The sequence below is a fragment of the Psychrobacter sp. K31L genome, assembly GCF_017942195.1.
In the GTDB taxonomy this organism is placed as follows: domain Bacteria; phylum Pseudomonadota; class Gammaproteobacteria; order Pseudomonadales; family Moraxellaceae; genus Psychrobacter; species Psychrobacter glaciei.
Map to the genome: position 1 here is coordinate 57,672 of NZ_JAGKSC010000007.1, position 57,671 is coordinate 115,342.

A 57,671-nucleotide genomic window follows, 5' to 3' on the forward strand; every position below is an offset into this window, starting at 1 on the left:
CTATCATAGCCTGCGGTTGTAATTCTGCAAAACTAAAACTGCGGCTTATTCAACGACTTTACGGTCTGATGAGTTAAAAAATAAGTATTTTCATTGAGGCAGTTATAAAAAAACACTTGTATTTATGCTCAAAATGAGCATAATTAAAACATCTTATTCATTAGCAATATTCAATTGACTTATTTTTAGCGGCATATTACTTGTCGCTACTGTATAAAAGGTTTGCCTTTATGAAAACTTATCCTTACGACGCACCTATCATGAGTACGGACAATCGCATCGCCACTCAAATGAACATCGAATATGCCAAAGCCAAAATGCCAGCAGACTTGCCGCGCGCTGAACGCATCGTGGTTGAAGAAAACATCAAGAAGCTATTAAAAGAGCATAATGCGGTATTGGTCGCCCATTATTATGTCGATCCCTTTATTCAGGATTTGGCATTGGCAACGGGCGGTTGTGTGGGCGATTCACTAGAAATGGCACGCTTTGGGCAAGCGCACAGTGCACAGACATTGGTGGTCGCAGGTGTACGCTTTATGGGCGAGTCTGCAAAGATACTGAGTATGGAAAAAACGGTACTGATGCCAGACTTAGAAGCTGAGTGCTCGCTTGATTTGGGCTGCCCTGCTGATGAGTTTTCCGCATTTTGTGATGCCCATCCTGAGCGTACCGTCGTGGTTTATGCCAATACTAGCGCTGCCGTCAAAGCCCGTGCTGACTGGGTGGTGACGTCATCCGTTGGCATCGATATCATTCGCCATTTGCATAATAATGGTGAAAAAATTATTTGGGGCCCTGATCGCCATTTAGGTAAATATATCGCTAAAGAGACGGGCGCAGATATGCTGCTTTGGCAAGGATCGTGCCTCGTACATAATGAATTTAAAGCGACCGAGCTGCTGCAATTAAAAGAGGAGCATCCAAACGCTAAAGTATTGGTGCATCCTGAATCGCCTGATAGCGTGGTGGCGCTCGCCGATGTGGTCGGCTCTACTAGCAAATTGTTGCAATCGACTTATGAGATGGATGCCGATACCTTTATCGTCGCCACCGACTTAGGTATCTTGCATGAAATGCAAAAGCGCTCGCCAAATAAGCGTTTCTTAGCAGCGCCTACTGCTGGTGAAAGCGCAAGCTGTAAGAGCTGTGCCTTTTGTCCATGGATGGCGATGAACGGCTTAAAAGGTATCGAGCAATGCCTAACCAATCAGAGCGGTGAAGTTTTGATGACGCCTGATCTGGCAGTTGCGGCTAAAAAGCCCTTGCAACGTATGCTTGATTTTGCCGAATCACAAAAACAGCGAGTGGTAGCGAGCGGTGACATCGTTAAAGACCGCGAGCTGTTCGCCAATGTCGGAGCAGCCTAATATGAATGCGCTGTCTACAGCGGAAGCACTAAATGCTGATAATTTTGATGGAGCGGTACAAACCGATGTCCTAATTATCGGTGCAGGTCTGGCTGGTTTAAGCACGGCTCTAGCATTACCAACATTGCTGAATATTACCGTATTGAGCAAAGCCGACTTGGAAGTTTGCTCAAGCCATTATGCGCAAGGTGGTATTGCTGCCAGCCTAGATAAAAATGACTCTGTCGCTGACCACATAGCTGATACCTTAATCGCTGGCGCAGGGTTATGCGAAGCTGACAATACCAGTAGCATTTTAAGTGCCGGACAGCAGGCTGTGCAATGGTTATGTGAGCAAGGTGTGCCTTTTACCCAGATACAGCAAGATGATAATGCAAAACCTTTCACTGAACTACAGACTGCTAGCTTACATTTAACCAAAGAAGGTGGTCATGGCTGTCGCCGTGTGGCTCATGCAGATGATGCGACTGGTCGACACATTATGGAAGCCTTGACCATAAAGGCTCAATCTGCTGCCAATATCACTATTTTGCCTTATCATGAAGCGCTGAGCCTTTTAACAAGCAGTGATAATCAGTGCCAAGGGGCGCAAGTTTTTGATCATATTAGTCAACGACAACTAACTTTTTATAGTCGCGCAGTCGTACTGGCTAGTGGTGGCTTGGGTCAGTTATTTAAGCGTGCCAGTGCGCCCAACGTCTGTGTCGGTGATGGCGTAATGATGGCATGGCAAGCAGGCTGCCGCTTAGCAAACTTAGAATTCATCCAATTCCATCCGACTGGTTTGGCGTTAGATGACAGTAGCTTTTTGATATCGGAAGCCCTACGCGGTGAAGGTGGCCGTCTGACTTGTCCAAAGACCAGTGCGCGCTTTATGTTGGACATTGACGAGCGTGCAGAACTGGCACCACGCGATATCGTCGCTCGTGCCATTGCTGAGCAGATTAGTACGAATGGACTTGGCTACGTAAACCTTGATGTCAGTCATCTGCCAGAACAGTTTTTACGAGAGCACTTCCCGCAAATTTATCAAACGTTATTAGAGCTTGGCATCGATATGACTACTGACCCAATTCCGGTCGCACCTACCGCTCATTATAGCTGCGGCGGCGTAGTCACATCTGTCAATGGTATGACCGATGTGGCAGGTCTCTATGCCGCTGGCGAAGTTGCCTATACAGGTTTGCATGGTGCTAATCGCTTGGCGAGTAATTCACTTTTGGAATGTGTGGTGGTTGGGCGCAATATCGCTGCTGACTTACCGCGCTATTTAAAAGACGTGACCGAGCTCAGTCAAGCGACATATTTTGATAAAGTAAATCAATCAGCCATTGGCATTTGGACGCCGCCAACGCTTAAAGATACTCAGCCCATTACTCTGCCACCGTCTACTGACTATGAAAGCAATACTCATCATAACGTCAATATAGATGCTGACATAGCTGGGATAACCGCCAAACTAAAAGTTCTGATGACTGCTCATATGGGTATCACTCGTAGCGCTGGGCAATTAGCACAAGCATTGCTACAAATAGAAAATTGGCAGCAGCAGCTTGGATGCCTCAAGTCTGATCCTCTCAAGATAACTAACGCTCTCAATATAACTAATTCTCTCGATATAAATAGTCAGAGCAATACCATTCCCTATGATGGCTTGGCATACTTTCAATTAGCACGACAATTACAATTAGCGACATTGATTATTCAGTCGGCTTATCAGCGTTATGAGAGTCGCGGTGGTCATTATCGTCAAGACTATCCACATCTAGCAACCACACCTCGAACGAGTGTGATTGCGCCCTTATCGAAGTTGAGAGAAAGTGACAAAACAGGTAACAAAGAAGGTAGCATTGATTGGTTGGTTCAGCCTATAATCGATGACACAGAGGTTGGAACAGCATACAGTTGCTAACGTCTAACAGCGATTGAAGGTTGTTATTCTAGCCATGAAAAACGATAAATTGCCGTTCTTTATTGACCCCAAAGTGCTTAAAATATGGCTACTGATACGCTGTTTGTGATCGGACTTATGATGGTCGTCAGTTTGACGTGGGCCTTGCTTGCCCTACCTCGCTTGCGTAAGCGCCTGCCAAAAATTTATCTGATTGCACGCTCGTGGTGGCTGATGTTAGCGGCGCTTTGCGCGTGTTATGTTATCGCTAAGATAACGGATAATAGCCAACCCTCACAGCCTCCTACCTACCCCTACCAGTGGATGCTCATCGCTTTTTTCGTCTTAATTGGTTTGCGTGGTAGCTATGAGATCAAACGCTTATGGTGCATACGCAACAAAGCTGTGCTGATTCACAAGCTCCAAGCGCGCGGTTTACAAGCGAATACTCAGCCTTTTAGCCAAACCCTTCCTCATTCTCCTCAAGCTTACACACGTTTAAATCTGTTAGACCTATTCTTTAGTTTTACTTTTATCACCCTGATTGTCAGCCTTATTGCCTTACAACAATTAATCTGGCAGCGCGAACAGTATGGCGTTTTATTTTTTGTTTTATTTGCCAGTCAATTTAATGATATTGCCCAGTATTTATGTGGACGATTGCTTGGTCACAAGCTGTTTAAGCGTGGTCTTGCCCCAACCATTAGCCCTAATAAAAGTATCGAAGGCGCTATTTTCGGCAGTATGCTAGCGGCACTATTGGCGACGCTATTGGGCATTTGGCTGACGCATTTTAGCTGGTGGATTTGCTTATTAGCCGCTTATGGCTTAGCGGTCAGTGGTATCGCTGGAGATTTATTAGAGTCCGCCTTTAAGCGTCAGCACGGGGTAAAAGACACGGGTACGATGCTCGCTGGACATGGCGGCGTATTAGATAGAGTGGATAGCTTGCTGATTGGCGTGCCGTTATTTACCTTGTTTTATTGGCTGCTCGGCTAAGTTATTATATAGTCGATTCAATTTAAAAGTAGTACAAGGCAACCGAGTGTAGATGTATATGTGATACTTCAAGCGAGGTTAACGCTGTAATACTTTTATAGTGGAATGACTATAGTCGATCCACTTTTAAAAGATACAGTGCTACTGGGATTAGTTATTCGCAGCCTCTGTCGGCGTAGGCACAGCAAGCAAGCAAGCAAGAAAAATTGATACCAGTAGCACGTTATAATAGTTGTATTTCTTTTATTTAGGACTAACTATATCCAGTAGGTTTATCCAATCTACTGCGCAATATCCAGTTAAGTACAGGCTTAGGTAAATGATTGAGCGCCCGAGTAATATAGCGCATAGAGCGTGGAAAGATTGCCAGCTCAATATCATCATCAATCGCTTGCATGATATGGTCAATTGCTGTTTGAGTCGTCATTATAAAGGGCTTATGACTGGCATCGCCGTCATTTAAATCATGCAACGCTTGGGTATCAATATAGCCTGAGGCAATACAATTCACTTGGATATCATAAGGTGTAAGTGCTGCTCGATAAGCGCTAGCAGCCGCAATCATGGCGCGTTTGCTTTTGGCATAAAGGCTGGCATAAGGATACTGCATAGTACCAGCGATAGACGCGATACAAATCAAGCTGAGTCTGCTATTTTCTTTGCAATCTGATAAATAACTTTGGCGCTTTAACTGCTCACTTGCCCACCTAAAAACCTGCTCAAATGCTTGCAAATTAATCGCGAGCATTTGATCGCTATCCGCTTGACTCAGATCGTGGACGCGCTCGTTGGTGTAACTACCCGCGCTATAAATCACTCTTTGAAAGCTGATATCTGACAAGCTCTCTAACAAACTTTGTGTTTGCACACTATCCATCAAATCACAGCAATAAGTGACAATATTAGGATACTGACTATTGATATTATCTATCTTCTCCATACTATGACCAACCACGCTCACTTGCCAGCCAAGCGCTTGATGATGCAGCGCCAAACCTAAGCCAAGACCACTCGTACCGCCAAAAACGATAAGATGCGATGGCTTATGAGCTGAAGTAGACTGTGTAATATTTTTCATTTGTGAGTTCATAGACCATGCTGCTTTATATAGTCAGCTGTACGCTGATAGCCATATTGCCATTGCGCCTGCATTTGCTGCACAAAGCCATCATAGTCACTGTGAATAAGCTCAACTGTCATTTGTCTGATATTAAAACGCTTTTGTACATGCTGTCCTGCCAACTGTTGTCCATTATCCGCAAAGGGTAACCAATGCAATTGACGGCTATTTCTTTCTGACTTCACAAGTGATGACGTTTCCATTGGCTGATAACCATGCACCTGTGCCAAACGCTCATTGGGGTCAAAACCAAAAACGCGCTGAATCGCTGGCGAAGCAAGATAAGTATCGTATCCTGCCTTGGTCTCTGCAAATACAGTCTGCCCTAGCTGACATGCTAGCTCGATCGGCGTAAGATTAATCACCCCGCCTAAGCACCACCCCAGATAGTCTATAGGCGTTGGCGGTAGATAATACATATCTGCCATGGAAGCGCGAACCGCTGAATTAAATTCCCACTGCTTTACGACATTTACTGACTGATGAATACGCCTATCGGCAAACGTATGCGCAGGTGAATTAAGTATTTCATCAAAATGCTCTGATACTGCCAAACGCGGTGGCGCAAATAACAACTCTTGTAGTTTAAACTCATTGTGGACAGATTTATCAGCAGTAGGCGCTTGATACAGTCGGCTAGCAATAATGGCTATCTCTGGCGCGGCGGTATTAAACGAATTATTATTCTGCTTGGGAGAAAAACGAGACAATTCATTGAGCCATTGCCCCTCGTTATCTATCCGAAACATTGCCAACTGCTGCAACTCATCTAATAGTCGCTCGTAGTTATCTGCTTGCTGCTGTTTTTGGCGGTTGGAAGTATGCCGTGACAAGCGCCAGCGTTTAAGCGCCTGAGTCATATAACGTACTTTTAGTCGCTTATTGGCTTCGTCTGGCGCGATATGCCTGATTGCAGTAATGACGCGGTACAACTCACGGCTGCACATCAGCTCCTGCAAATTTTTGGGGTCAGGCGCTAAATTGACTAAATAAGCCGACAGACTACCACCGCAGGTGCCGACGATGATATCTGGCGTCAAATCATGGGCAACCAATGCCGCATAACTGCCTAAATAATAGGCAAAACGTGAGCCGCCCCCTGAAAACAGTTGCACGCGCTCATAAGGCTTGGCGCTTTTTCTATTCAAGAGCTTAACGCTTTTATTATTCATCTATTACTTATCAGCATTTGGTGCTGTTTTAATTGCTAATGACACGGTAAAGATACCAAAGCGATCGATACGCATGGCGACTTTCTTAAAGCCAGCATTCTCAACCAATTGATCCATTTCCGCTTGCGAGCGACAGCGCATCACCCAACTGCTACCGCGATGATTGTTTAAGGTTTTACTAATAAATTCTTGCTCAGGATGCCACGGCTGATTGGTATAAAGTAAATAACCATCAGATTTTAAACTGTCATAAATACCCGCCAATGCCGTCGCTGGTAGCGTATTGTCAGAAAACAATTCAAACACGCCAGAGGCAATGGCGATATCGAACTTTTTATCATCAAGACCTTTAGCATCGCCACTTCCCTTCTGTACATGAGAATAACTGGCAGGGTCAAACGCATCTTTTTGACAAGTAAGGACTCGATCAGCAATCTCTAACTGTTCCGCCTTTGCCTGTAAGGCTTGGATATTGTGCTGCTCATAATCGCGTAGCTCAGCGTGCAAGTTGGTAAACTCTGTCAATAAATCAAAGGCATAAAAGCCATGCCCACTAGCGATATCGAGTAGTTTCGGCTGGAATGACTCAGTGCTGTTTTGCTTAGCTTGGTTTTGACTAGCTTGGTTTTGATTGCCAGACTTTATATCTGCTAAAGCTTCACGTGCCAGCTCTAATATATGCTCACGGCGAATACGAATTCCTTGCCAACCAATATTGCTCAAGTAAAACTTATCGACCGCCTGACCAAATTTATTCTGACCACTGGGCTGATTATAATAAACATGATCGAGCGAATGCCCCGAATCAAATCCATGCTCTAGTCCTGTGGCAATGGCGTCGCTGACATGACCAAATTTTTGCATGGCAAATCGGGTAATGGCAAAGCTTGGATTAAAGGGTTTAATCGCTAAACGATCAACCTTATCTTTACTGGCACTATTAAGATGAGCCGCGCTTAAATCAGGCGCTTTGACGTTCTTACTGAATACCTGCTCAGCGAAATCGATACAATCGGCGAAGACGTCTGCCTTATTGGTCTCATGAAAAATCGCATGATAGCTATCTGGATATAACTGCCAGCGTTTATCAGTCGTATTAATCGCCTCATAAAAATCGCGTTCGGCCTGCTTATCAACGACGTAATCTTTACCTGCGCATAATATAAAGGTTGGCACGGTGATAGCACTCGCATCATCGAGCAAGCGTTGACCGGTTGCGTGCGTATCGATGAGCAAGTCGGTCGAGATACTGTTTGAGATTAGCGGATCGGCATTATAAGCTTGCTGCGCGTCTTTATCATGCGTTAAGACTTGCGCTTTGACGTAGCTGCTCACGCGTGACATCAATCCAAGCGCGCGAGCCACCTTTAACGACGGTATGGCAAATGGCATATACAAGCGAATACTTAGCGCAGGCGTGCCGAGTATCATCCCACGAATATTTGGCGCGTAATCATGTACCCATGCTGCTGCGAGTACCGCGCCGATACTACTGGCGACGATTAACGTATCGGTAATAGCAATGCCCGTTTGCCCGATAACCAATTGCACAAAACCGTCTAAATCGCGCTCCAGCTCGGTGACGCTTTCGGCATGATCCTTGATACCACCTGAGCGCCCATTACCACGCGCATCCCAAGCAAATACTTGATAGCCAGCTTTTGCAAATTGTTCCCCAAGTTCTGCTAAGCGTCCAGAATGTTCGTGACCACGGTGTAGCAGAATGACTTGGCGCTGTTGTGTGTGTTGCTGACTGGCTTTTTTTATACCCTCTAAAGACATCGTCAACCAATAGCGATAATAGATTGCCGTGCCATCATACGCGTTGTAGCAACTTTCACCGCTAACAACTTCGGACGATAATAAATTAAGGTCATCACTAACCTTGTTTGGGGCAGCTTTAGCATTGGTAGACTGGGTATTTTTAGAAATAGCGGGCATTGTCTGGGACTCCAAAAGGGACGTTTTAGCAGCAGAGTTTGATAGAGGGGCATTTAATAAGAGAGAGTTCGATGCAAAGGTATTGGGAGATAGCGTATCAGGTTGATCAATAATCGCTTGGCAATCGATAGATAATATAGATTGATACGATGCGTCTGGTATTGACTCAAGACTGTCTAAACGGTTTGAGCGTAGCACAGGTGGTTTACGCATCAAATATAAGTCTGCCATATAACGCAGTCGATTGAGACAAGTTTTTAGTAGCAGCGCCTCTGTGAGTATAAATAATTGCCCTACTCTGATATGAAATAACGCGGGCGGTACTTTACTTGCCATAAAAGTGCCAAGCACACCGAGCACAAAAGCACGATCACTTTTGCCCAAAGGCCCTTGATTCGCTCTAATGTCTAACATCCTATTACTGGCGATACCTAGTAACTCGGTGCCGATACTAAGCACGATTAGACCGACAATATGTGGCTGATGAATTGATATACGGTTTGGTAAATTGACTGCCGAATCTTGCCAATTAGCATTCGCAACATGCGGAGCAAGACTTGCGATAAGCGCCGTATCAGCCACGATATCGCCCACTTCATTGAGCACTTCACCAATCCTTGATGCTTGCCCATGCTCGCGCGCCATCATGCCATCGATCGCATTGAGCGCCATGCGTACAAACAATGATGAAGGCAATAGAAGCCATAATTCCTGCTTCTGAGTTGCGGGCTTGGCAATCACATAAGCCGTACCAAGGCTCAATAAGATGGCTGACACCGTCACTTGATTAGCAGTAACCTTTTGCTCGACCAATGCATCGCTAATTGGGCGCAATTGATCTTGAAACTGAGACTTGAGCTGATAGAGCGACATAAGGCGAGCCAAATATATTCAGTCCTTTAATGTAGCAACAAAAGTTGATTAGGTAAATACTTAAGTATGGTTGTTAGCTGGATTATCATGCATAAAACCCTATCCTACCGTCTCGCTACAAAGGTGCTTATCTTATCAGTCAACATTTAATGGTTAAACAGTCAGTTTTCACAAGGAATCTTAGTCGCTCATGTCAGTATTAATCGCTTGATATGCTACAATCCTCAGCTTCTTAGAAATACCTTCTCAAAAACACCTTCAAAAATGCTACGAGCCTGCCACCATGCAAAGCCTGATTACCCTTGTTCTGGTATTAATGCCAATGTTTATTGGTTTTGCCATTCCTTCTAATCCTAAAATGACCAAGCTTGCGGATAAAGGCTTGTCTTATCTGGTATTTATCATCTTGGCGCTGATTGGTATTGAGCTGTCACAAGTGGAAGGGCTTGGCAGTCAGATAGGTGAGATTGCGCTGTATGTCACTATATTGTCGATACTGACGATTGGTACGGGCTTATTTTCCCTGATGTTGTTCGATCATTTGCGCCCATGGCACGCCAAAAAACCCAGCGTAAAATCTAAAGAACATCGCGTCAGTATTCGTGGCAGCCTCGCTCAGGTGATTTGTGTAGTCATTGGTATGGTGATTGGATACTTCCTACCAGACAATTATATGCCACCCGAAAACACCATGACGGTGATGTTAATGATATTAATTTTGCTGGTCGGTATTGGATTGAAAGGCTCAGGTATTACTTTAAAAGAAGTGCTGCTGAATAAACGCGGCGTTGAGATGAGCATTATTTTCACGCTAGCGGTATTGGTTGGTGGCTTACTATTTGCGCTGATGTTCAGTGAGGTATCGTGGACGAAGGGCTTGGCATTGGCATCAGGGTTTGGTTGGTACTCGCTATCTGCAATCGTCATGACCGATGCTTATGGCGCGGTTTGGGGCAGTGTGGCACTCTTTAACGACTTGGTACGTGAGTTTTTTGCGCTGATATTTATCCCCGTCTTTATGCGTAAATATCCATCAGCAGCGGTAGGACTTGGCGGCGCGACGAGCTTGGACTTTACCTTACCGATCATTCAACAATCTGGCGGTCTAAAAGTTGTGCCATTAGCGATTAGTTTTGGCTTTATTATTAATATTGTCTCGCCTGTGTTGATGGTGGTATTTTCGGCGTTGGGATGATAGCAAAAATTTTGATTCAAATAGGGTGAGAGTCCTTTCATTATCAAGCCATCGGTAACGCTTTATCCACTCGACAAGCCCTATCATGCCAATCGACAAAAGCCTTTATCGCTACAGACTCTAATTGATGACTGGCTTCCTTGCCAGCAAAACTCTCAACATAATGACAAGTACGATAGCCTTGGGCAAAACGATCATAGTCAACAATCCACTGTTTACGCGCTTTTAACTCATCTTGACGTTGCTCAATGCTACTATCTACATCGATATTATTAGAGCCAAACCAAAAGTTTTTAGCAGGGATATCTTTAGTCAGTTTTTTACCCTCAACCTCACCCATACGCCACGGCTTAGCAGTGAGCCGCGCTCGAAAGCACTGCTGTATTTGACTCAGACGCACATAATTGGCATCCGCATGGAAATACTCAAACCACTCCGCGACCAACTCATCACTTGGCGCGATAGTATCGTGTGTGGCAATAATGCGAAATCCTGCTGGCGTTTGATATAAACGAAAGCGTTCGGTAGGATGATTGGCAACACGTTTTTTGATTACATCCGTCATGTAAGGCAGTAATGAGGCGATATCATCGGTATATTTTTGTGCGTGTGCTTTGTCTCTTTGGCTGGCCTGTTGCCATAAATAAGCAGTCACGCCAAACATAACTGCTAATAGCCACAACCATGATAACCCTAGCCAAGCGATGACACTGGCGATAAGAATAAACACAAGGATAAAAACCCAAATTTTTAATTTGCTTGATGGTTTACTTTGATAAGTGGGTATAGCAGGCATAAAACCATTAGAGCTGTAATGTTCGGGATATAAATGACCTAGTAGATCTTTATTATCGACATCAATGATTGCGATGTTATCGACGTTAGCGACTTGTGCGCCGTAACTATTACGCGTAACGATAAGCTTCGTCACTGCTGCACTATTATTGGATAATTCATTTTCTGGAAAATCATGCTCAGAAATAATCTCTTCACGAATGGGAATACCGTTGCTTGCGTTATATTCTTCCTTGCGCTCACGACGTAAGATATCTTCACCTGCCAGCCAGCGGTTATGCGTCTCTCTCACGCGAGATTTAGCATGGCTTAGCGCTTCTGCTTGACTGACATCTGACCAACCATAACGTTTAATAGTGGCTTGTTTAGAATTAAAAGTATCAGACGTGTTATCAGCCGTTCCTGATAACTCAAAGCGCTGTTTGTATTGCGCCCAGTATTTAGGGATTAGCATGGGGTTTGCCTTTGGATAAGTCATTTAAGATAGATAATGGATAAGTGCTCAATATCTCTAAGTCAAAACCTTAAACCCCGCTCGCCTGCTTAGCAAACAGTCTCATCAATGGCTTAATTTTGCCCACTCGATACATACCTTCGCTACGTATTTGTTGAATAGGACGCATCTGTGCAAGCGACCCTGCGAATAGCCAGTTAAGCGCGGAAAAGCTGTGCATCATTAAACTGTTATGTGAACGACGCAAACGCTCGTAGCTACGCAATGTTTGATTACCGCCCCAACTGGTTCCACCGCTACGGGCAAAGTCGTGTGCCAATTGCTCGCTTAAAGTCTGCACATCGAGCATGCCTAAATTCAACCCTTGACCTGCTAGCGGATGGACACCATGCGCCGCATCACCGATTAAGACCAAATTATCTGCGACATAACTTTTCGCTTGTTGCGCAGTCAATGGAAAACTGGCGATGGACTCAATCTGAGTGATAGCACCTAGCTCATAGTTACTGGCAGCAGCCAATTTATCAGCGACAAAGTGCGCATCTTCCTCTATCAATGCCAATGCTTGATTGCGTGGTAGTGTCCACACGATCGACTGCCAGTGTTGCGGATTGGCTTTATCTGCATCAGTGATATCCGCTAACGGCAATAGTGCCAGTGTACCTGTGGGCAGCATCGCTTGGCGTGCGGTTGCTTGATGTGGTTTTTCAGTGTGAATCGCACAGCAAATTGCCGTTTGATTATAATCGAGTGTATCGAGTCCAATGGCTGCTTGCTGGCGCACAAATGAGCCGCGACCATCCGCGCCCACTAATAATTGAGCGTCAATCACAGTACCATCATCTAAAGTCACACGGTAGCCTTGCTCTGCACCCAGCCAATCCATATTGATAACTTTATGTCCAGCGATGACGGTTAAATAGTCACTGACATCATCCTCAGATAAACGCTGCCATAACGCATGTTCAATGACGGCGGGCTCAACCATGCTGCCAAGCATTTGCGGTAGCGTAGTATTAGAATGATTATCACCACTGTCACCAAATAATAGCTCACCCATGCCGTTCAGTTGCCACACCTGCATTTGCGAGTAGTCCGCTTTACGCTCAGAGGCAGCAATTTTTTGCCATGCGCCGACATCGTTGAGCAAGTTAATACTGGCCACGCTCAGTGCATAAACGCGAGCGTCGCGTTGCTTCAATATGTCTTGCCACTCTGACTCATCACGTTCAGGGCGTGCATCAATTAACGTCACGGGCATTTTTGCTTGCGCCAGTTTTAACGCCAATGTCGCCCCAACAATACCACTACCGATAATCAGCGTATGATTATTTTTCATAAGTTATTCCTACATTTAAATGCCATCGTATAGAACATTGGTATAGACCGTTGATATAACGTAATGTGATAAACTACGACTTTAGTCCCATCGCATAATTGGCGATTAGTGGCTTAATATTTGGCAGTTTATCAAAGGCAACCAAGGCCACATTCCGTGCCAGCTTAATGGCGGGGTTAGGATGCATAAAGCCATGTACCACGGCATCACAGAAGCGAATGACGCGTTTTTGATCGGTTTGACGTGCCTTCTCATAGCGTTTTAATAATTGCGTATCGCCAATGTCTGCGCCTTTTAGCACTTGCGTACTCATCATCTGCGCCAGCACATGAGCATCACGCATACAGAGATTAAATCCTTGACCGGCGACAGGATGTAAGGTATGCGCCGCATTGCCCATAACCACACAGCGACCATCGACTTGTTTGTCTGCCAATACTCGTGTTAGTGGATAAGCACCGCGACGACCAGCTGTGACAAACGTGCCAGCACGCTCACCAAAGGCTTTCTGCAAAGTTGCTAAAAAATGCGCATCGTCTTCTAAATATTTATTTTCTTCACCCGTTGGACAGACCCAAACCACCGAGCGTCTATAACCTGTTTGATACTCATCATTGCCATCGCCGTCTGGATCTGTCAATGGTAATACCGCCAGTGGCCCTGCTGGGCTAAAACGCTCAATCGCGACATGCCCGTGTGGTTTGTCAGTCTCTACCACGCCGACGATAGCGGTTTGCTGATAATCATAAGTCGCCGTGCCGATACCTAATAGCTGACGCACCGTAGAGTCGCGACCATCACAAGCGACCAAGACGCTGGCTTGCAACTGCTGCTCATACTCCTCTTTACCATAGTAGCTAAAGCTCAACGTCACCATGTCGTTTTTCTGAGCAACTGCCGTGACATTCGCATGATCAATTAAGGCAATGAGCGGCTCTTGCTGAGCGGCAAGCAATAGCTTACGTCCCAGCCAAGCATTTTCCATGACTTGACCAAATGACTCTACTTTTTCTTCGTCTTTATTCAGCTGCGCGCGTCCAAAACTACCTTGTTCACTGATTTGAACTGCATCAATGCGACAAGCATGACTTTGCAGCTCATCCCATAGACCAATCTCTTGGTAAATCTGTACCGTACGCCGTGATAGTGCCGTATTGCGGCTGTCTAAATAATGGCTTCGATTACTGTCATCATTTGGACTGATGGTTGGATAGCCCATCTTTTCGAGCAAAGTACTGGCGATACCATGATGCGCTAGTAGCAACGCAAAAGACAAACCCACGTGCCCACCGCCAACGATAAGAACATTCTGATCAGTGACTGCCCTTGAATTGCCAAATTTGTTTTTGGCATTCGATAAATTTGAATCCGTATTTTGCATCATGATTATTCCTATTGTGATCTATTTGGTATGCTGGCTGGCTATCAGTCATCAGCAAAAACTTTATTATTATAGAAGTTATATTACTTTATATAAAAACGCCATCGTTCTATTAAGAGGTGAAGCTCAGTATTAAGTTTGCTATTTAGACAGCGATGTAAATAGTGATGATATGGCTGATAGATTACCACAAATTGTCCGTCATTCTGTGCTCTTGACGGTATAGACAGCGTGTACAAAAAGCATCGACTATCTAAAATAACAGCGCCAGCTTACTTGAGGCACAAAGTTAATCAGCTTAAACGGCAGTGCTTCCAAAATCTTGGTACAGCGGTTGCAATCGCCATACAAAAACAAGGCTGTCCATGCCATCTATGGCTTGAATTTTAAAATCTATCTACCATAATAAAGGAAGGCCATTCACTTGTTACTATCGATAAATTACATAATAATTTTACCGTCATTGTTGTCTCTACTCTCTAAAAGTATTACTGACTATTTTATCTATTACACCCATGCTTCTATCAATAAATAGGAATAGCATCGGGCTACCAATATAAGGATAATCGATTGACTGATTCCATGAGCCGCCGTATAAAGTTCGAATCATTGACCCCAGCACAGCTCAAAACCGTGCTTGGTGAATATAACAACCACATGAAATATATCCAAGAACGCCTCGATATCAAAATCAGCCAACGCCAAGGGGACTTTTGCCTGAGTGGTGATATAACTGGCGTTGAGCGTGGCGAACGCATCATTTACAAAATGGTCGATGAAGCTCAAAACTCAAAAGATATTAGCGCAGAAGAGCTGCACCTCATTATCCAGTCAAGCATCTCGCGCGATCAAGATAACGAGGAAGATGAGCAAGCTACTGCTGAAGAAAATGAGAACAATTTAGAAACCGCTAGTGAGTTCACCCCGATCAGCTTGCGCACGCGCAAAGGTAAAATCATTCCGCGCGGTGGCAATCAACAAAGTTATGTGAAAAACGTTTTGAGTTCTGATGTCTCGTTTGGTATTGGGCCTGCGGGTACGGGTAAGACGTATCTTGCTGTTGCCTGTGCGGTCGATATGATAGAGCGTAATGAGATTGAGCGTATTTTATTGGTACGCCCTGCGGTAGAAGCAGGCGAAAAGCTAGGATTTTTACCGGGTGACTTGTCACAAAAAATCGATCCCTACTTACGCCCGTTATACGATGCGTTATACGAGATGCTTGGCTTTGAAAAAGTCGGCAAAATGATTGAAAAGCAAATCATTGAAGTTGCACCACTTGCTTATATGCGTGGTCGTACCTTGAACAATTCGTTTGTTATTTTGGATGAAGCACAGAACACCACACCTGAGCAGATGAAAATGTTTTTGACACGCTTAGGCTTTGGCTCACGTGCAGTCATCACAGGTGACATTACTCAGGTCGATTTACCACGCGGTACCAAGTCAGGACTGACGCAAGCGCTCGAAATTTTAAGCGGTATCGAAGAGATTCATATCACTAAATTCGATTCAAAAGATGTGGTACGCCATCAATTGGTACAACAAATCGTTGAAGCTTATGAAGTATTTGACACTGAGCAGTTGATCCTAGAAGAAAAGCGCAAACAAGAACGCTTAGCTGAGCAAGAGCGTAGACAAGCGATCAGCAACGCGGCTGCTAAGTTATAAGTGAGCAGCTATAGCTGATAAATTGTAGCCGTAATGAAACGTTGAGCATTAGAACCTTTAGCTTTAAAACATTAGGTTTCAAAACATTAGGTTTTAAAACAATGAAAACCGGATTACTAAAGACAGTAATTCGGTTTTTTATTAGGGCGTGTTGTTTTTTAAAGGATAGAAAAATGAACCAAGCTAATGATAATAGTATGACTGAAACAGCTGCAAATAATCTGACCAGCGCAGATCTCAATATCAGCGCGATTGACAGTATTGATGATAATTTGATTGAGCGCTTTTATAGTGCAGATAATCTGTTGCCAGTCATAATGGCAACGCTGAATTATATCGATGAACGTATTAACACTGGTATGACTCTGCCTTACTTTTCAGATATTGACTCTGAGCAATGGCAAGAAAAGCCAAAAGCACTCGATATATATATTACGGATGAGACAGAAGGACGCGAATTGAATTTGGAAGCGCGTGGCAAAGATTATGCGACTAACATTTTATCCTACCCAAGCGATATGCCAGCTGCCATCATTGAGCTGATGCCAACGCTGCCACTGGGTGAGTTAATCATTTGTCATGAAGTCATGGTACGTGAGGCCGCCGAACAAGATAAAACCGTCGCGCAGCATATTAGTCACCTATTGATACATGGTGTACTGCACTTATTAGGGTTTGATCATGAGCTTGGGCAATCCGAGCAAGATGAGATGGAAAGCTTTGAGGTTGAGATTTTGGCAGGCTTGAACCTACCAAATCCCTATATTTAAATATATGCGCTTTTACTCACTAGAGCTTTATGAACTAGTCTTTAGCCAATGGCAATTTCTGCGCTTGGCCCATCTGATTAATCATGTGATCTAAGCCTTTAACATGGACACTGCGCTGCGGGAATGGAATCTCAATTTTTTCATCATCGAGCGCATGTTTGAACTGCTCTAGTAGCTCGCATTGCATCGACCACCAGTCAGCATTGGTTGTCCAAACGTTTAGGGTTAAATCCACTGAATTATCACCCAAATTGGTCACTCGCACGATAGGCTCAGGATCAGTAAACGCCAATGCATTGTTTCTTGCGAGGCTTAGCATCACCTCTTTGGCCGTTTTTATATCGGCATCGTAGCCAATACCAACCGTAATATCGACGCGGCGATTGGGTAGCGCGGTATAGTTGACAACGGCTGACGTGGTGATATCGCTATTAGGAATGATGATATCGTGATTGTTAATGGTCGTTAAATGGGTATTAACCAAGCTAATCTCAGTCACCGTGCCGGTATAACTGCTGATCTGGACATAGTCACCGCGTACAAACGGGCGAAAAGTCACAATCATAATACCAGCGGCAAAGTTCGACAGCTGATCCTTTAGTGACAGACCAATGGCAACGGCGGCACCACCCAAGATAGCGACGACTGATGTGGTTTGCACGCCAACTTTGCTTAGCGCAGCCAAGGTAATCACGACCAGTAATACGCCATACAACAGACGGCTCAAAAAACCAGCGACTGTCTCATCTAGATGGCTACGCATCATAAGACGATTAGAGAAAGCGACCGCCTTTTTGGCCAGCCAGCGTCCGATGATGAATATGAGTATTGCCAAAGCCACTTTGATGACTAACTCTATTGCAGTGCTGGTTAGCGTGGCCACATCTATTGTAAAACCTAAAAATTCCATAATGACTCTTTATTCTATCGCTGTATTTTATGAATTTGGGTGTCTGCTATTAGGGATACAAACTGATTCTTGTTATCTTAACTTGTTATCCTAATAAGTCACATCTACTTTGTCACTATAACGGTAGGTACGTATCAAACGCAACTCGACTATATCATGCATGTCTTTAGTGAACTTACCAAAGGGCGCTGCTTGCCGTACTGACTGCTTAGCAGCTTCGTCCAATATTGTAGAATCTGAGCTTTCAAGCAGGCGAATGGCTTTAATATTACCGTCATGACTAATAATGACCATGAGGCGCACTTCACCCGTAATACCTTGCGCACGCGCTTGAGCAGGATATTGTAAATTACCAACGCGCTCGACGTGTTCACGAAAAGTATTGATATAGTCAGCGGCTGCACCACGCGTCGTTGAATTGCTATCGACCGTCACTACTTTCGACTTGGTTGCATAGAGCTGCTGACGCTGAGACAGTTGCGCCTCTAGGGTGGCAATTTGCTTACGCAGTCGCTCTTCTTGCGCCATGAGATCATCTTTTGATTGCTTACTGTCATTATCAGACTCTACCGTAGCCTGTCGCCAGCTTAGCGTGGTACGCAGATAGCTCTCTTGATAGCGTTGCTGGCGAACTTGACGCTGCAAACTGATCACGTCTTGGGTTTCGCTCATTTGCTCAGCAGACAATGGACTGCTCTGATCGGTCTCTTGCCTCAAAAGCTCACGTACCGTACCACCGCCCTCTTGAGAGGCGTTGGCAATAAAATGGGCATCTTCATTTGGCTGCATATTATCGGCTAGCGCCTTAGCCACGTCTTGCATCATCGCTGCGGGATCTTTGCCCATAGAAAAGCTGATACCAAAAATAATCAACGCATGGACGGCTACCGCGATGGCAATAGCAACAGGCAAGCTGATATCACGCTTGGGTGCTTGCGCTGAAAAGTGGTAGCTTTGTGAGTCTTTGATATAGGCCACAATTGGTCTCAGCTTCTGGATATGAGCTTATAAGTATAAAGGCAGCAGACAATACGCTGAATAAAAGTAAGGCGCGTTATCTGTGGCACATGTCGGCGCTATCATAACATGACATATAATTATGTCGCTAGCATAACCGTGGCTGACCAACCTTATGCCACTTATGCATCATTTTGCGGTACTAAGGTTATCAACACACTCTAGTCGCATAGCAAAAATAACCTCACAAGATTATGTGATTGGTTCATTGATATTAAGTATGCTTATCAAATGAATACCGACAAAACGCATGTGTTCATTTTGCATGCTTCTATTTTGTTATATACTGTTTCTAATGACAACATTATCAACTATTAGGTATTACCCTATCAAACATGACCTTTTCATTTGTGTTTGCTAAGGCAGTACCTAGCACTCGGCGAGCTTAGTAAAAAATGCTGTAACCAAGCAAGTTCCATGGCGTCATGTTTTTTGATTACTATTAGTATGCCTGATAACTAGAAAACCATCATTGACCATCCATACTTCATAAACGATTCTTTGCGTCGCCTTTGATGTTGCTGCCCTATATTTATAAGGATAATAAGTTTGAGTGATTTTGATAACGTGAATAATTCAGACAGTTTTGATGACTTTTTCGATAGTATCGACTATCGTTTTGACGAGTCATTCAGCGATGGTTGGGATCGCATAACCCAAACCATCAAGAACCTATATGATAGAACGACTGATAAACTTGAAGATGAGCTATCTCTGCCAGTCGCTCAGAGCTATGTCAATGATGCTCTGCAAAAGTTCGTGACCGACAATGTCAAAGCCATCTTAGAGCTGCGTGTTGAGATGCATGATGATTGGTTTCGCTTGTACTGCACTATCAACGTAGCCGGTATTTATGTAGAAATCGCCAGTAATTTCAGTTTGGTTCATGTGCAACTTGATCGTAATGTACAGCGCTTTGTGTTTGGGCAACAAACTTATACCGATGTGCTTAACTTACGCTGCGAGTCATTTATCAAACGTCAAGGCGTCAAGCTGTTCATTTGGTTCTACCATCGCATCCTAAAAAAAGATCCTTTGGGTTTTATTTTGTCTTATATCAATATCGCGCGCGCAAAAGATGAAGTTATTTATCTCGATATCAATCGCTGGCTAAAAAAGAACAAAAAAATCATGAGTGCTTTGCATAAGGTACAAGTGAATTATGGCGAAATTGAAGAAGAGCAAATGATTTTGAAAACGCAAATCAATTATCGCGATCTATTGGCAGCGAGCAGCAACGAGGACATCATTGGCGACGATGATGAGCCTGAACTCATGCAAGGTCCAATCAACCCGATTGATGATGCCACCGAACCGAGTCAAGTTTAGAACCCACTATAGTCAAAATATCCTAAAAACGCGACGGTATTGCTGATATCAATTTTTTGTCGCCTCTGTCTGCACAGGCACAGCAAGCAAGCAAGCAAGAAAAACTGATATCAGCAGTGCCTGACGTATCGATATTACTTTTCACTGACTATACTTTTAGCTCACAAAAAACGCTGACTCTTGGAGACTATGGTCTTTTAAGAGTCAGCGTTTTTGTTTTTATCGAGCCAATTTTCATTAGCATAAAGAGATAAGACGACTACCAGTAGTTTTCGACCGCAATATTGCCCTCACCGCGACGATTCATCACCAACCCCAATGACTTTAGCGTCTCTTTGGTATCCTCTACCATGTCTGGATTGCCGCACAGCATGACATGCGTGCTATCAGTGTCTAACGCTATGCCCGCTCGCTCTTGTAGCGTGCCGTCTAATAGCAGTTTTGGTAGACGCTCTGTCAGTGCGCCCTCAACTGGCTCACGAGTAACAATAGGAATGAAGATTAATTTGGCTGGATTATCTACTAACGTGCCAAAGTCTTCTTGTAGACTTTCTATCTTATCCACATAAGCCAGCTCTTCTATCGACCGCGCACTATAGGCTAATACAATGTGCTCGTAGTCCTGCCACGTTTGCAAGTCTTGTAGCATGGATAAAAATGGTGCAAGGCCAGTACCTGTTGCGAGCAGCCATAAATCTTTGGGCAATGGTTTTTGATAACGCGCTAAGGTTAAAAAACCAAACGGCATCGTATTGAGCAATAGCTCATCGCCCACTTGTAAATGTTGCAGCTGCGAAGTAAACGCACCATCAGGAATGACGATAGAGAAAAACTCTAACACCTCGTCAAAGGGAGAAGAAATAATCGAATAAGCACGAAAAACATCTTCATTTAATGCAGCATCAGATACATCGCTAGAGGCCTCATCTTGCTGCTGATAATACTGTAATTGACTCGGGTTGACGCCCAAACGTACAAATTGACCCGCTGTAAATTTAAAGCTGTCAGGACGGCTGACCGTAAAACTAAACAGATTTGGTGTCCAAGTAGTCTTACTCAGAACAGTTACGGTTTGGATATTGTCACTCATAATCATTCGTCACTTATACTTTATTAAATTTATTTTTATAAGAATTTAAACAATAAAAAAAGATGCGCCAAGCTTATCATAAAGCTGGCGCACCTGGGTTTTCTAAGCGTAACAGCAGATAAGCAGCACCATACAAATGCGGCGACTTACCTTACATCTATAATGGTATTACCAAATACGTGCCAAACTTGCCCATTCAATCAGCGTGTTCGGCAAGATACCAAAGAAGACTATCATCGCAGTCACCGCTATCACCATAATACCACCAGTGCGAATGCCCCATTGCCCAGAAACATCAAACTCAATGAATTGCTTAGGACGTTTGAACAGTGTAAGTAAGACACGTAAGTAATAGAATAAGCCAATCGCACTACCTAAGATAATCATCGCTGCTAAGAACCAATTGGCTCCTTGTACAGCAGCTAGTATGGCAAATAACTTAGTGATAAAGCCTGCCGTTAGTGGAATGCCAGCCAATGACAACATCATAATGGTCATGACAGCAGTCAACACTGGACGACGCCAAAACAGTCCTTGATAGTGGGTCAGCTCATCCGCTTCACCAGCCAAGCGATAAGGGCTCGACATCAAGGTCACGACACCAAAGGCACCGATAGAGGTAAAGGCATAAACCGCCATATACATGCTAGAGATACTATCTGCGGCTGAACCAATACTGACGATCACGATCAGCACATAACCCATATGCGCAATTGAAGAATAACCCAATAGACGTTTGAGGCTGGTTTGACGAACCGCCAACAAGTTACCTGCCAAGATAGACAATGTCGCCATGACCATCAATAGCATTTGTACCGACGGTAACGCCAATAAAGAGGTATCGATTAAGAATCGTACCGCCAGCGCCATCATAGCAACTTTGGATACCGATGCTAAGAAAGTCGCGATAGGTGCAGGTGCGCCTTCGTAAACATCGGGCGTCCACATATGAAACGGTGCTGCCGACAGTTTAAAGGCAATACCGAACATCATCATTGCCGCGCCAAGTATTAATAATGGCGACTCAAATACATCGACCAGCATGATGCTAATCGGCTTGAAAGCCAATGAGCCAACTTGTGCATAGATAAAGGCCATGCCCATCAGCAAGGTGGCCGATGCCGTCGCTGACAGTACCAGATATTTAAGTCCTGACTCCAGCGAGCGGTTGCGCATGTAAGTATAAGACAGCAGACCGTACAACGGTACTGAGAGCAGCTCTAAGCTCATAAAGAACGATGCCATATGCTGAGCACACACCATGAGCAGCGCGCCCGTGGTCGATAGCAGCATCAGCAAATACAACTCGTCTTTATTGTCTTTAAAATCGGCCAAATAGGCGTAAGATAAAGTACAACAAGCCAGCGCACAGATCAGTATTACCACCATGTTGAACTGCGCGAAGTTATCAATCACAAAAAGCTGTTCAGCGATTGGTAACTCAGAGCCACTGGTGATTATGCCTGCCATTTGCCCAATTAAAGTAAACAGAGCAATGTTTAGGCCGACGACCGTAATAGTACCCGTCACAATATGTGAGCGTTTAATGGTGATGGCGATCATTACCAACAATACCGTAATGACGACGGCAATGATCGGTGCATAAGGCATCAGTCCCATCAAATCATTCATCGTAAATTCATTCATGACTTAACGTGCCTCCATTGCATCAAGCAGCTGCGATGCATCTACTTGTGTCACTTGACTATATATATAGGCATTATTGATCCACTGCATAGCGTGGCTTGAGGTATCAAGGAACGGCTGTGGATACAGTCCGAGCCAGACCAAACCAGCGGCCAACATCAGTAATAACGACAGCTCACGTTTGCCTAAATCTTTTAATTTGCGGTTCGGCAAACCGTGTGATTTGGTCTCGCGCATGGCCAATGCTTCAATATTATTGGTACCAAATAATGCACGATGGATCAAGATCAGCGAGTACAATCCTGCCAATACCAAGCTGAAAGTGGCTAATACCACAAACACAGGATACTGGGCAAATGCACCTAATAAAATCATGAACTCACCAATGAAGTTCCCTGTACCTGGGATACCCAATAAGGCGGCACAGAAGAACATCAGTATGGGTGCATAGTAGCGGAATTGTCCCCACATGCCGCCCATCAAGGTTAAATCACGAGTATGCAGACGCTCATACAACTGCCCTGCCATGATGAACAATGCTGCCGAACTTAAGCCGTGCGCTAACATCTGAATCATCAAACCTTGCAAGCTGAGTAAGCTGCCAGCATAGATTGCCAAGACCACAAAACCCATGTGCGAGATACTGGTATAAGCCAGCAAACGCTTCATATCGGTTTGTATAAAGGCCAACCAAGCACCATAGAAGATGCCAATCGTACCTAAAGTCATCGCAATCGGCGCAAAATCTTGTGATGCTGCTGGGAATAACGGTAAGACAAAACGAATCAAACCATAAGCAGCCGTCTTAATCAGTACCCCTGCCAAATCAACCGAACCAGCCGTTGGTGCCTGCGCATGCGCGTCAGGTAGCCAGCCGTGAAAAGGAACAATCGGCAGCTTGACCGCAAAGCCAATAAAGAAGCATAGCATGATGGGGTATTCCCAACCGCCGAGCGACGTACCGAGCAAATCATTGTAATTAAAGCTGACCACGCCTTTTTGCGCGTAGCTGATAATGACCAATACCAATATGCCAATGAGCATGATAAGCCCAGACGCTTGGGTATAGATAAAGAACTTGGTTGCCGCGTATTCTTTGGTCTTGCCACCGACCACATCATGACCCCAAATGGCGATCAAGAAATAGATAGGAACCAGCATCATCTCCCAAAAGAAGAAGAACAAAAACAGGTCAATGGCTAAGAAAACACCAATGACACCACCCAAGCTCCATAGCAAGTTCAGATGGAAGAAACCAACACGACGTTGGATCTCATTCCACGAACAGGCAACCGCTGCAATACCCAGTAGACCGGTTAAGGCCACCATCATGAGCGACAAGCCATCTAAGGCTAAATGAAAGCTAATACCAAAAGTCGGTATCCACGGCACACTAAATTCAGCGACCCAAGGCACAGCCGAATCTGGTGCAATCACCTGTTTGCTCATACCGCCAAAATCACCGTATTGCCACAGTACCAGTGACAATACAAAGGTCAACGTCATACCGATTAAAGCAATCCAGCGCGGCAGACGTTTATTAACTCGCTCTACCAACCAACATAGCAATCCTGCAATAAACGGAATCGCAATCAATGCTGGTAGCATCCACGTTTGTTGTAACTCTATCATCTTATACCACCGTCATCATTACCAGCACCAGCAATACAGCAATACCCAAGCCAAAGCTTGTAGCGTAGCCTCGAAGTGACCCTGTTTGCGTCGCAGACAATATCTTATTACCTGCTGAAGCCAGCTTAGGTAATAAAAGCCACGTTTTATCAACAGGATCGGCTTTAAATAAGCGGCCGATGAACAAAAAGGGTTTTACAAAAATTATATCGTATAGCGCGTCAAAGCCTAGACCGTGATAGCACCAGTGATATAGCGCCCCACCAATACGTGAGCGCTTAAAGCTGGTAAGCAGACGACCTTTATCCACGACATATAATAGTGCCGCCAATATCAAACCTGCCGCCATTGCACCCATCGCGATATACTCTGCGGTGTGCTTGGCATGCGCTTGACCAGCAACTTCTAATAAATGACCAACGCTCTCTGGCAGCACCCCTTGCAATGGTGGCGTAATCAATGCGCCAACCGCAGTTGATAGCACCAGCAATACAGTCAGCGGCAGCCAATAAGATATCCCTGACAACTTGTGCGCAGGCGTTTTTTCTTCGCCAAAGAATATGATCCAAATCATACGGAACGTATAAAGTGCCGTTAAGAAAGCACCGAATACACCCATATAAAATAAGACCATGTGACCAGTTGCATAGGTCTCCCAAAGAATCGCTTCTTTAGAATAGAAACCAACGGTGACCCAAGGTATCGCTGCAAGTGCACCGCCACCAACGATATAACACCAAAATACCAATGGTATCTTTTTACGTAAGCCGCCCATCTTAAAGATGTTTTGCTCATGGTGTACTGCAAGAATTACCGCACCTGATGACAAGAATAACAAGGCTTTAAAGAAAGCATGCGTCATCAAATGGAAGATCGCACCTTGCCAAGCACCCACGCCGAGCGCTAGGAACATATAGCCAATTTGGCTCATGGTTGAATAGGCAAGGATACGTTTAATATCAGTTTGCGCTAACGCACAGAATCCAGCAACGACTAACGTCAATGCCCCTACACCGCCAACCCAATACAATAAGATACCAGGCGTCAGCTCAAACAATGGATGTAAACGAGCAATCAGATAAACACCTGCCGTTACCATCGTTGCCGCATGAATCAGCGCTGATACCGGTGTCGGACCTGCCATTGCATCAGCAAGCCAAGTATGTAATGGCAACTGTGCTGACTTACCCATTGCACCGCCGACCAACATCATGGTGGTTAGCATCATCGTTGGATTATTGATGTCAAAGACTTCTGGCGCGCGCGTAATAATGTCTTGAATATTAAGCGTACCAAATTCACGGAACAATAAAAACAAACCAAACGCTAAGAACACATCACCAACACGCGTGACCGTAAAGGCTTTCATCGCTGCGCGACCATTGGCTCTATCATGATAATAAAAACCAATCAAAAGGTAAGAACAGATACCGACGCCTTCCCAACCGAGATAAAGCAAAAATAAATTGTCCGCCAATACCAGCAATAGCATGCTGGCGACGAACAAGTTCATATAGCTAAAGAAACGGGCAAAGCCAGTGTCGCCTTTCATATACCAAGCGGCAAACAGATGGATTAAAAAACCAATGCCGGTAATAACACCCGTCATCGTCAATGCCAAACCGTCAAAGCTCAAGCCAAAGTTTGGTGCAAAGTCTCCCACTTGGAACCATGTCCATAGCGGAATCTCAATGACCGTACCTGCTGGATTGCTGGTTAAAAAAGTATAGCTGACCACCAATGTGCATAGTGCTGATAGCAGCATACTGCCAACACCGACCATCGCGGCCACTTGCTCTGATAATTTGTCACGCATAAAGGCTAAAATTAAAAAGCCAACGAGCGGGAATATAAAGGTTAATGGTAATAAACTCATGACATCATCCTTTCATCTCATTGGCGCTATCGACATCGAGATGCCCACGCTGATGATAAAAACGCAATAATATTGCCAGACCAATAGAGGCTTCAGCGGCGGCCAACGTCAAAATAAAGATAAACATAATTTGTCCATCTGGATCGACCCAGCGACTGCCTGCCACTACAAATGCTAATGCTGCCGCATTCATCATGATCTCAAGGCTCATTAGCATAAATAGGAAGTTACGTCGTACCATGACGCCGCATAGACCAATGGCAAATAAAATACCTGCCAAAATCAGTCCATGGCTCATGGGTATCATACCCAGTACATTTTGCGCCTCAGCAACCGGCTGTACTAAGCCTGCCACCTCGTGGGCAAACGGCACGTTCGACACATCTTGTGCCACGCTTGCTGCTAGTACCATCAGTCTGACTCCTTGCGCGTGACTTTCTTCATACCCACTTGCATACTTACCTTCTTACCAACGTAGTCATGCGGATCGACATCTTTATATTCGTAGGGTTTAGCCATTTTTACCGCATCATATTCTGTATGAGTGCTTTCGTTATCGTATTGCTTGATACTGCCCACACTAGGCTTAAAGTCTTGACTGTCATTACCGACAATTTCATCATCGGATGACTCTTTACCCACATGATAAGCAGCCACTAGCGCAGCTAGTAATAGTAAAGCAGCGATTTCTACCAACATAATATATTTGCTAAATAATGCAGTACCTACCGCTTTAGAGGAAACACTGACCCCGCCAATAACAGCAGCTTCGTCGTGATTGAGACCAATCATCGCATAGAGCACAACCGCAATAATAATGGTCAATCCTGTCGGTACAGCCCAAGTGCCCGCATCAAGCCAGCGCTCTTCACGCTCATCATTACGCATGCCCAAATTGAGCATCATGATGACAAACACGAAAAGCACCAGAATTGCCCCAGCGTATACGACAATCTCTAGCGCACCAGCAAATGGCGCACCGAGTACGAAAAATATGCCAGCGACTGCTAGTAAAGACACAATCATCGACAAAATTGCATGTACCGGATTGGCATGGGTGACTACTCGTAGACTGGCAAAGATAGCCACGGCAGCAAGTGCATAAAATCCTGCCAATTCAGGACTATTCAAAATATTCATCATGGCAGCAAGCTCCTTAGATCAATCGGTGCAGCTTCGTTTTGTGCCGCGCCTTTTGGTTTGTCCGCGACTGCCATACCCGTCACACGATAATAGTTATAATCGGGATACTTACCTGGTCCTGAAATCAGCAAATGCTCTTTTTCATAAACCAAATCTTGGCGCTTATATTCACCCAGCTCAAAGTCGGGCGTCATTTGAATCGCTGTTGTCGGACAGGCTTCTTCACATAGGCCGCAAAAGATACAGCGCGAGAAGTTAATTCGGAAAAACTCCGGATACCAACGACCGTCTTCACGTTCCGCTTTCTGTAATGAGATACAGCCGACCGGACATGCCACGGCGCATAAGTTACAAGCAACGCAGCGCTCATCACCATCAGGGTCGCGAGACAATATGATGCGTCCACGAAAGCGCGGTGGTACAGGTACCGGCTCTTCAGGATAAAGAATGGTGTCACGCGGTCTAATCGCATGACTATTGACCATCCACATGCTGCGGACAATGGTAAATAGGCCAATGACGATCTTTTTTATGCTAGTAAACATGGGATTATTATCCTTATCAGCTTTACCCTAGTTCATCAATGATGGCTAGTAATGATTACAACGTTGGCGAAAAGATCAAAATGACTGCGGCAGTAACCAATAAATTAATCAACGTTACCGGCAGGCAGACTTTCCAGCCAAAGTTCATCACCTGATCATAGCGCGGACGCATGAGTGAGCCTCGAGCCAAAATAAACATGGTCATAAAGAACAGCGTCTTAATCATGAACCAAAAAGCTGGTGGAATAAATGGAATATCTAAATTAAAAGGCGCAAGCCAACCACCAAAGAACAGACAAGTCATCAATGCTGAAATCAATACGACGTTGACATATTCCCCAATAAAGAACATCCCGAACTTCATGCCAGAATATTCGACATGATAGCCCTCGGCAAGCTCTTGCTCTGCTTCTGGTTGATCAAATGGATGCCTATGCGTCACGGCCACACCAGCGACCACAAAGGTCAAAAATCCAAAAAACTGCGGAATGATATACCAGCCGTCAATTTGTGACTCGACAATCTCACGTAAATTAAAAGAACCGGTCAAAGCGACGACGCCCATCAACGACAAACCTAAGAAGACTTCATAACTAATCGTTTGCGCCGCTGAACGTAAGCCACCCAATAACGAGAACTTGTTAGCAGATGCCCAACCACCAAACATCACTGCATAGACAGCAATACCGGCCATGGCAAAGAAGAACAGGATACCGATATCCCAATCAGCCACACCAAGTGTTGGTGAGATAGGAATAATGGCAAATGAGGCCAATGCGGTAAACATTGCGACCGCAGGTGCCAAGGTAAACATAAACTTATCGGTGAAATTTGGCGTCCAATCTTCTTTAAAGAAGATTTTGAGCATATCTGCGACCAGCTGCAATGAGCCAAAAGGCCCAACTCGGTTTGGACCGTAACGGTCTTGCCACAAAGCCAACATACGGCGCTCATAGACAATCATCATAGCGGCAACGATGACCACTACCAAAAAGATGACCAGCGATTGGCTGACCAAAAAAAGAATAGACCAAGCATCAAAGCTCATGCTACTCGCCAAAAAGCTTGGCACATCAGGGATAATACGGGTAACTTGCATATTACACCTCCTGTGTGATGGTCGGCGCTGTATTCATTTGCGCGGCATTATTATCGTTCATGCTGTTTCCAGCATCATTATTTATCAAAGAACTATCGTCAGCCATACTACCCATCATGGTCACTGGCGCATCAACTTTACGTACCGACGCTGGCATCGATGGGTGAATGATGCTCACTTGCCCGACTGGGTAACCGATACAACCTTCCGCTAAATAACCGACTATTTGTACTGGCAAAGTGATTTGTTGCTTATCAATCTCAATCGCCAAGTAATCACCAGCAGCAATATTCCAGTCTTTAGCATCATCCATACCGATACGCCATGCGGCAACAGGTAGTTGCTCAGCGACGATTGGACTACGAGATGCCATCATGGAACTGGCATAGATATTATAGATAGGCACTAGCTTCGCTTGGCCTTGCTGCATATCAGTCGTCGTCGCAGACATCGCTTCTGGCGCAACATATTGACGTGTTTCTAAACGTGCTAGCTGATCAAATAAGCGTACACCTGGATCGCCATTTTTCAGATGACCGCCGACTTTGTCTTGGTATTTGTTCCACGCTTGCGGTGAGTTCCACCCTGCCGCATTGGCAAAAGGAATCATCGAGCTTGGCGTTTCTTTACCGCTATAACCTTCCATTGAGAAGGTTAAGCCCGTATCCAAATCTTTTGGCTGCATTGGCTCGTGCACTGAAATCGGCGCACGCATAGCGGTACGACCTGAGTAACGACGTGGCTGACGAGCAATTTTAAGACCCGTCATACGATAGTCAGCATCAGGCGCAGCGCCTTTGATACCAGCAAGCTTAGGATGCGTGGCAATCAACGCATTGATGACATCATCTAGCTGCGTCCAATCGACATCACGACCTTCGATGCTGCTATGCACTGCATGCAACCAGCGCCAGCCTTCTTTGATGCTACTCATCGGATGATAATATTCGTTATCGTAAACTTGGAAGAAGCGCTGCGCACGGCCTTCAGCAGATATCAACGTACCGTCTGCTTCTGCAAAACTAGCCGCTGGCAATACGATATCGACGTCTTTATGCCAATCAAGTAGCTGATGATCGAGTGCAATGACGGTTTTATCAGATAGTAACTGCGTCAGTTTATTGGCATCGATGGCATCAGTCAGCTGATTTTCAGCGACAATAACCACATCAAAATCAGTGGCTAACAGCTCTTCGACTGATTGTCCGCCGAGCATGCACACACCCATGCTATTAGCATCGGTAACCGTTAAGTAGATACCTGCTTGTGCCTGATACTTATTGTTTACTTCTTTCAGCTCAAGTTTTTCAGCAGGCTCACGCTCTATATCGTCCTGCACTTCTGTATTCACACCCGTTTCAGGCTTATTTGGTTTGGCTGATAGCTCTTGGTCTTCTTCAGGCTGATCGGTTTGTGCTTGTTGCGTTGCCGCATTTACTTTGGCGTTGTGCGTTTCAACTTGATGCTGTTCAGTCGCTTTGATTGCCGAGCGTTTTTGCGTTAATGCCTGAGTAATCTGTGCAGCTGCCTCTATCAATGCGGTAGAAGACAAGCTGCTACCTGAGATGACCAGTGGCTTGTCTGCTTGGATCAAGTCATAAGCGATTTGCTTCGCTAACGCTTGCATACCGTCAGTCTCAGTACTGGTATCAATATTGGCATCTTGTTCAGCCGCTTGCGGATCTGCTATTTCTGTTAGATCATCAGCAAAGCTTGCAATCTCATCAGCGACCTTAAAGCCAAGTTTAGTAATGTCTTCAGGGGTCGCGACCACGCTCACTTTACTGATATCTTCTAGCTTAGTCTGTACCACGTCAATGACATAAACTGGGCTTAGCGCATCTTGCGCAATACGCTTAACAGGTTCAGCAAGCCAAGGTTGCGTTTGCAAAGCCGCTGCCATTTTTAGGCCTTCATTTTTTGCAGCTTGGCGTACTGACAGCGCGACACGTGATGAAGTTTGCGTGATATCTTCACCCAATACTAATACCGCATCATGGCTTTCAATGTCTGTCATGCTTGGGTTATAAATACCTTCGGTGCTGAGCACTTCGATACATTTATTGACCAGTGCTTGCTGCTGATGGTTCAAACCCGTTGAGAAGTTATCAAAGCCAACGAGATTTTTTAGCGCAAAGTTAGTCTCTAGACTGGCACGTGGTGAGCCGATACCGATGACTTTTTTATCTTTGATACGCTTGATGGTTTCATCTAATGCATAATCGATATTGATTTTGACATGTTTATCATTGATACGTTCAAGCGCTTGGGTTGGGCGATCGTCACGATTGACATAGCCATAACCAAAGCGACCACGATCACATAAGAAGTAACGGTTTACTTCACCGTTATAGCGGTTTTCGATACGGCGCAATTCACCATATCGCTCGCCCGGTGAGATATTACAACCAGCCGAGCAGCCATGACAGATGCTAGGCGCATACTGCATGTCCCACTTACGATTATAACGCTCTGAATGTGTTTTATCAGTGAAGACGCCTGTTGGGCAGACTTCCGTTAAGTTACCTGAAAACTCGCTTTCGAACTGACCATCTTTATCACGGCCAAAATAGACGCGGTTATTTGAGCCATAAACGCCCAAATCTTCACCGCCCGCATAGTCCTTATAAAAACGTACACAGCGATAGCAAGCGATACAGCGGTTCATCTCATGCGCGATGAATGGGCCAAGCTCTTGGTTATGATGCGTGCGTTTGGTAAAGCGATAACGACGACGACTATGACCTGACATATAGGTCATGTCTTGCAAATGACAATGGCCGCCCTCTTCACAAGTTGGGCAATCATGTGGATGGTTGGTCATCAGTAGCTCAACCATCGACTTGCGGAATGCTTTGGCTTCGTCATCAGTGACCGAGATGTACATGTCATCGCCAGGAGCGACCATACATGACATCACGAGACGACCGCGACCTGCTTCCATGTCTTCTTTGTTTTGGAATTGCTTGACCGCGCACTGACGGCACGAGCCTACTGAGCCAAGGGCTGGATGATAACAAAAATACGGCACATCAATGCCGAGTGATAAGCAGGCTTGTAGCAAGTTATCTGCGCTATCTACTTCGACAGTGGTTCCATCAATATGTATGACTGCCATGCCGCTCTCCTTATTTCACTTCTGGCTGTTGATTGGCTGCCGCATCAATGACATCGACACCAACCGCCTGCGCGATTTTTTGATCAAATTCAGGACGGAAATATTTAATCGCACTCATCAGTGGTTCCATCGCGCCCGGTGCATGCGCACAGAATGTTTTACCAATCCATAAGTCACGCGTCAGGCCTTCTAGTTTTTCGACATCGCCCACTTGCCCTTCACCATCATTGATAGCGGTAAGCAGTTTAACGCCCCACGGCAGACCATCGCGGCATGGTGTACACCAACCGCAGGATTCACGCTGAAAGAAAATCTCGAGATTACGTAATAGCGGCACCATATCTTGCGCTTCGTCGACGACCATAATCAGCCCCGTACCCATACGGCTACCCGCTTCTTGAATGGTGTCAAAGTCTACAACCACATCTAAATGATCAGCCGTCAAAAAGTCAGTCGATGCGCCGCCCGGCAACCATGCTTTAAGCTTTTTGCCGTCTTTCATACCACCCGCCAAATCTTCGATGATTTCACGAGCGGTATAACCAAATGGTAGCTCCCACAAACCGGGGTCATTGACCAAGCCTGAACAACCAAACAGTTTCGTGCCTGGCGTTTTACTTTTGCCTTTAACGTCAGACAACGACTGATACCATTCGACGCCATGATTTAGAATCGCAGGCATATTGCACAAGGTCTCAACGTTGTTGACAACCGTTGGTCTGCCCCATGCACCAGAGATTTGCGGGAAAGGTGGTTTGGTACGTGGATTAGCACGGCGACCTTCCAAGCAGTTAATCAATGCGGTTTCTTCACCACATATATAGCGCCCAGCGCCAGTATGTACATGCAGATTAAAGCTAAAATCTGAGCCAAGAATGTTATCGCCCATTAGATTATTGGCCAAGCATTCTTCGATAGCAGTAACCAAGCGCTGAGCAGCTAAAATGTACTCACCGCGGATAAAGATATAACCGTCAGTTGCACCGATAGCATGCGCAGTAATCAACATACCTTCGATAAGCTGAAGTGGTAGACGCTCCATCAGTAGACGGTCTTTAAAGGTGCCCGGCTCCATCTCATCAGCATTACAGATAAGATAGCGCGGCAAACCATCGGGCGGTGACATGAATGTCCACTTTAAACCAGCGTTAAAGCCCGCACCGCCGCGACCTCTGACGTTGGCAGCTTTAATCATATCACCGACTGCTTTGGGTGATTTAGATAAGGCTTCTTTTAAACCAGTGAAGCCTTTTAGAGATTCATAAGTGGATAAATCAAGCACGGCATCATGATGCGCCAAACGCCAAGTCAAAGGCTTGGTTTCGCTGGTAGCTGTCTCTTTATCACCATAGATTGGAACACGCTGTGCATTTAGCTGGCTTGGCGCTTGGCCTTGACCGCGACGAGCAATTTGCTCTGAAATCGTTAAACTCATGCGTATAGCTCCAATAATTGCGCGACCTCGGAGGGCTGGACAGGGCCATAAGTGTCTTCGTCTATCAGCACCGCAGGCCCTTTATCACAGTTACCTAAGCAGCAAATCGGTAATAGCGTAAAACGACCATCAGTGGTCGTCTGACCATACTCAATGTTTAGTTGCGATCTGATTTCAGCCGATAACACCTCATAACCTGTCAAATAACAAGCCACTGAATCACAAATAAGAATCACGTGGCGACCGACAGGCTGACGATAGATACGGTTGAAAAACGTGGCAACGCCGTCCATATCTGACATCGGAATATCTAAGATATTAGCGATGGCATTCACTTGCGCATCATCGACCCAGCCGTTGCGCTTTTGCACGATTTTCAGCGCATCTAGCGAGGCGGCACGCGCCTGTGGGTAATGATGCATAAACTCATGAATGGCAGCAATTTCCTCAGCAGTGAGGATACTTGCCACATCTACTTTTGGCATTTTGTCGGAAACAATTTTCATAATCTTCTATCTTTCCTCACTCATCACGCTTTATCACACTACATTGACTGTCTAAACACTGACTATCATTGCACTGAAATATTACAGCATTTTGGTGTGCCATTTGGCAGTAATATATTGATTAACTTATCTTTTTTCAAAACTATAATTCTTTGAGCAAAGCACTATTCTTAGATTAAAGCACTAGCGATCACAATCCGCCATCACAATATCAATCGATGCCAAATACATAATGGCATCAGAGACGAGCGAACCATTAATGACTGATGGCATCTGCTGCAAATGCGCAAATGTCGGTGTACGAATACGGGTGCGATAGCTCATCGTCGCCTTATCTGAGGTAATGTAATAACTGTTGAGACCTTTAGTCGCTTCTACAATCGTCGTACACTCACCCGCTGGCATCACAGGACCCCAAGATACGGAGATAAAGTGATTAATCAAGGTCTCAATATCGTTTAGCGTACGGTCTTTTGGTGGTGGCACGGCTAATGGGTGGTCTGCCTTGTATGGACCTTGTGGCATGTTATCCATACATTGACGGATGATGCGTAACGACTGGCGCATCTCTTCAACTTTTACCATACAGCGATCATAAGCATCGCCGTTGTAGCCAACTGGTATCTCAAAGTCGTAGTTTTCATAGCCCATATAGGGACGTGCTTTGCGTAGATCAAAATCCACACCAGTGGCACGTAGACCAGCGCCAGTGACGCCCCAAGCCAATGCTTGCTTGGCATTATATTGTGCAACACCTTGAGTACGGCCTTTGAGCACACTGTTTTGTAATGCCGCTTTGACATACTCGTCCAAGCGTTTTGGCATCCAATCTAGGAACTCACGCACCAGACGCTGCCAGCCACGTGGCAAATCAGCAGCAGTACCGCCAATACGGAACCAAGCGGGATGCATACGATAGCCAGTCACCGCTTCAATGACGTCATAGGCTTTTTGGCGATCGGTAAACATATAGAATACAGGGGTCATACCACCCGCATCCTGAATGAAAGTACCGACGAATAGCAAGTTATTGGTAATACGGAAAAACTCACTCATCATCACGCGGATGGTTTCAGCGCGCGGTGGAATCGTAATCCCAGCAAGCTTTTCGACCGACATAATGTACGGTAGCTCGTTCATCACACCGCCGAGATAATCAATACGGTCGGTATAAGGAATGTATGAGTGCCACGTTTGACGCTCCGCCATTTTTTCTGCGCCGCGATGGTGATAGCCGATATCAGGGATACAATCGACGACTTCTTCACCATCCAGCTGTAGTACTAAACGGAAGGCACCGTGAGCAGAGGGATGGTTAGGACCGATGTTTAAGAACATAAAGTCTTCATCACGACCTGAACGCTTCATGCCCCATTCTTCTGGGACGAAACGCAGGTTTTCTTGCTCGTATTGCTGCTTAGCCGTATTTAAGAAATACGGGGTAAATTCAGTCGCTCGCGCATGATACTCTTTGCGCAGTGGGTGACCTTCCCAATATTTTGGCAATAAGATACGGGTCAAATGAGGATGTCCCGTAAAGACAATACCGAACATATCCCATACTTCACGCTCGTACCAGTTGGCATTTGGCCAAATCTGCGTAGCGCTCGGTACATTGACGTCGTCTTCGCTCAGCGCGACCTTGATACGGACATCACTGTTACGCTCAAACGACATCAAGTGATAAAACACCGTAAAGTCACTGTCAGGCATGCCTTGGCGATGTTGGCGCAAGCGCTCATCTATCGCTGACAAGTCAAATAGCATGACGTAAGGCTTAGGCAATTTACGTAGGAATAAGAGAATATCCAGCAAATCAGCACGCGCTACCCAAACCGTTGGAATATCATCAACAGTGTGCTGCACCACGAACTTACCGGCATATTTATGCTCCAGCTCTTTGATAACGGCTGGAACAGGCTTAATCTTAGGATCTATGTTTTCGACTACCGTGACCATGAATGATGTATTCCTTCATTAATCATAACTGATTCATCATAACTACACTGTGATGAGCGTATAAAACGTTGAGGTTGTTACTGTGAATCTAAATACTATCTAGAATCTAAATACTGTCTGGACTACGCAAGTTTTTGACCGCGATACGATCGGCTTGCTTACGGTCACGCTCAGGGGTCATTTGTGGCTTGTAGATACCCTGCTCATTGACATGAATGCCCAGCGGACGACGCTCTTTGGTAATAGACTCTTGTAGTAGCATCAAGCCTTGAATCAGCGCTTCTGGACGCGGCGGGCAACCTGGTACATAGACATCGACAGGGATGATTTTATCCACGCCTTGCACGACCGAATAGATATCATACATGCCGCCTGAGTTGGCACAAGCCCCCATCGAGATGACCCATTTTGGCTCAAGCATTTGCTCATAAAGACGCTGAATAACGGGTGCCATTTTGACAAAGCAAGTACCAGCGACGATCATCACATCTGCCTGACGCGGTGAGGCGCGAATAACTTCTGCCCCAAAGCGTGACAAATCATGAACCGCCGTCAGAGTAGTGGCATATTCGACATAACAGCAAGAGGTACCAAAGTTAAATGGCCACAGTGAGTGCTTGCGCCCCCAGTTTGCAGTCGAGTGAACGAGGTCTTCTAGGCGACCCATAAAGACGTTTTTATTGACTTCGTCTTCGATAGGATCGTTGACCGTTTGACTGGTCTGTGCAGGATAGACATCTGCATCAGGGTTGGCTTTTGTTAATGTGTATTTCATAACATACAACCTTTATATTAGGCTCAGCAGGGCAATCATCTTGCCAGCACTAGCGCCATAACTTCTATTATTAATAAGTGGCTAATCATCAACGATCATCAATATAAACAAACGTTTTTATATCTGGCTGCTCATCTTTTTTACGAACGCTATAAGCTAAGATCAACAGCTGGCATTAACGCCCCGCTTTGTCTGGCTGTGCAGACGTCGCAAAGTCCACAGAAGTAACGTTACCCGTGGTATTAATATGATCGATGTTCTGTAAATGACGGCGATTGGTCTCAATATTGTTAGAGACGTTAATCTGTCCTGAAGACTGCGCTGGTATCTTACCCGTCGGGTCGACCATCAGCTCATCGACACCATCAAACTTAGTGATATCCGCCCAATTAAAGGGCGCAGGCGCAGCATAGAGACGTGCTTTTTTACGCAGTTTGTCAGCAGGCGCCCAGTTTAGCGCCCCTAAACTTAAAGCGTATACCAGACCGATTAACAAATCAATGATGAAGGTTGCCGCCGCAATAAACCCAGCCCAGCCAGTTTCACGAACGGAGACCGCATAGGCGTATAAGTACAACGCCTCTAAGTCAAAGATGACGAAGAAGATGGCGACCAAGTAGAATTTGGCAGACAAACGAATACGGGCGTTGCCAGATCCGACAACACCCGCTTCAAATACTTCTTCTTTTTGTGAGCCCTGAGAGCGACCGCCAAGCAAGCGCGGAACGACCAGCATAAAAACAACTAGCCCAATAGCGGCTAAAATAAACGCAACTGCTGACCAATTAAAAGCAGACATGATAATACGTGCTCCTCACCCAATCGAGTGTCAAGCGCAGCGCAGATATACCCATTAAGGCAATTTTGCGACAGGCGTAACGCAGACGAAAACACAAAGTAACTGTCATCGAGTCACTCTTTATCAGTAATTCGATGATGATTATAGGTACTGTGCTGGTAATAACCAATTATCAAGCTTATTGACGACGGTGTCAGACGTGCCCAACTGTAGAATCCCGATACGCGCGCGGAGAAAGCTGGTCGCCTAACGCATCTTCTAACAACGTAAGATCAACGTATTAAATCAATATCATATTTGATGTTTTATTTAATTGATTTAATAGCTCATTACACGTGGTCAATAGTGACGTGACAACTGGCATAAATTATTTACGTACTATACGCATATCATGGTTCAAAAGCTAGTTTTTAACTGCATTGGACGGTCACTTTATAAGCAAAAAAAACATATTTTTTTATCTATAAATTATGATATAGACGTTACCTTATATTAACACCAAATCCTTACTTTTTATTGCCAACCGTCATCAGTAGCGTTGCTGCTAAATATTGCATGCTTTATCATGCCATTGTCATCAGCCAACTCCTTACCCAAAGTTATGGTTTTTGCTTTATAATAACCCAGCCAATTTTAATGGCACATTTTCAATAAACAGCACACCCTATTACTTTAATTGCCTGATTAATTTGATTAAAAATATCGCCACGATATCGACTTTAATCATACACGCCGCGTTCGTTTAGCCACGATACTATCAGCTCTACCCTCTTTTTTGCTTTTGTCTTACAGGTCACGTTATGAGTCAACTTAATCCCAAACAACAAGAAGCGATGCTCTACGTATCTGGTCCATTACTCGTACTAGCAGGTGCCGGATCCGGTAAGACCTCAGTGATTACGCGTAAGATTGCCTACCTGATCGAAGAATGCAACATGCCAGCTGAGCGCATCACGGCGGTGACCTTTACCAATAAAGCGGCACGTGAGATGAAAGCGCGGGTGAGCAAGCTGCTACCAAGTGAAAAAATGCGCGGACTGACCGTGTCAACTTTTCACCAGTTTGGCTTGCAGTTTTTGCGCTATGAGCTGATTCATACGCCGCTAAAAGGCAACTTCTCCATCATGGACAGCGACGATAGTAAGCGTTTGCTGATGGAGCTGATGATGCGTGATAACTTAAGCGGGGCTGAAAGTCGCGAGCTGGTTGGTAAAGCCATTAAAATGATTTCTGATTGGAAAAACGATCTGATTGAACCTGACAAGGCGATGGAAACCTTAGACGATCCAGAAGATATGATTTTTGCGACCTTGTATGCGCTTTATGAGCGTAATTTGCGCGCTTATAATGCGGTCGATTTCGATGATTTGATTGTATTACCGACCAAAATACTGCGTGAAAACAGAGAGCTGCGTGATAAATGGCAAAATCGCATTCGCTATCTATTGGTCGATGAGTATCAAGACACCAATACTGCGCAGTATGAAATGATTAAATATCTGGTCGGACCGCAAGGGCGCTTTACCGTCGTGGGTGACGATGACCAATCTATCTATGCATGGCGTGGTGCTAAGCCTGAAAATATGGCGCTGCTCAAAGAAGACTTTCCGAAACTAAAAATCGTCATGCTAGAGCAAAACTATCGTTCGACCACGCGTATTTTGACCTCTGCTAACGCCGTTATTATGAATAACGAGCATTTATTCGAAAAGAAACTGTGGTCAGACAAAGGTCAAGGCGAAAAAATCCGCATTATCAACTGTCGTAATGATGACGACGAATCCGAGCGCGTGGCAAAAGAGATCGTCACTCACAAATTACGCTTTGGTAATGAGTGGGAGCAGTACGCGGTTCTTTATCGCAGTAACTTTCAGGCGCGCATGTTGGAAGCGCAATTGCGTCAGTTGCAAGTGCCTTATAAGTTGTCCGGCGGTCAGTCCTTCTTTGCGCGTAGTGAAATCAAAGACATCATGGGCTATCTGCGTCTGATTTTGAACCCCGAAGACGACAGCGCGTTTTTGCGTATTATCAATACGCCTAAGCGCGGTATGGGACCTGCGACCCTCGAAAAGCTTGGTTTATTTTCGCAAGAGCATAGCATCTCATTATTGGCCTCTTGCACGCACGCTGGTCTTGCTCACGTATTGCCATCGAAGGCTTATGGCACGATAAAAGAGTTTGGTGAATTCATCGAGCATTATACCCGCGAGTTGGATCAACATCCTGACCCCGTGCCAATCGTGCGCCAGATGATTGATGAGACCGGTTATATTGACTTTGTCCGTAGCGATGCCAAAACGCCACAACAAGAAAAGAACCGTATCGATAATATTGATATGCTTTATACCAGTATTCAATCTTTGATCAATCGTGCTGAAGAAGATGAAGATCGGACGATTGATACCATTATCCGTAAGCTAGTGTTGCTCGATATGCTTGAGCAACAGCAAGAAGAAGAGAACACTAATAAAGTTAACTTGATGACTTTGCATGCCGCAAAAGGTCTGGAGTTTGATTTTGTTTACATCATGGGGCTTGAGGAAGAAATGCTGCCGCATCGCAACTCTATCATGAGCGAGACGGTCGAAGAAGAGCGCCGTCTGATGTACGTAGGCATTACCCGTGCACGCCGTGAGCTGACACTGACGCTCGCGACCCAGCGCCGTGCTGGCGGACAAATGCGCGTCACCTCAGAATCAAGATTTTTGGATGAGCTGCCTGAGGATCATATTGATTGGCCTGCCAAAGCGAAAAAGAAAAAGGCGACCAAAGACCCAGAAGCCGTCGCTGACGAATATTTGGCCAATATTCGAGCGTTACTGGGTAAGCGCTAATCTCAGCATTAGCACTATTGATGGCTGCAAAGCAATATTAGGGCGTGTCATCAATTAGCACATTAAACAAAGTTAACGCTGTAATCATTTACAGAGACTTTGACGATATCATTTCTATCTTCTAAAAATATTGGAACCCTTATGCCTACCCAGACGCCCAATCAGGAACGCCCCTCTATGCTATCAGGAGATTATAATCCGGCGGAATATAGCGCCGAATATAAACTGCTGTACTTGCAGGGTTTGGTTGCTGATAAAGCTTATGAGGCGATTACTGAGTTTTTAGAGAAGCAGTCGGAATATGAAATTGCCAACCTACTCGAGTCTTTTCCCACTCAAAACCGTCTACTAATCTGGGAGCAAGTACCAGAGAACATTAAAGGTGAAGTGCTTGCAGAACTAGAGTACGATACGCGCCAGCCATTGATGGAGAATATCTCTTCTCAAGAAATCTCGTTATTTACCCAAGACCTTGACGCCCAAGACATCTCAGAAATTTTGGACACCGTTACTGAGAGCGTGCGTACCTCAGTCATGGCAACGCTGGATGAAGAGACTCGTGTCCAAGTTAATAAACTGGATACTTATGCCGACTGGGAAGTAGGTAGTTACATGGATCCTGACATTATCCAGATAAGAGATGACATCCACCTTTCTGATGTACAGCACTGGCTACGCGAAAACGACGACTTGCTTGATGACCAAAGCCAAGAGCTACTGGTCGTCGATCAAAGCCAGCAATTACTTGGACTGCTGAGTCTGGTCGATTTGATTAAGCATGAGCAAAACACGTTGGTGTCAGCGCTGATTGATACAGCCATTACGATCAATGATCGTTTAGACATTCAAGATGCCGCTGCGATTTTTCGTTCAGAAGACATTCGTTTCGCGCCTGTGATTAACAGTTATGGCGAATTGGTCGGTCAGTTAAATGGCGAAGATATCATGGAAATTATCCAAGATGATGTCGATAGCACCATGAAAAACCTCGCTGGTGTCAGTCAAGATGAAGAGTTGTTTGCACCTATCCTAACCAGTGCCAAAAGCCGTAGTGTCTGGCTGGGCATCAACTTGTGTACCGCGCTTTTGGCGGCAGCGGTGATTGGACAGTTTGAGGAAGTATTGGCACAAGTCGTGGCACTGGCAATCCTCATGCCAGTAGTCGCCAGTATGGGCGGTATCGCTGGCTCACAGACACTCACGGTTGTCATCCGTGGTATGGCAATGGGTCAAATTGGTGGTTCTAACCGTGTCTGGCTCCTAAACAAAGAACTGTGGGTTGGTGCGATAAACGGTATCATTTGGGCGATAATCATGGCATTTATTGCCCAATTATGGTTTGATGATATCAAAATCAGCGCCGTGATTGGCTTTGCGATTGCGATTAACATGACCGCCGCTAATGTTTCAGGTATTAGTATACCGCTGATGCTAAAGCGGATGAATATCGACCCTGCGCTATCTGCTTCTGTTATTTTGACCACAGTAACCGATATCGTCGGCTTTATGTCATTCTTGGGCTTGGCGAGTGTGCTGATACTTTAATCGAATATTAAGTGACTGAATCAATAATTACCCAGTCAACATATAGAAATGCTATTTACATAGAGATCTTGTTACATAGAAATCTTGAATAACTTTTGTTCAAAATCACAATTTAAAAACCATCAAATCGTTAAGTGAGTGCGTTATGCAAGCTGTACAAGTAAAAGTGTTAAATCCTAAAATCGTTGAAGATAAAGCGTTTTCCTTACCGACTCGTGCCACCGATGGCAGTGCTGGTATCGACTTACGTGCTTGCATTGATGAGCCTTTGACCATTAAAGCAGGCGCAACGCATTTGATCGGTACTGGTCTCGCTGTTTATATTCAAGACCCCAACTATGCTGGTATGATTTTGCCGCGCTCAGGGCTTGGGCATAAGCACGGTATCGTCTTGGGTAACTTGGTCGGATTAATTGATGCGGACTATCAAGGTGAGCTGATGGTTAGTATTTGGAATCGCAGTGGAGACGACTTTGTGCTCAATCCAGCAGAACGTATGGCGCAATATATCGTGGTGCCTGTTGTCCGTCCTGAGTTTGAAGTTGTCGCAGAATTCAGTGATGAAAGCGTACGCGGTGCTGGCGGGTTTGGACATTCGGGTCGTCACTAAGACGATTAATCTGTATAGATAATCACCGTATAGATAATCACTGGCTAGCCATTTTGCATGTATCACGACAATATCAACCACGACGATAAGGAGAGTAAAGCCATGCCGTTTTTTGCGACGCAGCAATCCTTATTTCGTGCTTACGATATTCGCGGCGACGAGCAGTACTTTACTCCTGATTTTATACAGGCTTTGGGCGCCGCATTTGTGCGACTTTATAAAAACCATAATGCGAAACAACGTAGCAAACCTATTTCTAATAGCCCCATTTCTAGTAGCCCCATTTCTAGTAGCCCCATTTCTAGTAGCCCCATTGCTAACAGCAACGTTAAACCGCATCATAAGCCGAAAGAAACCACGGTCATCATCGGCTATGATGTGCGCTGTGGTAGTGACAGTATGGCTCAGTCGTTGGCATCGATCCTACAAAAGCAAGGCCTCCAAGTGATTAACTTAGGGTTAATTACGACACCGATGATGGCATTTTGGACCGAGCAATACGCTGGACATGGCATCATGGTCACCGCCAGTCATTCTGCAAAAGGCATCTTAGGTCTCAAATGGCTGGTCGGCAATACTTCTCCTAGTGCTAAAGATATTCAGATGCTCTATCAAGATTTGATAGCGTTTGATACCAACCAACACCACAATCAGATCGACAGTAATAGTGACAGCCTTAAGCTTCCAAGTACTAGCCAAAGTAATGACAAACAGGCAACTTCAGTGCTATCGGTCATTGGCTTGCCGACTGACACTGTGGCAACGCCTTATATTGATGCCATTGCCGAGGTATTTGTCAGTATTTATCCCAAGCAAAACCTATCGGCTAGTAACAAACGAACCTTTAAAAAGCTTGATCTCACCATCGTTATTGACTGTATGCATGGGGCCACTAGCAGGATTGCCCTGCCCTTATTTACCACTTTCTGCCAGCGCGTCATCATCATCAATGACACCCCTGATGGTAACTTCCCCATGGGTAACCCTGACCCTACTGAGCCGAATCGATTGGCAGAGTTGCAACAAAATGTCATCGTTAATACTGCTGATATTGGTCTAGCATTCGACGGTGATGGCGATAGACTGATGATCGTCGACAACAGTGGTAAAATAGTCATGCCCGATCATTTGCTGTATTTGCTCGCCTCAGTCGCCATGAGCGAGCGTCCAGAGACATGGCAAACTCATACCTCGTCCCCGCAAGTGCTGTTCGATATTAAATGCTCACACCATCTGCCTATTCTCTTAAGCGATTTGGGAGCGACTCCGATCCTGAGTAAAACTGGCAGTAGTTTAATGCGTCAACAGCTACAGGCCGATGACAGTCAAATCTTATTCGCAGGCGAACTGTCTGGGCACTTTATTTTTAACGATGGTTATTTTACTGCTCATGATGATGCGATGTATGCAGGCTTGCGCCTACTACATTGGTTGGCCTATACAGCGACGCATCGTGACAAATCATCGGCTGCTGTTGGTTTATGGGGTGAGCCGATTGAGCAGTCACGCCCTATTCGCTTGACTGATATTACCCATCAATTACCGATGTTGGTCAGTACAGCAGATCATTATTTACCTTTACCCAGTAGAGCGCCTTTGCAGTGCCCAATCGTGCAGCAATTGGCAGAATTTTGTTGTTATTTGCAGTGTTTGGTTGCCGCACCTTCTGACGACCTCGACAGCACACTGACTGCGGCTTATGTCTCATCACAATGCACTTGTGTATCATCGAGCGTCAAGCAAACAACGTTAGCACAAGCAAAGCAGTTATTACCAAGCGGCACGCAGCTGACCTGTATTGACGGCGTGCGCTTAGATTTTGCTCATGGTTTTGGTGTATTACGCCAATCAAACACCAGTCATCATTTGACCGTGCGCTTTGCTGGTGACAGCCTTACAGATTTAAAAGACATACAAGCCCGCTTCGTCGCGCTGTGTCGCCCATTTGATAAACACTTGGCAGAGCAGATTGCAGCACTTCTCTCTGAATAGCTCTTTGAGCTGACTTTGATTGAATTAACTTTTTTCATTATCATCATTGCCTAGCCGCTGACATAAAATCTCGCTACCAATCCTTGTATAAATTGTTTTTTATCATTATAAAGACCAGCATATCTGAGAATAATTAAGGCGCGTTGAACATTCGACCATGGCACTGACAGAGACTATTTTTTAGACAGTTCGACGTTAAAACAGTAAGTTTAGTCATTCTAAGCGTCTATTTTTAACCATGAAATGGCAAAAAATAGACCTGTCTCTTCGAGCTGATGCGAAAACTGTCCTATGCTGCGTTGTAAACCTAGTTAAGGCATGAGCATTACCGTCGTTTTACGCCTTGTCTAGAACAGTTTTCGCAATCAGCAGTGCCTATTTGTGAATGTTCAACACGCCCTAAGATAAGCCTGTCTAACGATAGTCAGCCGTAATAAACCAACTTTTTAAACCCATCTCTTTTAGAACTAAATTTTAGGAGCTTGTCATGACGCTTAATTTGGATGAAGCCAAAAATACCGCTGAAGTATTAACCACAGCACTGCCTTATATCCAGCGCTTTGTGGATAAGCTCATTGTGGTTAAATACGGTGGTAACGCCATGACCGATCCTGAGCTTGAGAGTTCATTTGCTCGTGATATCGTCTTGCTAAAAACCGTTGGTATACACCCTGTCGTCGTACATGGCGGTGGTCCACAGGTAGACAATCTACTAAAAGAGCTCGGTCGCCAGTCCAACCGTATCGATGGTATGCGAGTGACTGACAAAAGTACCATGGATATCGTCGAGATGGTATTGGGCGGTAGCGTCAATAAATCTATCGTCAGCTTAATCAATAAACACGGTGGCCGCGCGATTGGTCTGACGGGTAAAGATGCCAACTTAATCTTAGCCAAAAAACTAATGATGGAAAAAATTGGCGCAGATGGTATCGCTGTGCCCATCGATTTAGGGTTTGTCGGTGATGTTGTCAGCGTCAATAAAGACGTGATTAATATGCTAATTGCTTCTGATTTCATTCCTGTGATTGCGCCACTTGGGGTCGACAGCGAAGGTAATACCTATAATATCAATGCCGATTTGGTCGCGGGTAAAGTTGCTGAATTTTTACAAGCGGAAAAGCTTATGCTATTGACCAATATCAAAGGGGTACTGGGTCGTGACGGTGAAGTCGTCACCGGGCTAACGCCAAAGAAAGTGGACAGCTTGATTGAAGACGGCACTATCTCAGGTGGTATGATTCCGAAAATTCAATGTGCGCTCAATGCGGTGCGCAGTGGTGTAAAAAGTGCGGTTATCGTTGATGGTCGTGTGCCTCATGCGACGCTGTTAGAGATTTTCACCAACGAAGGTGTCGGCACGCTGATTAGTCGTGAGATAGATTCTACGGTGATCTAACAAGCAACTAACCAAATCAGATATATGAAAAACGAAGCCCGAACCTAGACAATGCTAAGTTCGGGCTTTATTGATTGGATGGTATCAAATCATAGTCAAACAAGTTTAATAAGCGCAGAACTCTACGGCGCTATGACTACTATTGCCGTATACTTTCATATGGTGATTGCCTTTACGCTCGGTAAAATAAGAAGTGCTATCTTCGTAACGGTCACCATCGAGGCGACCATTTGGCCCTGTGACATAAGCAACATTGATACGATCATCACCCACATTGCGAATGACCAGATTTTGATCTGGTATGAGCCACAAGCGAAACACTTTACCATTTTTAATATTACCGGTAAAACTGCCGCAATAGCTGTTATCTGCAAAGGTAATTTTGGTAGACGAGTCAGCTGCTTGCACACTTGTAACCATTAAAGGGCTCACCGCCAACGCTGCCATTAACAATAAATTTTTCATAATCTTATCCTTGACTATTACAAACGAACAAACTTAATTCTACTAATAAGTAGCATAGTTTATAATTTGCCAAAGTGATAGCTTTTTATTGAAAATTTGCCTCAAATTCAGTGGCATCAAAGCCGCATAGCAGTATTTGCTGAGCTTGATTTTTATCGTCGATCTGACCTTCTACAATTGGACGTTTAATCATACTAGTATTTTCGACAAGTAAATCAATAGCATTATTTACATTATCATCAGCAGCTTGCTTTTGCTCATCAGTTAGTTTGCGCCATGTGGTGCCGCGCTTGTTGAGCACTTTATCAATACCTAACTCTTTTACCCAGTGCTCTACACTCTCTCTATCGATGCCCTGCTTTTTATAATCATGAAAATCATAACCTACATTCAGCTCATCAAGCTTAGTAAAAGCTTTTTTCATCGTGCTACAAGATTTGATACCGTAAATGGTGATGGTCATATAAGCTCCAAGTCAATTATCATTATTGTCTTTATTATACCTAACACTACCGAGCATGAGAGCGGAAACTTAGCCATCGTTAGTTTTTAAAACATCAAACATATCGAGCAAGCGCACCATCATATCGTCGCAATTTTTGCCAAATTACGCTATGCTATGGCATTGTGAAATTTCACCCAATTTATTCGTATTAATCAATTTTGAGCCGACTATGAGCAACGCCGTGACAGCAGAACCTTCTAATACTAATCATACCAATGACAGCACCTACTATCAGCCGCAGCTAATTGAAGCCGCGCAACAAGCCAAATGGGCAACGGATAAGCGTTATGAAGTGGGCAACGAGCCTAGCGATAAGCCAAGTCGCTATATGCTGTCGATGTTCCCTTACCCAAGCGGCAAGCTGCACATGGGTCACGTGCGTAACTATACCATCTCAGATGTGCTGAGCCGTTACTATCGCCTCAAGGGCTATGAAGTCATGCAGCCAATGGGCTGGGACGGTTTCGGCTTGCCCGCTGAAAACGCAGCTATTGCCAATCAGACGCCACCTGCCAAATGGACGTTCGCTAATATTGACAGCATGCGCGCGCAGCTAAAATTGCTTGGTTTGTCTATTGACTGGTCGCGTGAATTTGCCACTTGTAGCCCTGAGTATTATCAGTGGGAGCAGTGGTTGTTTTTACAGTTATACAAAAAAGGCTTGGTCTATAAGAAGCTGGCGACGGTCAATTGGGATCCGATTGATAATACAGTTTTAGCCAACGAGCAAGTCATCGACGGTAAAGGCTGGCGTAGTGGTGCAGCGGTCGAAAAACGCGATATCCCGATGTATTACTTTAATATCACCGATTATGCTGATGAATTGCTTGATGACTTGGATCAATTAGAAGGTCACTGGCCATCTGAAGTACTGACCATGCAGCGCAACTGGATTGGTCGTAGTGCTGGTATGGAAGTACACTTCCCTTATGAGCTTGCCGGCCAAGCCAATAGCTTAGACGTCTTTACTACCCGTCCCGATACTTTGATGGGCGTCACTTATGTAGCGGTTGCCGCTGAGCATCCATTGGCGCAGTATGCGGCTGAGCATGATGAAACGATTGCTGCGTTTTGTGCCCTTTGCAAAAAAGGCTCAGTCGCGGAAGCAGACCTAGCCAAAGCAGAAAAAATCGGTATGGACACTGGTCTCACCGTGACGCATCCATTGACTGGCGAAGAAGTGCCTGTTTGGGTTGCCAACTATGTGCTGATGAGCTACGGCTCTGGCGCAGTCATGGCTGTACCGGCGCATGACGAACGCGATTATGAATTTGCCGTTAAATACGACTTACCTATCAAACAAGTTATCCAGTCTCCTGATGGTCATACTGAGTCTGTTATCGCCGAAGCCAAAACAGATGGTTCTGAGCCAAATCTTGCCTATACTGAGCGCAACATTTTGATCAATTCAGGTGAATTTGACGGTCTAGACTTTGAGCAAGCGTTTGAAGCGATGCTAGCCAAACTTGAACCAGAAGAACTTGCGAAGAAAAAGATCCAATATCGTCTCCGCGATTGGGGCGTCTCTCGCCAGCGCTATTGGGGTTGCCCTATCCCAATGGTCAACTGTGAACATTGCGGCACCGTACCAGTCGAAGAGCAAGATTTGCCAGTAGTATTGCCGACTGACGTCGTCCCTGATGGTCGCGGTAACCCACTCAAAAACATCCCAGAGTTTGTCAATACCACTTGTCCTAAATGTGGCAACCCTGCTGAGCGCGAAACTGATACCTTTGATACCTTTGTGGAGTCGAGCTGGTACTATGCGCGTTTTGCCAGTCCAAATGACGCACAAAACATGGTCAACAAGTCTGCTGCCAATAAATGGCTGCCGGTCGATCAATATGTCGGCGGTGTAGAGCACGCGGTCATGCATTTACTGTATGCACGCTTCTTTCATAAGCTCATGCGCGATGAGTCACTGGTATCAGGCGATGAGCCATTTGCCAACCTTATGACTCAAGGCATGGTGCTTGCCGGTACTTTTTACCGTGTTAATGCCGATGGCAGCACGACCTATTACTTTGCAGAAGACATCGATATTGACTACAACGAGCGTGGTCAACCGATTAAAGCCATTTTAAAGTTAGATGGTCAGCCAGTGACTATTGGCAAAATTGAAAAAATGTCTAAGTCAAAGAACAACGGTGTTGACCCACAAATCACCATTGATAAGTATGGCGCTGACACGGTTCGCCTTTATACCCTATTTACTGCGCCTGCCGATCAAACGCTAGAATGGTCAGATGACGCGCTAAAAGGCCCTTATAATTTCGTTAAAAAAGTATGGCGCATTGCTACTGAGCACATGCAAGCGCTCACCGAAGCAAACCTAAGCTTTGAGACGCTAAACAATGCCGCCTTTAATACGGATGGCTTAAGTAAAGAAGCGAAAAACTTACGCCGTAAGACCCATGAGACTATTGCCAAGATTGATAGTGATTTGGGCGATCGTCTGGCGCTAAACACCCCCGTATCAAGCCTCATGGAACTTGCCAACGAACTTTCGAGCTTTAAAGCCGATAGTGAACAGGATCTACAAGTCCAGCACGAAGCGCTGATTGATTTGCTTATTATGCTATCAGTCTATGCGCCGCATGCGGGCGAGCATTTACTTGAGCAGTTAGGGCTCGATACATTAACCCTAAACTACCCAACCGTGGATGAAAGTGCGCTAGTACAGGATATGATCACGATGGTGGTACAGGTTAATGGTAAAATGCGCGGTAAGATGGATGTCGCGCCGAACAGCGACCCTGAACAACTAAAAGCGCAAGCACGCTCGATGGATAGTGTGGCAAAATTCTTGACCGGTGAAATCAAAAAAGAAATCGTCGTACCGAATAAACTGGTCAATATCGTGGTTGCAGGCTAGACCTTTTTAAACTTAGTGTTTTAAGCCTTTTTATCAACATAAGGATAGCGATTATGTCGTATAAGCATCGAGCTGTGCAGTCATCTCAAACAAAATTAAGCAAGCCAAATGGGCAATGCAGTATGGCAAAAAGGTCTAGTGGACAGAAGCTAGCGACAGCATTACTCACAAGCTTGCCACTGTTTGCTGTGCTTGGATCGACAGCAGCGCTGAGCGGCTGTGGCTTCCAGCTACGAGGTTATGACACGCCGATGCTATTTAATGTTGCTAAAACAGCAGTCATTATCGAAGACAATCGTACCTCCTTCCCACTAAAGTTACCATTGACACGACGCCTAGAGGCCTTGGGTGTCGAGGTGACTGATAATATGACCTTGGCTGATGTCACCAATAACAATAAAAACGCTACAGCGGAACCCATTGCCGCGATTAACGTCAATAATATACGCTTTAAGCGTTATGAATTGGTCGGCGTTTTAACAGAAATTCGCTTGGTAATATCAGCAGATGTCAGCTATCAAGCCTTACAAAACGGCAAAGTTGTGACGCTGACCAACCCCATCCAAGTTGAGCGCAGCTACCAGTATAATGAAGCATCGGTCAGTACCGATGACCAGCAAGGCGACCAAGTTCGTGACTGGCTCTATGACAGCTTGGCACGCCGTATCACTGATCAGTATGTCGCCATTGCTCTGCCTAGAGTCGCCCCTACCAGCGCCAATACACCATCACAAATAGGGTCAGCATCTACGGCAGTTATCGTACCAAACGCACCAAACCCTTAATATTTAGCGTACGGCATTCTGCACATCCATCCTCATAAACCTGTGTCCTCATTAGTCTATGCAAGATACTTTTATACAAGCCTATCCCAAACTACTACAGTCATCCGTGGCAGTAGCTGGCTTGTGGCTGGCACATGGAGATGAGCCCTTACTAAGTCAGTGGCTGATTGACGCCTTGCGTCCGCATTGGCGTGCACAAAATTACGCGATTAAACGTATAGAACTGATATCAGTTAAGAGCTGGCAAGAAGTACTGTCAGAGCTTGGCAGTCAATCTCTATTTGATGATGCTAGCGCGCTGATCGTGACCGGCAATCATAAACCAGACAAATCCGTTATCGCTGAGCTTGAGCGCTTTGCTGTTGAGGCACAAACAGGGGCGCACAGTCATAGCTTATTATGGCTAACGCCCAAACAAGACAAAAGAGCGCAAAGCAGCAAGTGGTTTGCGCCATTTTCTCAATACGGTCACGTCATTGATTGCAATTTATACAACGAACAGCAACGTCAGCAGCTGTTGCAGATTCAAGCCCAGCAGTTTGGACTCAGACTGTCACAAGAAGCATGGCAACTGCTCATGTCGCACACCGAGCATCACCTGTTAAGTGCTTATCAAACCTTATGGCGGCTGTCTTATTTATTTGCGCCGCAGTTGGATGCTAGTAGTCATGACGCAACTCACGAAGGCAGTAATCAGTCTACAACGACAGCGCCAAACGTAGCACTAGATATCAAGGATCTTCAAGCCGCCTTGGTCAGCGACGCCCAATTCAGTGTCTTTGATCTGTCCGATGCGATGCTGGCAGGCAATAGCGCACAAGTGGCAAAAATCATTTTTCAGCTGAAAGCCACTGATGAGCCGACGACCTTGGTACTGTGGGCAATCAGCAAAGACATGCGCCAAATCATACAATTAATGGATGGCCAAGATCCGCAAGCACTGGGTATTTGGCGTAGCAAGCAAGGATTATATCAACAAGCCTGCCGCCGCCAAGCAAAAGTGCAAACGGCTGAATGGCCTGCGCTGCTGTATCGTTGTGATCAAGCGATTAAGGGGCTCGTTCGTCAGCCAGCATGGGAGTTGTTATTGCAGGCAGCATTAGAGCTAGCAGGTAAGCGTTTATTTGCGATGCGCTAAAATTAGTCTGTCACCACCTTCTATTGTTTCGCTTATTAACCAGTTAACCATCTCCTCTCTTACTGACTTATAGGTTTAAACACTATAAGTCCAGATTTTACTACCCTATCTTGTTCTCCTATAATTTTCGCCTTATTGTTTTTAGTAAGCGTTTATTTTCTGTACCTATCTCTATGCTTAGCTACCTTAACCTTTCGTAAACTAATTAACATTCCCTTTTATAGATGAAGTCTCTACTATATCTACACTTGATTTAATTGTGATTGGATTGTTGTCATGCGCAAAATAAGCAAAAAGGCTGCTATCAAATGGGGTGTCATTACCTTAATTATCGTAGCATTAGGGGCTTTGGCCTATACTTTTTTAAAACCAGAAGAAACCACACCTAACTACTTAACCGCAACCGTTGAGGTCGGTGATATTGAAAACAATGTCATGGCATCGGGTAAAGTGAAAGCGTTAAATACCGTCGATGTAGGGGCACAGGTATCTGGTGAAGTAAAACGCCTGTACGTTGAAGTCGGCGATGAAGTGAAGCAAGGCGATTTGATTGCGCAGATTGATCAAGTGACTCAGAAGAATAGCCTGAGTAATGAACAAGCCACCCTTGAGCAAAGCGAAGCGGCGCTACAAAGTGCCCAAGCGGAATCGTTGAGCAAACAAGCCAGTCTAAAAAGTGCCTATGCCGATCTTGCCAGCCGTCAGTCTGAGCTCAAACAAGCCCAGTCTGATTTTGCGCGTTTGCAGAATTTAGTCGCGATCGACGCTATCTCGCAGCAAGAATACGACACCCAAGCGACCAGCGTTGAGACAGCAAAAGCAGCCGTTGCTAATGCAGCTGCAGCTATTGATACGGCAAAAGCAGCCATTGCGACTACTGAAGCCAATATCAATAGTCAGCAAGCAGCGTTACGCAAATCACGAACCAATGTGAGTACTGCTGAAGAAGACCTGAGCTATACCACGATTCGTGCGCCGATATCAGGTACTGTCGTTTCTATTACGACTGAACAAGGCACCACCGTGAATGCCAACCAAACGGCGCCAACATTGGTGACGCTAGCAGATTTATCGACCGTACGTATCAATGCACAAATCTCAGAAGCTGATGTCATTAACGTCAATGCTGGTATGCCCGCTTATTTCAATATCATTGGTAATCCAGATAAGCAGTATGATGCGACATTAACCGCTATCGAACCTGCCCCAGAGCAAATCAGTAGTACCAGCTCGACAGACGCTGCTATCTATTATGTCGGCTACGTAGAAGTACCGAACCCTGACCGCTTGTTTCGAATCGATATGACGGCGCAGATCTATATCATCGTTAACGAAGCCAAAAATGCGCTATTAGTACCGTCAACAGTGATACAAGAAAAACGAGCTAAAGGTAAAGAAAAAGGCAAAGCAGCCACGGGCAAATTTGTACGTGTATTAAAAGAGGACGGAACCGTAGAAGAGCGTACTGTAGAAGTCGGTATCGATAACCGAGTAAACGCACAGATCTTAAGTGGTTTAAAAGAAGGGGAAGAAGTAATCATCAGTGAAGAAAGCGGTAAGAAATCAGGTAGCGGCCGTATCCCTGGTGGACCTCGAATGTAACTTGTTCTTTGACTATGTTGAATAAAAAAGGGCCTGTTAAACATAGCAGCCCTTTCATAACAACACTATAACGCTTATTAGCCTTTATTAAAGATACTGCTATGACTATATCTCAATCTCCTAAACCGTCGACTGAAGATAACTCTGAAAGTAGCACGGCTCAAAACTTAGAGTCACACACTACTGCTAATCCTTCAAACAACTCAGATAACTTAAACAACTCAGCAAAAACTAAGACCGCTAACCACTCTGCATCAGGCAAGCCTATTATGGAGCTGTCTGGAATTATCAGAGAGTTCCCTGCTGGTGAGCAAACCATTCGCGTCTTGCATGATATCAATCTAACTATCAATCAAGGCGAAATGGTGGCAATCATTGGGCAGTCTGGCTCTGGTAAGTCCACCTTGATGAATATCTTGGGCTGTCTCGATCAGGCGACGGCTGGCGACTATAAAATATATGGTAAGTCAGCACGCAAGCTTGATGCTGACGAGCTCGCTGAACTACGCCGTGAACACTTTGGTTTTATTTTTCAGCGTTATCATCTGCTTGGTGACATTAGCGCCAAAGACAATGTAGCAGTTCCTGCCGTATATGCTGGCATGGATACCGAGGCACGCACCAATCGTGCTGAGAAATTACTAACTGACCTCGGCCTTGGCAATAAGGTCAATAACCGCCCTAACCAGCTCTCAGGTGGACAGCAGCAGCGTGTTTCTGTTGCTCGTGCACTGATGAATGGTGGTGACGTGATCTTGGCAGATGAGCCAACTGGTGCCCTAGACAGTAAGTCTGGCGAAGATGTCATGGCGATATTACATGACCTCAGCGCACAAGGTCATACCATTATCATGGTTACTCATGATCCAAAGCTAGCGGCACAAGCGGAGCGTGTGATTGAGCTAAAAGATGGCCATGTCATCGCTGACTATCAAACTGAGCATTACAAGCACACAGACAAAAAACCAGAGTCTATCCTTGGTGAACATCGAAAAAGTGCCTTTGGTAGCTTTGTTGATCGACTGCTTGAAGCGTTTAAGATGTCATTGCTTGCTATGCGTGCGCATAAAATGCGTACCTTGTTGACCATGTTGGGTATCATTATTGGTATCGCTGCTGTCGTGTCTATCGTAGGCTTAGGTCAAGGCTCTCAGCAGCAGATTTTGGCTAATATCAGCTCGTTAGGTACTAATACCATCACTGTCAATGATGGCTACCCTAGAGGCGACCCTAGACGCCGTTACAACGATGACAACCTGACACCAGAAGACGCAGAAGCGGTCGGCAATCAGCCATATATTATCAGCGTTAGCCCTCAAGTGAATGCCAACTCTAGTGTCCGTTATCGAAGTATACAAGAGGATGCCACGGTCAATGGCGTTGGTGAAGACTATCTAACCGTCACTGGTGAGACATTGGTATTGGGTCAAGGGTTTGATGCAAAAAGTATCACATTACGTAGTCAAGATATCATCATCGATGACAATGCCAAACAGACCTTTTTTGCAGATATTGATAATCCTGTTGGTGAGGTGATATTGGTTGGCAGCGTGCCCGGACGCGTGATTGGCGTACTCGAAGAGAGCGACGGCGGCTTTGGTCCCAGTGTGACGACGCCTACTATCTATATGCCTTATACAACAGTGATGTCGCGTGTTACTGGTAGCACCAATATTGACCGCTTTGTGGCGTTGTTAGATGATAGTATCTCCTCTAGTGCCGCAGAGACTGCCATTTCTGACTTGATAGAGAGTCGCCATGGCAAAGATGACTTTGAGTTACGTAATTCAGACTCTATTCGTCAAACGATCGAGTCGACAACAGGTACGATGACACTGCTTATCTCATCGGTCGCGGTTATTTCATTGATCGTCGGCGGTATTGGAGTGATGAACATCATGCTCGTCTCTGTCACCGAACGAACTAATGAGATTGGTGTACGTATGGCAGTGGGCGCGCGTCAGAGCGATATCATGCAGCAGTTCCTCATTGAGGCCGTTTTGGTCTGTATATTAGGGGGACTTATTGGTATTGGACTGGCCTTTGCCATTGGTGAACTGATTAATAGTGTGGGTGGTGATAATTTCAAAGTCATCTATTCATCGACTTCCATTATTGCCGCTTTTGTTTGTTCGACACTCATTGGCGTAGTATTTGGATTCTTGCCTGCCCGTAATGCCGCCAAATTGGATCCTGTAGAGGCATTGTCTCGATATTGACAACTAGACACCTGAGCATTTTGTCCAAGTATTCAGTACGAAATATCGAAGTAACGATAAAAAATCAAAGAAATACGCAGTTTTACGAGAGATTTACACTTTTTTCCTAATACGGGGTTGTAATTGTCTTAATTATATATATAATGTGCTCTCACGTTTAGGGATACAAACACTTTAAACGTTAGGGTTGTTAGCTCAGTTGGTAGAGCAGTTGACTTTTAATCAATTGGTCCCGCGTTCGAGTCGCGGACAGCCCACCATATTTAGTTTGATCTTTATTAATCGTTCTGCCCTATCCGGTAGTAGACCAATAAAGATAAGTTTAAAAGACATCGTTAAGATGTTTAGTTTTTAGAAAGTTCGTTACATAGGATTTTCTTTTGCAGAGTTAAAAAGCAAATGCTTTTTATACACTCTTCAGGGTTGTTAGCTCAGTTGGTAGAGCAGTTGACTTTTAATCAATTGGTCCCGCGTTCGAGTCGCGGACAGCCCACCATATTTAGAAAGCCCAGTCATTTTATGACTGGGCTTTTTTTCGACTGTCTTTTTATGAGTGTAGATTTATGAGCATTGATAGCTATCAATCACGCCTACGCTTAAAGAGTCTAAAGTTACCTCCTTTTCTCCATAGCAATTTATGCTTGATCGTATCCTTAATCGTACGTGGATGCTTGGGCGCTTGGGCAATAAAATGATCAAAATCTGCTGTGTCCATAGCCAGCTCTCGGCCATGCGCCATCATCACCATTGAGGGTTTCAAATCTCTTATCTTGTGTAAAGACTGGATGTATGTTTTAGGGTCATAGACAGGAAAGGGTGCAACGAATTTATGGCGTAGCTTGATGATCAAATCAGCTGTATATACTTGGCGGCTAGGCAGGTGAAATAAAGACAAATCACGATCCGTATGTCCCGGCGTTTCTAAAACTTGCCATTCATCAAACTTTGGCACAAGCTCACCATCTTTAACCGTGATATCTGGTTTCAAGCTTGCAGAATAATACAGGTTTTTAAATGGTCGACCTTGACGTCTGGCCACATAATATCCTAGGTTTATGTCTACGAAGTGCATCGCTCGCCCACCAATACCGCTATACCATTGCTTTTTTTTATCTGCTGAGACAATAAGACAGCCAGTCTCTTGTCGAAATTTATTTGCCCCGCCTGCATGATCAGGATGCATGTGTGTGACCACCACTACTCTTAGATCAGTGATCGGTCGCTTCAGCGTCGTTTTAATATAATCAAGCACCATCGTCACATCAGCACGGCAGCCACCGTCTAGCAGCATGATTTTATCCGGATATACCGCAAGGTAGGTACTCTGGATATAGCCTTCTAAACGTACGATTTCACATAAACTCATTGGTATTCCCTACCTCATTCATCGTTATTATTGTGAGGCTTTTATTCAATTTTATAGACAATCTTTAGTATAACGTCCGTCAGTTCAAAAAAAACGACTTTGAGTGAACGCTCGTGACTATATATGGAAGCAATGCGGCATACCGAGACGATGCGGCTAATAACTATGGAAAATCAATATTAACAACTGCATGCATAGTTTTATCCATGGCCACTCTCACTTTATTATCAAAAAGCAAAAACCCAGCACTTAGGCTGGGTTTAAGAAAATATTTAGTATTTAAAATAAATCGTAGTCGAGATTACCTACCTATTGATTATGCAAGGTCACGAACCTTTGGCTCACGTTCCCATAGACGAGACTTGGCATTGGTAATAAAGGTATCTAATTCAGCCAATGGCGTCACAAATTCATCTTTCTCAATAGGCAGCTTGCTTAAGATAAACTCATCGGTCGCACCGCAATAAGCAATGGCTTTGCAATGA

General features: G+C 45.0%; 43 protein-coding genes and 2 tRNA genes (1 of these 45 only partly in view). 19 read left to right on the forward strand and 26 right to left on the reverse strand.

Features of this window, described 5'->3' with window-relative positions; genetic code table 11:
* The first annotated feature begins 230 nt into the window (after positions 1-230).
* From nadA to J5X94_RS11345, 3 genes are all read left to right on the forward strand, one after another.
* Positions 231-1,370 carry a quinolinate synthase NadA gene (nadA, locus tag J5X94_RS11335; protein WP_194620314.1) on the forward strand — a complete coding sequence of 380 codons (1,140 nt, stop codon included), beginning with the start codon at positions 231-233 and terminating at the stop codon, positions 1,368-1,370.
* Position 1,371: 1 nt separating this feature from the next.
* The gene (gene nadB / locus J5X94_RS11340) at positions 1,372-3,282 is read left to right on the forward strand and encodes an L-aspartate oxidase (protein WP_210541332.1); all 1,911 of its coding nucleotides are present in this window, start codon (positions 1,372-1,374) and stop codon (positions 3,280-3,282) included.
* 84 nt (positions 3,283-3,366) lie between these two features.
* Positions 3,367-4,260 (forward strand): phosphatidate cytidylyltransferase, encoded by an 894-nt coding sequence (locus J5X94_RS11345; RefSeq protein WP_210541333.1) that lies wholly within the window; start codon positions 3,367-3,369, stop codon positions 4,258-4,260.
* Between the two features lie 253 nt (positions 4,261-4,513).
* On the opposite strand, the gene J5X94_RS11350 is transcribed toward J5X94_RS11345, so the two are convergent.
* Genes J5X94_RS11350 through J5X94_RS11360 form a run of 3 tightly spaced genes read right to left on the reverse strand, consistent with a single transcriptional unit; the run spans position 4,514 to position 9,378 of the window.
* The gene (locus J5X94_RS11350; RefSeq protein ID WP_210541334.1) at positions 4,514-5,338 is read right to left on the reverse strand and encodes an SDR family NAD(P)-dependent oxidoreductase; all 825 of its coding nucleotides are present in this window, start codon (positions 5,336-5,338) and stop codon (positions 4,514-4,516) included.
* A gap of 8 nt (positions 5,339-5,346) precedes the next feature.
* Positions 5,347-6,528, reverse strand: coding sequence for a patatin-like phospholipase family protein (locus tag J5X94_RS11355; RefSeq protein WP_210541335.1), 1,182 nt, complete (start codon positions 6,526-6,528; stop codon positions 5,347-5,349).
* Between the two features lie 27 nt (positions 6,529-6,555).
* Entirely contained in the window at positions 6,556-9,378 is a 2,823-nt protein-coding gene (locus J5X94_RS11360; RefSeq protein WP_210541336.1) for an alpha/beta fold hydrolase, read from the reverse strand.
* A gap of 271 nt (positions 9,379-9,649) precedes the next feature.
* On the opposite strand from J5X94_RS11360, the gene J5X94_RS11365 reads away from it, so the two are divergent.
* Positions 9,650-10,561, forward strand: a complete 912-nt coding sequence (locus J5X94_RS11365) for a lysine exporter LysO family protein (protein WP_210541337.1) — start codon at positions 9,650-9,652, stop codon at positions 10,559-10,561.
* A 43-nt stretch (positions 10,562-10,604) separates the two neighbouring features.
* Here the strand turns inward: J5X94_RS11365 and J5X94_RS11370 are convergent, their stop codons facing one another.
* The 3 genes from J5X94_RS11370 to J5X94_RS11380 all read right to left on the reverse strand — a co-directional run bounded on the left by J5X94_RS11370 (position 10,605) and on the right by J5X94_RS11380 (position 14,533).
* Positions 10,605-11,810: a hypothetical protein gene (locus J5X94_RS11370; protein ID WP_210541338.1), complete on the reverse strand. Its 1,206-nt coding sequence runs from the start codon at positions 11,808-11,810 to the stop codon at positions 10,605-10,607.
* 70 nt (positions 11,811-11,880) lie between these two features.
* A complete protein-coding gene (locus tag J5X94_RS11375) occupies positions 11,881-13,149 on the reverse strand; it encodes an FAD-dependent monooxygenase (RefSeq protein WP_210541339.1) in 1,269 nt (422 codons plus the stop codon).
* A gap of 73 nt (positions 13,150-13,222) precedes the next feature.
* Positions 13,223-14,533, reverse strand: coding sequence for an FAD-dependent monooxygenase (locus tag J5X94_RS11380; RefSeq protein ID WP_210541340.1), 1,311 nt, complete (start codon positions 14,531-14,533; stop codon positions 13,223-13,225).
* Between the two features lie 579 nt (positions 14,534-15,112).
* On the opposite strand from J5X94_RS11380, the gene J5X94_RS11385 reads away from it, so the two are divergent.
* Together J5X94_RS11385 and ybeY are read left to right on the forward strand one after the other, a co-directional pair.
* On the forward strand, positions 15,113-16,201 hold the full coding sequence (locus J5X94_RS11385) for a PhoH family protein (protein ID WP_210541364.1): 1,089 nt from the start codon (positions 15,113-15,115) through the stop codon (positions 16,199-16,201).
* A 173-nt stretch (positions 16,202-16,374) separates the two neighbouring features.
* A complete protein-coding gene (ybeY, locus tag J5X94_RS11390; RefSeq protein ID WP_228293243.1) occupies positions 16,375-16,971 on the forward strand; it encodes an rRNA maturation RNase YbeY in 597 nt (198 codons plus the stop codon).
* Between the two features lie 34 nt (positions 16,972-17,005).
* Here the strand turns inward: ybeY and J5X94_RS11395 are convergent, their stop codons facing one another.
* Together J5X94_RS11395 and J5X94_RS14045 are read right to left on the reverse strand one after the other, a co-directional pair.
* The gene (locus J5X94_RS11395) at positions 17,006-17,881 is read right to left on the reverse strand and encodes a mechanosensitive ion channel family protein (RefSeq protein ID WP_010198929.1); all 876 of its coding nucleotides are present in this window, start codon (positions 17,879-17,881) and stop codon (positions 17,006-17,008) included.
* 90 nt (positions 17,882-17,971) lie between these two features.
* Positions 17,972-18,859 (reverse strand): energy transducer TonB, encoded by an 888-nt coding sequence (locus J5X94_RS14045; RefSeq protein ID WP_210541341.1) that lies wholly within the window; start codon positions 18,857-18,859, stop codon positions 17,972-17,974.
* Between the two features lie 588 nt (positions 18,860-19,447).
* Between J5X94_RS14045 and J5X94_RS11405 the strand changes: the two genes are divergently transcribed.
* A complete protein-coding gene (locus J5X94_RS11405) occupies positions 19,448-20,227 on the forward strand; it encodes a hypothetical protein (RefSeq protein ID WP_210541342.1) in 780 nt (259 codons plus the stop codon).
* Between the two features lie 259 nt (positions 20,228-20,486).
* Here the strand turns inward: J5X94_RS11405 and J5X94_RS11410 are convergent, their stop codons facing one another.
* From J5X94_RS11410 to ndhC, 14 genes are all read right to left on the reverse strand, one after another.
* On the reverse strand, positions 20,487-21,320 hold the full coding sequence (locus J5X94_RS11410) for a ferredoxin--NADP reductase (RefSeq protein WP_416346180.1): 834 nt from the start codon (positions 21,318-21,320) through the stop codon (positions 20,487-20,489).
* 165 nt (positions 21,321-21,485) lie between these two features.
* Positions 21,486-22,964 (reverse strand): NADH-quinone oxidoreductase subunit N, encoded by a 1,479-nt coding sequence (locus tag J5X94_RS11415; RefSeq protein WP_010198916.1) that lies wholly within the window; start codon positions 22,962-22,964, stop codon positions 21,486-21,488.
* A 3-nt stretch (positions 22,965-22,967) separates the two neighbouring features.
* Positions 22,968-24,596, reverse strand: a complete 1,629-nt coding sequence (gene nuoM, locus J5X94_RS11420; protein ID WP_210541343.1) for an NADH-quinone oxidoreductase subunit M — start codon at positions 24,594-24,596, stop codon at positions 22,968-22,970.
* A gap of 1 nt (position 24,597) precedes the next feature.
* Positions 24,598-26,472 (reverse strand): NADH-quinone oxidoreductase subunit L, encoded by a 1,875-nt coding sequence (nuoL, locus tag J5X94_RS11425; RefSeq protein WP_210541344.1) that lies wholly within the window; start codon positions 26,470-26,472, stop codon positions 24,598-24,600.
* A 4-nt stretch (positions 26,473-26,476) separates the two neighbouring features.
* Positions 26,477-26,785 carry an NADH-quinone oxidoreductase subunit NuoK gene (nuoK, locus tag J5X94_RS11430; RefSeq protein WP_025653102.1) on the reverse strand — a complete coding sequence of 103 codons (309 nt, stop codon included), beginning with the start codon at positions 26,783-26,785 and terminating at the stop codon, positions 26,477-26,479.
* 98 nt (positions 26,786-26,883) lie between these two features.
* Positions 26,884-27,615: an NADH-quinone oxidoreductase subunit J gene (gene nuoJ / locus J5X94_RS11435; protein WP_194620353.1), complete on the reverse strand. Its 732-nt coding sequence runs from the start codon at positions 27,613-27,615 to the stop codon at positions 26,884-26,886.
* On the reverse strand, positions 27,612-28,160 hold the full coding sequence (gene nuoI, locus J5X94_RS11440; protein ID WP_189586455.1) for an NADH-quinone oxidoreductase subunit NuoI: 549 nt from the start codon (positions 28,158-28,160) through the stop codon (positions 27,612-27,614). Before nuoI ends, nuoJ begins: the two co-directional genes overlap by 4 nt.
* 55 nt (positions 28,161-28,215) lie before the next feature.
* A complete protein-coding gene (nuoH, locus tag J5X94_RS11445) occupies positions 28,216-29,208 on the reverse strand; it encodes an NADH-quinone oxidoreductase subunit NuoH (protein WP_189586605.1) in 993 nt (330 codons plus the stop codon).
* Positions 29,209-29,260: 52 nt separating this feature from the next.
* Positions 29,261-32,377, reverse strand: coding sequence for an NADH-quinone oxidoreductase subunit NuoG (gene nuoG / locus J5X94_RS11450; protein WP_210541345.1), 3,117 nt, complete (start codon positions 32,375-32,377; stop codon positions 29,261-29,263).
* Between the two features lie 10 nt (positions 32,378-32,387).
* Complete coding sequence (nuoF, locus tag J5X94_RS11455) at positions 32,388-33,812, reverse strand: NADH-quinone oxidoreductase subunit NuoF (RefSeq protein WP_201593098.1); 1,425 nt, start codon at positions 33,810-33,812, stop codon at positions 32,388-32,390.
* A complete protein-coding gene (nuoE, locus tag J5X94_RS11460; RefSeq protein ID WP_194620359.1) occupies positions 33,809-34,318 on the reverse strand; it encodes an NADH-quinone oxidoreductase subunit NuoE in 510 nt (169 codons plus the stop codon). The genes nuoF and nuoE overlap by 4 nt, the downstream gene beginning before the upstream one ends.
* 183 nt (positions 34,319-34,501) lie before the next feature.
* Positions 34,502-36,277 carry an NADH-quinone oxidoreductase subunit C/D gene (gene nuoC, locus J5X94_RS11465; protein ID WP_210541346.1) on the reverse strand — a complete coding sequence of 592 codons (1,776 nt, stop codon included), beginning with the start codon at positions 36,275-36,277 and terminating at the stop codon, positions 34,502-34,504.
* 106 nt (positions 36,278-36,383) lie between these two features.
* A complete protein-coding gene (locus tag J5X94_RS11470; protein WP_010198893.1) occupies positions 36,384-37,052 on the reverse strand; it encodes a NuoB/complex I 20 kDa subunit family protein in 669 nt (222 codons plus the stop codon).
* 175 nt (positions 37,053-37,227) lie between these two features.
* Positions 37,228-37,851: an NADH-quinone oxidoreductase subunit A gene (ndhC, locus tag J5X94_RS11475; RefSeq protein WP_010198891.1), complete on the reverse strand. Its 624-nt coding sequence runs from the start codon at positions 37,849-37,851 to the stop codon at positions 37,228-37,230.
* An 800-nt stretch (positions 37,852-38,651) separates the two neighbouring features.
* On the opposite strand from ndhC, the gene J5X94_RS11480 reads away from it, so the two are divergent.
* The 5 genes from J5X94_RS11480 (at position 38,652) to argB (ending at position 46,231) form a co-directional block, all read left to right on the forward strand.
* Positions 38,652-40,685, forward strand: a complete 2,034-nt coding sequence (locus J5X94_RS11480) for a UvrD-helicase domain-containing protein (RefSeq protein ID WP_194620361.1) — start codon at positions 38,652-38,654, stop codon at positions 40,683-40,685.
* A gap of 141 nt (positions 40,686-40,826) precedes the next feature.
* Positions 40,827-42,230, forward strand: coding sequence for a magnesium transporter (gene mgtE, locus J5X94_RS11485; protein WP_228293244.1), 1,404 nt, complete (start codon positions 40,827-40,829; stop codon positions 42,228-42,230).
* Between the two features lie 145 nt (positions 42,231-42,375).
* Positions 42,376-42,840 carry a dUTP diphosphatase gene (dut, locus tag J5X94_RS11490; RefSeq protein WP_010198884.1) on the forward strand — a complete coding sequence of 155 codons (465 nt, stop codon included), beginning with the start codon at positions 42,376-42,378 and terminating at the stop codon, positions 42,838-42,840.
* 102 nt (positions 42,841-42,942) lie between these two features.
* Entirely contained in the window at positions 42,943-44,832 is a 1,890-nt protein-coding gene (locus tag J5X94_RS11495; RefSeq protein ID WP_210541347.1) for a phosphomannomutase, read from the forward strand.
* 487 nt (positions 44,833-45,319) lie between these two features.
* A complete protein-coding gene (argB, locus tag J5X94_RS11500) occupies positions 45,320-46,231 on the forward strand; it encodes an acetylglutamate kinase (protein WP_189586436.1) in 912 nt (303 codons plus the stop codon).
* Positions 46,232-46,336: 105 nt separating this feature from the next.
* On the opposite strand, the gene J5X94_RS11505 is transcribed toward argB, so the two are convergent.
* Together J5X94_RS11505 and J5X94_RS11510 are read right to left on the reverse strand one after the other, a co-directional pair.
* Positions 46,337-46,696, reverse strand: coding sequence for a hypothetical protein (locus tag J5X94_RS11505; protein ID WP_210541348.1), 360 nt, complete (start codon positions 46,694-46,696; stop codon positions 46,337-46,339).
* An 85-nt stretch (positions 46,697-46,781) separates the two neighbouring features.
* On the reverse strand, positions 46,782-47,159 hold the full coding sequence (locus J5X94_RS11510) for a Spx/MgsR family RNA polymerase-binding regulatory protein (protein ID WP_210541349.1): 378 nt from the start codon (positions 47,157-47,159) through the stop codon (positions 46,782-46,784).
* Positions 47,160-47,370: 211 nt separating this feature from the next.
* On the opposite strand from J5X94_RS11510, the gene leuS reads away from it, so the two are divergent.
* The 7 genes from leuS to J5X94_RS11545 all read left to right on the forward strand — a co-directional run bounded on the left by leuS (position 47,371) and on the right by J5X94_RS11545 (position 56,316).
* Positions 47,371-50,076, forward strand: a complete 2,706-nt coding sequence (gene leuS / locus J5X94_RS11515; RefSeq protein WP_210541350.1) for a leucine--tRNA ligase — start codon at positions 47,371-47,373, stop codon at positions 50,074-50,076.
* 122 nt (positions 50,077-50,198) lie between these two features.
* Positions 50,199-50,861: a hypothetical protein gene (locus J5X94_RS11520; RefSeq protein WP_210541351.1), complete on the forward strand. Its 663-nt coding sequence runs from the start codon at positions 50,199-50,201 to the stop codon at positions 50,859-50,861.
* A gap of 58 nt (positions 50,862-50,919) precedes the next feature.
* Entirely contained in the window at positions 50,920-51,999 is a 1,080-nt protein-coding gene (gene holA / locus J5X94_RS11525) for a DNA polymerase III subunit delta (RefSeq protein WP_210541352.1), read from the forward strand.
* 276 nt (positions 52,000-52,275) lie between these two features.
* A complete protein-coding gene (locus tag J5X94_RS11530; RefSeq protein ID WP_210541353.1) occupies positions 52,276-53,601 on the forward strand; it encodes an efflux RND transporter periplasmic adaptor subunit in 1,326 nt (441 codons plus the stop codon).
* 269 nt (positions 53,602-53,870) lie between these two features.
* Complete coding sequence (locus tag J5X94_RS11535; protein WP_228293247.1) at positions 53,871-55,820, forward strand: MacB family efflux pump subunit; 1,950 nt, start codon at positions 53,871-53,873, stop codon at positions 55,818-55,820.
* A 184-nt stretch (positions 55,821-56,004) separates the two neighbouring features.
* Positions 56,005-56,080: transfer RNA gene (locus tag J5X94_RS11540), tRNA-Lys, on the forward strand.
* A 160-nt stretch (positions 56,081-56,240) separates the two neighbouring features.
* Positions 56,241-56,316, forward strand: a tRNA-Lys gene (locus tag J5X94_RS11545).
* 84 nt (positions 56,317-56,400) lie between these two features.
* Here J5X94_RS11545 and J5X94_RS11550 read toward each other — a convergent pair.
* Together J5X94_RS11550 and J5X94_RS11555 are read right to left on the reverse strand one after the other, a co-directional pair.
* Positions 56,401-57,186, reverse strand: coding sequence for an MBL fold metallo-hydrolase (locus J5X94_RS11550; protein ID WP_210541355.1), 786 nt, complete (start codon positions 57,184-57,186; stop codon positions 56,401-56,403).
* Positions 57,187-57,502: 316 nt separating this feature from the next.
* A protein-coding gene (locus tag J5X94_RS11555; RefSeq protein ID WP_210541356.1) for a catalase crosses the window boundary here: on the reverse strand, positions 57,503-57,671 show its 3' portion. It continues 1,919 nt past the right edge of the window; the window shows 169 of its 2,088 coding nt (coding positions 1,920-2,088); the start codon falls outside the window, past its right edge — the gene reads right to left on this strand; its stop codon occupies positions 57,503-57,505.

Excerpts from the sequence above, each read along its gene's own strand:
- nadA (WP_194620314.1), top strand. The coding sequence starts at position 231 with ATGAAAACTTATCCTTACGACGCACCTATCATGAGTACGGACAATCGC.
- nadB (WP_210541332.1), top strand. The coding sequence starts at position 1,372 with ATGAATGCGCTGTCTACAGCGGAAGCACTAAATGCTGATAATTTTGAT.
- J5X94_RS11345 (WP_210541333.1), top strand. The coding sequence starts at position 3,367 with ATGGCTACTGATACGCTGTTTGTGATCGGACTTATGATGGTCGTCAGT.
- J5X94_RS11350 (WP_210541334.1), bottom strand. The coding sequence starts at position 5,338 with ATGAAAAATATTACACAGTCTACTTCAGCTCATAAGCCATCGCATCTT.
- J5X94_RS11365 (WP_210541337.1), top strand. The coding sequence starts at position 9,650 with ATGCAAAGCCTGATTACCCTTGTTCTGGTATTAATGCCAATGTTTATT.
- J5X94_RS11370 (WP_210541338.1), bottom strand. The coding sequence starts at position 11,810 with ATGCTAATCCCTAAATACTGGGCGCAATACAAACAGCGCTTTGAGTTA.
- J5X94_RS11375 (WP_210541339.1), bottom strand. The coding sequence starts at position 13,149 with ATGAAAAATAATCATACGCTGATTATCGGTAGTGGTATTGTTGGGGCG.
- J5X94_RS11380 (WP_210541340.1), bottom strand. The coding sequence starts at position 14,533 with ATGATGCAAAATACGGATTCAAATTTATCGAATGCCAAAAACAAATTT.
- J5X94_RS11385 (WP_210541364.1), top strand. The coding sequence starts at position 15,113 with ATGAGCCGCCGTATAAAGTTCGAATCATTGACCCCAGCACAGCTCAAA.
- ybeY (WP_228293243.1), top strand. The coding sequence starts at position 16,375 with ATGAACCAAGCTAATGATAATAGTATGACTGAAACAGCTGCAAATAAT.
- J5X94_RS11395 (WP_010198929.1), bottom strand. The coding sequence starts at position 17,881 with ATGGAATTTTTAGGTTTTACAATAGATGTGGCCACGCTAACCAGCACT.
- J5X94_RS11415 (WP_010198916.1), bottom strand. The coding sequence starts at position 22,964 with ATGAATGAATTTACGATGAATGATTTGATGGGACTGATGCCTTATGCA.
- nuoM (WP_210541343.1), bottom strand. The coding sequence starts at position 24,596 with ATGATAGAGTTACAACAAACGTGGATGCTACCAGCATTGATTGCGATT.
- nuoL (WP_210541344.1), bottom strand. The coding sequence starts at position 26,472 with ATGAGTTTATTACCATTAACCTTTATATTCCCGCTCGTTGGCTTTTTA.
- nuoJ (WP_194620353.1), bottom strand. The coding sequence starts at position 27,615 with ATGATGAATATTTTGAATAGTCCTGAATTGGCAGGATTTTATGCACTT.
- nuoI (WP_189586455.1), bottom strand. The coding sequence starts at position 28,160 with ATGTTTACTAGCATAAAAAAGATCGTCATTGGCCTATTTACCATTGTC.
- nuoH (WP_189586605.1), bottom strand. The coding sequence starts at position 29,208 with ATGAGCTTTGATGCTTGGTCTATTCTTTTTTTGGTCAGCCAATCGCTG.
- nuoG (WP_210541345.1), bottom strand. The coding sequence starts at position 32,377 with ATGGCAGTCATACATATTGATGGAACCACTGTCGAAGTAGATAGCGCA.
- nuoF (WP_201593098.1), bottom strand. The coding sequence starts at position 33,812 with ATGAGTTTAACGATTTCAGAGCAAATTGCTCGTCGCGGTCAAGGCCAA.
- nuoE (WP_194620359.1), bottom strand. The coding sequence starts at position 34,318 with ATGAAAATTGTTTCCGACAAAATGCCAAAAGTAGATGTGGCAAGTATC.
- nuoC (WP_210541346.1), bottom strand. The coding sequence starts at position 36,277 with ATGGTCACGGTAGTCGAAAACATAGATCCTAAGATTAAGCCTGTTCCA.
- J5X94_RS11470 (WP_010198893.1), bottom strand. The coding sequence starts at position 37,052 with ATGAAATACACATTAACAAAAGCCAACCCTGATGCAGATGTCTATCCT.
- ndhC (WP_010198891.1), bottom strand. The coding sequence starts at position 37,851 with ATGTCTGCTTTTAATTGGTCAGCAGTTGCGTTTATTTTAGCCGCTATT.
- J5X94_RS11480 (WP_194620361.1), top strand. The coding sequence starts at position 38,652 with ATGAGTCAACTTAATCCCAAACAACAAGAAGCGATGCTCTACGTATCT.
- mgtE (WP_228293244.1), top strand. The coding sequence starts at position 40,827 with ATGCCTACCCAGACGCCCAATCAGGAACGCCCCTCTATGCTATCAGGA.
- dut (WP_010198884.1), top strand. The coding sequence starts at position 42,376 with ATGCAAGCTGTACAAGTAAAAGTGTTAAATCCTAAAATCGTTGAAGAT.
- J5X94_RS11495 (WP_210541347.1), top strand. The coding sequence starts at position 42,943 with ATGCCGTTTTTTGCGACGCAGCAATCCTTATTTCGTGCTTACGATATT.
- argB (WP_189586436.1), top strand. The coding sequence starts at position 45,320 with ATGACGCTTAATTTGGATGAAGCCAAAAATACCGCTGAAGTATTAACC.
- J5X94_RS11505 (WP_210541348.1), bottom strand. The coding sequence starts at position 46,696 with ATGAAAAATTTATTGTTAATGGCAGCGTTGGCGGTGAGCCCTTTAATG.
- J5X94_RS11510 (WP_210541349.1), bottom strand. The coding sequence starts at position 47,159 with ATGACCATCACCATTTACGGTATCAAATCTTGTAGCACGATGAAAAAA.
- leuS (WP_210541350.1), top strand. The coding sequence starts at position 47,371 with ATGAGCAACGCCGTGACAGCAGAACCTTCTAATACTAATCATACCAAT.
- J5X94_RS11520 (WP_210541351.1), top strand. The coding sequence starts at position 50,199 with ATGGCAAAAAGGTCTAGTGGACAGAAGCTAGCGACAGCATTACTCACA.
- holA (WP_210541352.1), top strand. The coding sequence starts at position 50,920 with ATGCAAGATACTTTTATACAAGCCTATCCCAAACTACTACAGTCATCC.
- J5X94_RS11530 (WP_210541353.1), top strand. The coding sequence starts at position 52,276 with ATGCGCAAAATAAGCAAAAAGGCTGCTATCAAATGGGGTGTCATTACC.
- J5X94_RS11535 (WP_228293247.1), top strand. The coding sequence starts at position 53,871 with ATGGAGCTGTCTGGAATTATCAGAGAGTTCCCTGCTGGTGAGCAAACC.
- J5X94_RS11550 (WP_210541355.1), bottom strand. The coding sequence starts at position 57,186 with ATGAGTTTATGTGAAATCGTACGTTTAGAAGGCTATATCCAGAGTACC.